The following is a 57,671-nucleotide window of genomic DNA, read 5'->3' as shown; positions in this document are numbered from 1 at the left end:
GGGAGACGAACGTCTGGAGGCCCACGATCAGCAGGACGAAGGGCACCAGGGCCAGCACTGCTGCCAGCCGGCCCTTGGAGGTGTAGGCGATCAGTACCGCGGCGGCCACGAAGATCCAGGGGGCGGCCTTGCCGATCTGGTCGGCGAAGGGACTGAGCAGCCACGCGAAGAGCACGGCCAGCGGCACCGAGATGAACGCGGCGATGACGCCGCCGGAGATGGCCTTGCGCAGTGCGATGTGCGGCACGCCCAGGTCGCGCAGCATCTGCGCGTCGCGCAGCATCGGCACCGCCATGGTGTCGCCGGGGATGCCGAGCAGCGCGGTGGGAATGGCGTGCGTGATGTGCTTGGCGACGATCCCCGCCATGAAGAAGGTGAACACCCCGGCGGCCGGGACGCCCAACAGCACCACGAGCAGGGTCAACGGCGCGACCGTGGCGGTTTCGTCGGTCCCCGAGACCAGACCGATGAGGGCGAAGACGACGGCGCCGAGCAGGCCCATGCCCAGGGCCCACGAGGCGTCGGTGAGCAGGTCCGGACTCATGGGGTGGCCTCCTTGAGGTGGCGTTCGTGCTGCGCGCGCAGGTCGTCGTAGAGTCCGAGCGCGCGGATCTCTTCCCGGACGGGCTCGGGCAGTTCGGCGGGGTCGCCCAGGGGGCCGTACTCGGCCTCGATGGCGTCCATGGCCGCGGCGCGGCCCTCGTTGCCCGAGTCCTGCTCGGTCACCACCCGCTTGGGCTCGAACAGCCGGGCCCCGATGAATCCGGCGATCAGGCAGCCCGCCAGTCCGGTCAACAGGGCGTAGGAGCCCGCCAGGGACGGATCGGCGATTCGGGAGAAGAAGTAGTCGGCACCCAGATAGAGGGGGGTGGCGGTACCGATTCCCAGGGCGATCGCGCCGACGGTGTGTCTGGAGTCGACGGTGTCGCCCCAGATCTCCAACAGGTTGGACATGGTCAGTTCCGTTCGCTGAGGGCGGCGACCACCCGGGAGGGGCTGGGCCGTCCCAGGTGCGTGGCCAGCCAGGTGCTGGTGTGGACGAGGGAGTCGAGGTCGACCCCGGTCGCGATGCCGAGCCCGTGCAGCATCCACACGAGGTCCTCGGTGGCCAGGTTGCCGGTCGCGGTGCGGGCGAAGGGGCAGCCGCCGAGCCCGCCGACGGAGGAGTCGAACTCGCTGACCCCGGATTCGATTGCGGCGTAGACGTTGGCGAGCGCCTGCCCGTAAGTGTCGTGGGCGTGCAGGGCCAGGTCGTCCGCCGGGACCCCTGCGCGCTCCAGCGCGGTGACGAGTGCCTTGACGTGTCCGGGTGTGGCGACACCGATCGTGTCGCCCAGGGAGATCGACGTCACCCCCATGTCCCGCAGTCCGCGTGCGGCCGCCACCGCATCGGCGACCGGGACCGGCCCCTCCCAGGGGTCGCCGAAGACCATCGAGAGATAGCCCCGGACAGGGATGCCCTCCTTGCCCGCCCGCTCCACCACCCGTGCGGCCGCGGCCGTTGCCTCGGTGCGGGAACGGCCCAGGTTCGCCCGGGAGAACGATTCGGTGACGCTGAGGAAGACGGCGACCTCGTCGGCGCCCGCGGCCAGTGCGTCGTCCAGCCCCCGCAGGTTGGGGACGAGCACCGGGTGCCGCACGCCGTCGGTGCGCTCCAGCGCGCCGAGCACGGTTGCGGCGTCGGCCATCTGCGGGACCCGGGCGGGGTCGACGAAACTCGTCACCTCCACGGCCCGCAGCCCGGCGGCCACCAGGCGCCGGACCAGTTCCACCTTGACGTCCGCGCCCAGGACGGCCGCCTCCGCCTGGAGCCCGTCGCGCGGCCCCACCTCGTAGACGCGTACGCGGTCGGGAAGTCCGGCCTGGGGTACGGGCATCGGCAGTCCCGGGGCCATCAGTGCTCCCGCAGTTCGGCCAGGACGGCCTCGGCGCGGTCGTGCCGGAACGCCTTCTCCGTGATGAGGACCGCGACGACCCGGTCGATCTCGTCGCCCTGGGCGCCCACGGCGAGGGCGAGGTTCTTGGCGTGCAGCGACATGTGCCCGCGCTGGATGCCTTCTCCTGCCAGGGCCCGCACCGCGGCGATGTTCTGCGCCAGGCCGACCGCGGTGATCAGTTCGCCGAGTTCGCGTGCGGAGGTGACCTCGGTGACGGCGATGGCGGCACGCGCCGCGGGATGGGTCTTGGTGGCTCCGCCGACCAGGCCCACCGGCATCGGCAGTTCCAGGGTCGCCACGATGTTGCCGTCCGCGTCCTCCTCGAAGGCGGACAGTGATGCGTAGTGGCCGGCTGCGCCCACCGCGTGGGAGTGGGCGCCCGCCTCCACGGCGCGGGTGTCGTTGCCCGTTGCCAGCACCACGGCGGACACGCCGTTCATGATGCCCTTGTTGTGGGTGGCCGCGCGGTAGGGGTCGGCTGCGGCCAACTGGTAGGCGTGGACGATGTCGGCCACGATCGCCGGTCCGCCCAGGGCTTCGGAGTCCAGGACCGCGCGTGCCCTGCTCAACCGCAGGTCGGCCTTGTTGGTCAGGATGCGAAGGACCGCTCGGCCGCCGGCGATCTGGGCGAGCCGCCCCGACACCGCCTCGGCCATGGTGTTGACCGCGTTGGCGCCCATCGCGTCACGTACGTCCACGACGAGGTGCGCCACCACGTAGGTGTGGGCCGGGGCCTCGACGATGCGCACGGTCAGGTCCAGTACCCCGCCGCCCACCTCGGCGAGCTTGGGGTCCTGTGCTGCGGCCAGGGCGATCAGCTCGTCGCGGGCCTCCAGCACGCGCAGACGGGCGGCACGCGGGTCGACCACGTCCACCACCTGGATCTGTGCCTGCATCACCGGCCCGGTGCTGCTGGTGGTGAAACCGCCCAGGACGCGCGCGATGCGCGCGGCGTTGCTGGCGGCGGCCACCACGGAGGGCTCCTCGGTGGCCATCGGCACCAGGACGTCGCGCCCGTTGACGGTGAAGTTGGTGGCGATCCCCACGGGGACGCCCATGACCCCGACGACGTTCTCGATCATGTGGCCGGCGGCGTCCACGCTCAGCCCGTCCGGGTCCAGGGCCGCGAACACGTCGGGGTCCAGGCCGCTCTCCCGCACGACGGCCGCGCGTCGTTCGTGAACGCCGAGCTTGCGAAAACCGGTCAACCTGCTGCTGGTGGCCACGGTGGCTGTCTCCCATGAAACGGACGCCGCGATGTGTGCTGCGTCACTGCGAATCCGTCCATGTAAGCAGTGGGAGTGATCCAGGCGACATGTCCGGATCGGACACCAATCGAGGGCTCACCATGTCCGATCCGCGGTGGAGCGAAGACGGTGCAGCCGGGCGGCCACGGCGACGCGGAACAGCGGGTCCCCGGTTTTCCACTCACCGCCCAGCAGCGACGTCACCCGCTCCAGCCGCTGCTTGACGGTGTTGGGGTGCACGTACAGGACCCGCGCGGTGCGTGCGACGCTGCCTCCACTGTCGGCGTAGGCGGCCACCGTCTCGGTCAGGCCGGTGCGGTTGCGGGCGTCCCAGGCGAGCACGGGGCCGATCATCCGCTCCACGTAGGCCAGGGCCCGGGCGCCGTCGGTACCGAACATGGCCAGGTAGGGCGCATAGTCGTCGACGTGGAACGCGCCGTCGGCCATGCCCAGTGCGGGCAGGAACGCCGCGCACTCCCACGCCTCGGACAAGACGTCGGCGATCTCCGCGGGCGCCCCGACCCGGGAACCCACGGCGATGAGCGGCCCGCCCCCGGTCGCGCGCCAGCGCTGCCGTACCTCCACGGCGGCGGCCCGCGGATCGGCGCTGGGCACGAGCACGCTCACGCCTTCGCTCTGCGTGGCGATCAGCCACGGCTGACTCCCCGCGGAGAGTGTGCGCAGCAGGGGGTGGCGGGAGGAGTCGGGGGCGGGGACCGCGACTCCGGACCACGGTTGGTCCAGGACGATTCCCCGAACCGCGGCCCGGCGTTCGAGCGCAGCCATGTCGGCGGTCCCCGACACCAGGTCCAGGGCCAGTTCGCCCCGTACCCGCTCCTCCGCGTCGGTCAGCGCGTCGCGCTGCATGGTCAACAGCGCGACGATCTGCCCGGAACGTTCGACGGTGCGCCGCTCGACGTCGGTGAGGGGGGTCGGCCCCTCGCCGACGAGCAGCAGCCCGAGCAGCGCGGACCCGGCGATGGCCGCGCAGACCACATCCAGCCCTCGCGCCCCCACGTCTGCGCAGTGCCCGGAGGCCCGGCTGCGTTTGACCGCCTCGGCGGCCGGCGCGATCAACCGTCCCTGCCGCCACCACCGGTCGACCTCGTCGGTGGTCGCCGCCACCAGCCGGTTCTCCCGATCGGCGATGGCTACGGCCCGCCCCAGCGACTCGGCGAGGGTCGCGGCCACCTCGCGCGGTCCGTGCCCGGACAGCACCAGCGCGGTGAGGCGCTCGTGCACCCGTGCAGAGGCGCTCATCGCCTCGACGTGGTGTTCGGCGCGGGCCTGGGCCTCCTCGGCGCGGTCCGCCGCCTCGGTCACCGCGGAGAACAGGCGGGCGGTGTGCAAGATGATGGCGGCGTGGTCGGCGAACGCCGTCAGCAGGGCGATCTCGTCGCCGGCGAAGGCGCGCGCGGAACGGTCCGCGGCGAACAGCACGCCCAGGATCTCCCCGTTCGCCGACATCGGCACGCCCAGCAGGGACCGCAGGTGTTCCTCGACGATGGCCGCGTCGATCTCCGGGTCGCGGTCGAAGTCGTCGTCGGTCCCGTAGTCGGCGGTCCATTGGGGGGCCATGGTCTGCACGACCCGACTGGCGATCCCCACGCCCGCCGGTACGCGCAGCCCGTGGAACCGGCTGGAGACGGTGCCCCGGCTCGCCCGGACGAACAGCTCGTTGCTGCGCTCGTCGTAGACCGACATGTAGGTGACGTCGGTGCCCACCAGGTCGTGGGCCCGGTCCACGAGCCGTTTCAGCAGCGCCTGCACGTCGCGGACCTCCACCAGGTCGCGGGTGCTGGCGATGAGTGCGGAGAGCTCGCCGTCGCGCCGGCGCAACCGGCGGATCCGTGCGGCCGTGCGCTGCGCCTGATCTGCAAGGGTCTCGTCGACCGGGCCGAGGACCGACCGCACGTCCTCGCGCGCGAGTTGCTCCCCGGACTCCAGCCGGGTCAACAGGTCGGTAATCGAACGCTGCGCGGCGTCGTCGAGGCGCACGGGGGTGTCACACATTTCGTAAGTGTCGCATCACCGCAGATGAGAGCTGCGGTTCCGGTTGGTTGTCCCGGGATGCCGGACGCAACTCCGGACGGTCGACGGTCTACGCGCGGTTGCGGGCGTCCTCGCGGGAGGCCCGTCGTGCACGGGCGTCGCGCACGTGTTTCACGGCGATCCACTGCTCGGTCGGATGCGCCCCTTCCGCGAGATCGTGCTTGCGTGCCAGTCCGCTCACCTGGCCGGCCGGCGACGTCGCGAGAGCCGCCCCGTTGTGTACCGAGGCGGTCTTCGCCAACGTGTGGCTTCCTTGCGTCGTGGTTGTGGTCACCCCGTGATCGCAGGCACACCGGGGTCCGTTTCCTCGATACCGGGCGGGCAGCAGTGGGGTCATGGCGCGGCTCCCGGTGACCGGGGGCCGAGGCGCCGTCGCGAACCGGGCGGGCGGTCCCCCGTGGCTACCGGGGCGGCCTGTTTCCCGGGGGCCGCTCCTTGCCCGGAGGAGGGGTGGGCGGGGGATGTTGGGAGGAAGCGAGCTGGCTGGTGCCCAGCACGGCCATCAGCGCGACCCTCGTGGAACGCGTGGTGTTCAGCGGTACAGGACTCGCGGCGCTGGCTGTCAGCGCCTGGGCGATGTCACGGACCTTGATGTTGGCATGTTGCGAGGCGGAGGTGATGATCTTCCATGCGTCCTCCGCGTTGCACCCGCGCGCCTGCATGGTGATGCCGATGGCCTGATCGATGACTGTACGACTGTGCAGGGCAGTGGTGAGGCTGGCGACCTCTTCTTCGAGTTGTCGGTGTCGGTCGACCCCGGCCGCGTCCGGGGTCTCCTGGGTGTGGTCAGCCGTCATGTGCTCCTCCCCCAAGCGCTGCCGTGTGTCCGACTGGTCGCAGACGTACTGGCGCATCGCTGGGTGTCTTTACATGGGAAAACATCCTTTCCTATTCCCAGTGGAAAAAGAAGCACACCTGACCCGTGCGAGCAGGCCGCGGAGCGGCCCCGGCGGGCAGGGGCCCGGCCCGGATGGACGGGGCCCGGTTCGACCGTCCCGAGGGAAGCAGGGGGGCGCTGTGGCTGTTCCGGGATGCTCCTATGAATGTCAGTCGAAGACGCTGCCGGGAACGGCCACGCTGATCCGTCCGTCGAACGCCTCCCGTGCGTGGCGTACCCCCTCGTCCCACATGGTGGGGCTGGAGAAATGGCTCATCACGAGGTGTTCGGAGCCGGCCTCCGCGGCGAGCCCCCCGGCCAGCCGGGCAGTGAGGTGCCCGTGCCCGCGCAGCGCTTGCTCGTCGGCTTCCAGATAGGTGGCCTCGCAGACGAAGACGTCGGCGTCACGGGCGGCCTCGACCACCGGTGCGCAGTAACCGGTGTCGGAGGAGAACGCCAGGACCCGGCCCGACGGGGACGTGAAGCGCAGCGCGGCCGAGGGCACGCTGTGGTGGGCGGCGAACGAACGCAGCCGGAGCCCGTCGATCTCGTGCACGGTCGTCCCGTCCCGGGGAAGTTCGTGCAGATCCCATGACTGGGTGATGGGGCTGTTCATGGTGGGCAGGGTGGGGATGGCGAACACCGCGTCGAACGCCTCCAGCCGGCCCCGCTCGCCCTCGGGAAAGAACAACGGGATCCGGGGCAGCACCTCGGGGAACGTCCACCGGTAGGCCCAGGCCATCAGGTCCAGACTGTGGTCGGCGTGCAGGTGCGTCACGACGATTGCGCGCAGCTCGGCCAGATCGTGCCGTGCGCAGTAGGCCAGCAGCGAACCGGGGCCCGCGTCCACGAGCACCACACCGGTGCGGCTGCGGACCAGGTAGGAGGATGCGGCGCCTTCCTTGGTGGGCGCTGTCGCGTTGGAGCCCAGGATTTCGAGCTGGAGCATGGTCGCCCCGTCCTTTCCTTGCTACGTGGTGGTGATGGGGGTCAGGCCGTGGGCGACAGCAGCGTCGCCGCGCCGCCGGCGACGGAAAGGCCCACGGTGCGCCCGATCCGTGCGTCGGGGGCGACGCGCAGGCTCATGGTCGTCCCGGCGGCACGCACCGTCAGCTGCACGGAGTCCCCGGCGAACTCCGAGTGCGTCACCTCGGCCTCCAGGGCCGCCTCGTCGGCGGTGTCGGTGACGGTGAAGCTGTCCCGGCGCAACAGCAGCCGGGAGACGCCGTGGCCGGTGGGGCGGACAGCGAGCTGTCCGAGGGGGATCCGCCACCGTCCGTCGAGGGCGAGTACGTGGTCGTGGTTCCGGTGCACGTCCAGGAGCAGGGCGTTGGCCAGGAAGTCGGCGACGAATGCGTCTGCCGGGTCGTTCCACAGGACCTGAGGGGTGTCGAACTGCACCAGGTGTCCGTCCCGCAGGATCGCGATCCGCGAGCCCAGGGAAAGGGCCTCGTGCTGGTCGTGGGTGACGATCAGAGTGGCGCACTCGGTTGCGGAGAGCATGGCGGCCAGTTCTCTGCGCAGGCCGCCGCGCAGCTGCGGGTCCAGGGCGGCCAAGGGCTCGTCCAACAGCAGGACGTCGGGTTCGATCGCCAGCGCCCGGGCAAGAGCCACGCGCTGGCGCTGGCCTCCCGAAAGCTGGTCGGGACGGCGGTCTGCCAGCTCTTCGAGCCGGGTCAGATCGAGCATCGCCCGGACGCGCTCGCGTCGCAGGGGTTCCGGCGTTCTCCTGGCCCGCAGCCCGTACCCGATATTGCCGGCGACGCTCATGTGCGGAAAGACGGCGTAGTTCTGCGGGACCAGTCCGATGTTGCGCCGGGCGGCGGCGAGAGCGGTGATGTCGCGGCCCGCGAGCGTGATCCTGCCCTCGGCGACCGGGGCCAGACCGGCCACGGCTCTGAGGGTGCTGCTCTTGCCGCAGCCAGAGGGGCCGATGACGGCGACCGTCTCTGCCGGTGCGACGTCGAGGCTGACATTTGCGGCCGCGGTCGTCGAGCCGTAGCGGACAGTGAGATCGTGCACGGTGAGCCCGGCACCTCGGGAGGACGGGACAGGGGAGTGCGGACTGGTCAACGGGTTCTCCTCGGTGCCCAGCGGCGGGTCAGGACGATTGCGGTCAGTACCGGGGCGACAAAGGCGATGAAGATCAGCGACTGCGCGGAAGCCGGTTCGAGCCGCTGGGTGGCGTAGGCGTCGAACAGTGCGAAGGGCGCCATGGGGGTTGCCGGCGGATTGACGAAGAAGCTGATGTTGAACTCGCCGAACGACAGGGCGAACACCATCGTCACCGCCTGGGTGATTGCGATGAGGCAGGTCGGTGCGGTGATCGTCCACAGCACGCGCGCGTTGCCCGCGCCCAGGCTGCGCGCGACGCTCTCGTTGGTCCGCAGTTCCTCATCGGCCAGCGCGGCTACCAGGGCGGCGAGGGTGAACGGCAGGGTGAAGACGAGATGTCCCAGAACGAGCAGGGCCCCACTGGGGCGCAGCATCGGATAGGTCCCGATGAGTGCGACGCTGAGGGCGATACCGGGCACCGCCAGCGGTACGTTCACCAGGTAGCCGGTCAGCCGGGTGGCCGGGGAGGGGAACCGGGCCACCCACCACGCCAGAGGGCCGCCCAGACACAGGTTGAGCACGACGACCAGGGTCGCCACGGCCAGGCTGCGGCCGATCACCGGGGCGAGCGCGGGCCAGGCCGCAGCGAACCAGTCGAGGGTGAAGCCCCCGCCCCAGGGCCCTCGGGAGAAGTCCACGCTCGTCGCGGCGACCAGGGTGGCCAGAATCGGCGCGACGACGAAGGCCAGAACGATTCGCGTCACGACAGGAACCCCTTTCGCACGGTGCGGGACAGGACCCGGCCCGCCACCAGCGCCAGGACGGACAGGCACGCGAGGAGAACGGCGAGTGCGGAGGAGGAGGCGAGCCGGTATCCGGTGGTCAACTCGTTGACGACGTTCAACGGCAGCAGGCGGACCCCTTCCGAGAGGGTCGCCACCGTTCCGTATCCCCCCAGGGCCACCGCCATGGCGGTTCCGCCGACCTCGATCGCGGCCGGAAGTAGCAGCGGCAGGGTGATCGTGCAGAACACCCGTATGCGGGAGGCGCCGAGGGTGCGGGCGCTGTCGGCCAGACCGGGGTCGAGTGTTTCGGCAGCGCCGCGAAGCGGACCGAGAACGCGGGGGATGGCGAAGTAGATGTAGGCGACGAGCAGGCCCGGAAGAGTGTAGGCCAGCCCGGAGAATCCGTCCCAGGCCAGTCCGAGCAGACCGGTGCGCCCGGTCAGCACGATCGCGAAGAAGCCGATGATGATGCCGGGCAGTGCGATCGGCAGGGTCAGCAACGCGTCGGCGAGCACCGTCCCGCGTCCGGCGCGGTTGTCCCGCGCCAGACGCAGCACGACCGGGATCGCGATCCCCAGGGTCAGCAGAACCGACCCGCCGGCCACGATGACCGAGGCGATGAGGGCGCCGCGCACCGCGGACGAGGCGAACGCGTTCAGGTAGTGGTCGAGTGTCGGGCCGGTGTCGGCCGGGGCCTGGCCGACACCGAAGGAATTGGCGACCATGACGGCGACGGGGTAGCCGCAGAACAGGGCGGCGACCAGGAGCGCGGGGGCAGCCGCCAGCCACCCCGGCGGCCCCCCGCGCAGGACGCCGACCGGTGGACGCCCGGACATCAGAAGCCGACCTCGGACTGGTAGAGCTCGATGAACCCCTGCTGCTGGGCGCCCTGCTCGACGTAGTCGATCGTCGCAGCGCGCTCGTAGTCCTCCTGCGGCAGCGTCGTGTCCGCCAGTTCTTCGGGCAGGTCCCCGGTCACCGGGCGCATGTAGCCCTCGGCGAAGAGCGCCTGCCCCTCGTGGGAGAAGTAGAAGTCGAGCAGCCGACGACCGTTCTCCTCGTTGGGCGCACCCTTGACCAGGCCCACGACATAGGGGACCTGCAGTGATCCCTCCTCCGGGATGACGACGCTCACGTCGCTGCCCTCGTCGCGCAGCCGGTAGCCGTTGAAGTCGGTGTCGATGAGGATCGGGATCTCGCCCTGGGCGACCTTGGCCGTCGCGGTCTGCGCGGAGGTGGAGGCGCCGTTGGCCTTGAGCGCGCCGAGGTAGTCGAGCCCGGGGCCCCAGTCGCTCAGCGTTCCGCCCAGTGCGAGATTGGCGGCGGTGGCCGCGGAGTAGCCCACAGCGGCTTGGGTGGGGTCGAGGTAGCCGACCTTCCCCTCGTACTCGGGACGCAGCAGGTCGGCCCAGCTGGTCGGTACCGGAGCGCCGTCCAGGTGGGCCTCGTTGACGATGAACGCGATCGTGCCGGTGTGCACGGCCGTCCAGGCGCCGTCGTCGGCCCTGAGGTCCGCGGACACTTCCTCGGTTCCCGCCGGAGCGTAGGGTTCGAGCACGTCGGCCTGGACCAGTTGGTCGGCGAAGGCGATTCCGACGTAGGCCACGTCTGCGACGGGGGAGCCCTTCTCTGCTTGCAGGGCCGCGAACGTCTGCCCGGAGTTCTTGGGGTCGTTGGGTGCCCGGACGCCCGTCGCGTCGGTGAACGCCTGGAGGACCGCACCGTAGTTTCCCCATTCGGCGGGCGTGTTGTAGGTGATGACGATTCCGCCGTCGGGAGCGGTTGAGCCCGCGGCGCCGCAACCGGTCAGGGAAGCAGCGGTGAGCGCCGCGAGGACACCCGCGGCCGTCCGGGAGCGACGGTTTGGGGACATGGGGCTTCTCCTGGGGAGTAAGGGGGTCGGTCGGGGCGGATCAGCGCACCGGACCGCTGTGGTTAAACGATTAATCAGAGAAGTGACCTGCACCGATCCATCTGCGTGACGGCGGGGCGAACTTCGGAGAACACTCGGTGAACGCACCCGGTTCCCGCGAAGGCGCACAGTGCTGCTGACAGGGCATGATGCCCTCACGTCGGACGCGCCTGAGCGGTAATCGCCGGTCCGCCCGGCCGGGGAACGCCGCAATAATCGGCTGTGCCCCGCCGCACCGCGGCGGAGCTCCCGGAGAGGAAATCCATGCCCAGTCCGCACAAGCGCGCGACGCTGCGCGACGTCGCAGCCCGCGCCGGGGTCTCCACCGCCCAGGCCAGTTTCGCCCTCAACGGCAGCGGCAGGGTCGCCCCGGGCACGGCCGAGCGGATCCGCAGGGCGGCGGCCGAACTCGACTACCAGGCGGACAGCCGAGCCCGTGCCCTGCGTACCGGGCAGCGATCCGCCTACGGCGTGGTCATCCGCAACATGCGCAACCCCTACTTCCTGGACGTGCTGCGCGGCATGGAGGTGACAGCCCACGAGCACGATGCGCTCCTGCTGATCATGAGTTCCGACTACGACCCGGAACGGGAGGCTGCCGCGCTGCGCCGGTTCACCGCGGAAGGAGTCGGGGGCATCGCCATCGCCCCCATCGGCCGCGGAGGCCCCCTGTCGGACTGGCGCTCCCGCAACCCGGCGATCCCGGTCGTCGCCTTCAACTGCACCCCGGACCCGGACCTGTCGGCAGGGCAGGGAGCGCTTCCGGTCCCGACGGTGGGTCCCGACGACGGTGCCGCGATCGCTCTGGCACTGGGCCATCTCAAGGAGTACGGCCATCGTCGGGCCACCCTCGTCGTCGCTCCGAAGGAGCGTGTGGCCGACTGGGGGCGCGAGGAAGAGTTCGAGCGGTTGTGCGGTGTCTGGGCGATGGAGGGCACGGTCCTGCGCTGTCCGCTCGACTACCGCGGAGTGGCGCGTGTGGCCGGTGAGCGGATCGCCGCATCGCCCCGGCACCAGGCGTTCGTCGTCAATTCCGATCACCTCGGCGCCGCCGTCTACGATGCTGCTCACGCCTTGGGACTGCGCGTCGGTCGCGACGTCAGCGTCGTCGGACACGACGACCTCCCCACCTCGCGGCTCCTCGACCCGGGGATGACCACGGTCCGCTTCGACCGCGAACGGTTGGGGGAACACGTGATGGGTCTGTTGCTCGCCCCGCAGGAGAAGTCCCTGAGCCTGCCGGTGGAACTCGTGGTCCGGGACTCCGTCGCCCGACTCGCTCAGTAGGGAGTCCCAGCGGCGTCTACGCTTCTGCCGTGCCCGCGCGCGGTTGCAGGAAGAAGTCGACCAGCGCTGCGGCGAGCGTCTGCGGTGCAACGTTGTGAAACGTCCCCGGAAGGGAGCGGTGCCAGGCATCGGGCAGTGCCTGTGCGGTCGCGGCGGCCGCGTCGCGCAGCCATGCCGGGCTCGCCGAGCTGTCCAGGACGAGTACGGGCAGGGGGAGCGATGACAGCAGTTCGACGGGAACCGCACCGTCGCCCATGATCGTCGCGTCATGGACCAGCGTGTGCGCCATCGCCTCCAGGTCCGGCCATTCCGAGGACCGCCGCACATCCTCGACAGTCTCCTGCGAAAGGCCCACGACCTCGGTCATGAAGTACGAGACGGCCTCGCCGCGCCGGCCCCTTCCCGTCATCTCGACCAGTCGGTCGACGTACCCGTCCGGTACCGGCCTGGCCCCGGGGACCCGAAACGGCGGTTCGAACACCGACAGCCCCCGGACCGCCACCCCGATGGACGCCCCGAGCAGTGCGAGAGTCGCCCCGGACGACGAACCGTGCACGTAAGCACCGCCTCCCACCGACCGTACGATCGCGTCGAGGTCCTCCACCTCGCGTTCTATCCGGTAAGGAGGGGGTGCCGCTGTCCCCGTGCCCGCGCCGGGCGTAGCGGCGGTGAGGTCCGGGGCCAGCGCGGCGGCGGCCCCGACCCACACGTGCCGATCGTCGAACGCCCCGCCCACGATGACCAGCGGCGGCCCCTCGCCCCCCTGTCGTAGGCGATCAGAGTGCCGTCCTCGGAGATGGCCGTGTCCATCGACTCTGCCTTTCACTGATGCCGCTTCGCCGTCTCGACGGGAGGGAACGCCGAGGTGGACACCGTGCCGGTTCCGTCGGGCCGCCCGCGGGAGGGACGGCTGCCAATCACCACCGACGTTCACCGCCGTCGCCTGCGCTCTTTCGGAGGCGCGTGATGTTTGCGACTGTCGTCGCTGGTGAGAGGTCGGGTTTTCGGGAGACACCTCAGGGGTCGGCCCGGGACCGCGTGGTCCGGCGCGCCGTTGAGGGGGCAGTGACAGCGTTCCAGTGACGCAGGACAGTAGGATCACCGCGCTGACGGGTGAGCACGGCCGCGCCACCGTACGGGGAGCGGGTCGGACCCGCCCCGGGGCGCCGTGTCGCGAGCGCTCCGACGTCGGTGTCGCCTCGCCCACCGAACCGGGGCGATGCCCTGCCCGGCAGCAGCCGGCGAACCCTAGGGAGACCACCGATGGACGCCTTCCCCGACATGCCGTTCACCGCCTGGCAGGACACCCAGGCCACAGTGCACCGCTTCACCCAGATCGTCGGCAAGATCCGGTTGGCGGCGAGTCCGCGTCGCAACCACTGGTGGAACGTCCCGTTCCACCTCACCGGTCGGGGCATCACCACCCGCCCGATGAGCGACGGCACCGGTGTCTTCAGCATCGACTTCGATTTCCTCGACCACCGGCTCGACATCGCCACCACCACCGGTCTGCGGTACTCGTTCTCCCTGATCGGACAGTCGGTCGCCGGTTTCTACCAGCGGGTGCAGGACGGTCTCGCCGCGGTCGGCGTCCACGTCACCATCGAGCGGCCCTACCCGTTCGACCTTCCCGACGCCGACCGGCCCTTCGCCTCCGACACCGAGCACACCGCCTACGACCCGGCCATGGTGACCCGCTACTGGCAGGTGCTCAGCCAGGTCAACCTGCTGTTGGAGGAATTCGCGGGACGCTACTCGGGAAAGACCAGCCCCGTCCACCACTTCTGGCACACCTTCGACATCGCCGTCACCCGGTTCGGCGACACATCGGTGCCGCAGTCGGCCACCACGGACTCCGTCACCCGGGAGGCCTACTCCCGGGACGTCGTCAGCTTCGGCTTCTGGTTCGGCGACGCCTCCTTCCCCGAAGCGGCCTTCTACTCCTACACCGCCCCCGAGCCCGACGGCCTGGCCGAAGAACCCCTCACTCCGGATACGGCAGCATGGGTCGAGCGCGGCGGAAGCCACCTCGCGGTGCTGCGCTACGACGAGGTCCGCACCGCACCCGACCCGCGAAAGACGGTGCTGGACTTCTACGAGAGTGCCTACCAGGCCGGCGCCCGCCGCGCGGGGTGGGACGTCGACCGTCTGGCCTGCACCAACGGCATCACCGACCCCGAACTCAGGACGCGCGTTGGCGGGGCAGCCGCCCGTTGACGACCCACCCCGCTCCGGCGTGTTTCGGCGGACCGGCAACCACGGCCTGTCCGGGGGAGGAGCAGTACCGCTCGCCGTCCCGGGCGTCCTCCCCGCAGAGAGAGGACGCCCGGGAACCCTGAAACCGGCTCGGCCGGTAACCGACCTCGGCCTCCACCACCACCGCGCGCCTCCGGCCCCCGTCGCGGTAGCGGAAACCGTCACGGTCACCGCCCGCCGGCGCAGGCGAGGGCCGGGGCCGTCATGTGTCACCCTGTGGCGCGCCGTCCCCGAGCCTCCTTGAGACACTACGGATGGGCGCGCTCGGCGGTTGGGCAGAGAAGGTCCTCCCCTCCCGCTCCACGGAGCCCCCGGGCCGCCGGGGACTGCCCGCCCGGCCGCGGAGGGGCCGTCACGAGTGCACCGACCGCCCCGCCCCCACCGCTGTGCCGCGGCACGGCACCACGCCCTCGCGGGCACCCCGGCCCCATTCCGCGACGCCCCGCAACGCGACAGAGCAGAAGGACACTTCCATGACTGAACGCCCTACGCTGGCCGTCACGGTCGGCGATCCGGTCGGGATCGGCCCCGAGATCACCGTGCGTACGCTCCTACAGGTGGGAACCACGGCCGCGGCGCGCGGCGTCGTCGTCGCCGATGCGGCCGTCCTGCGGCGTGCGCTACAGGTCTGCGGCCTCGACGCCACGGTCCGCACCCTGGACTCCTGGGACCTGCCCGCCGAGGAAGAAGGGACCATCGACTGCTTCGACATCGGCGTCCTCAAAGACATCGTGTTGCCCTGGGGCACGGTCGACGAGCGGGCCGGCCGCGCCGCGGTGCGCGCCATCGAGGTGGCCACGCGTGCCGCGCTCGAACGCGACGTGGCCGGAATCGTCACCGGCCCCATCAACAAGGAGGCCATCTGGGCGGCCGGCAGCGAACACCTCGGTCACACCGAAATGCTCGGCGCCCTGACCGGGGCCACCCGGCAGAACACCATGTTCGTCGTCCGCGGCAAGAAGATCTTCTTCGCCACCCGGCACCTGTCCCTGCGCAAGGCCCTCGACCAGATCAGCGTCGACCAGCAGTCGGCACAGATCGACGAGGCCCTCACCGCGCTCCGGGTATTCGGCCACGACCGGCCGCGCCTGGCCGTCGCCGCGATCAACCCGCACGGTGGGGAGAACGGCGCCTTCGGTGACGAGGAGATCATGCATCTGGGCCCTGCGGTCGAACGTGCCCAAGCGTCCGGAGCGGACGTGGTCGGCCCGGTGCCCGCCGACTCGGTCTTCCACCAACTGCTCCAGGGCCGGTTCGACGGCGTCCTCTCGCAGTACCACGACCAGGGGCACATCGCGGCCAAGACCTACGACTTCGACGGGACCATCTCCGTCACCGTGGGCTTGCCGATCCTGCGCACCTCGGTGGACCACGGCACCGCGTTCGACATCGCGGGCACCGGAGAAGCCGACCCGGCCACCATGCGCTCCGCCTTCGAGCACGGCGCCGGGTTCGCGCACTTCGCCGACCGCATCCGCGCCGAGTACGCGGTGTGACACCGCACCCCGTGGCCACGGCTGCGGTGGGCATCCCATACCCGAAGGGCGGGGGTGCCCACCGCGGCCCGGTGTCCGAGGTAAGGGGCGGACCCCCGTGGTCGAAGGCGGCCGGGCCGTCCCCGCCGCCGACCGCAACCGCTAGACCCCGGCCTGGAACGACCCCGTGGGCGCCTTGCGTGCGGATCGGGTGTCGTGGCACCGGAAAACGCGGAGGCTCCCGGACCGGTCACCAGCAACAGTTCGGTGGCAGCCGCGCCTGAGACGCCACCCCGCGGAACCGGCAAACAGGTGTTCCGTAATCGCTGATGAACGTCTTCCCTATCCTGCTTGAGCCCGATCGGATGATGTCCGTAACCCGGTCTGCGGCGTGGTGGCGACAAGGCTCACCAACAGTGAGGAAGGTTGGGGTATTCGCAGCTCGGCAACATCATGGAGGATCTTGTGCAGCGCCTGATCGCCACCGCTCTGACCGCGTGCGCCACCGCCGGCGCCCTGGCCCTGACGGCCGCACCGGTCGCTGCCGCCCCGTTCGCGGACGGGCTTCCCCAGGGTGACCGCGTCGCCATCGCCAAGTGCTCATCAGGAGACGGAGAGATCAAAGAGGCCGAGGAGGTAGCCGTGTGCATCAACGGGAATTACGACCCCGAGCAGGCACAGCAGGTCCTGGGCTCCTTGGGTTCCTTGTTCGGCGGTTTCTAGGCGCAGGGCAGCACGGACGTTTTCGCCGATGACTTCTCCGGCGCCCCGACCGACCACCACCCGGCTACCTCGTGCGGCGGGTCTTCTGGCGGGGCACCCGGGGAGCGGGCCGAACCGGTGTCGGCCCGGGAACAGGCGGTGTCTGGTCGGGGCGCACAGGGGTACTGCGCGACCCGGCCAGATGCCGTGCCATTGCATCGCGCCGGCTGGCCCCGAGGCGCAGAGGCACAACGGCCCCGCGGACTGCCCGGACGCCGGTGTGCGTGGTGCGGAGCCGATCGGTGGGAAGAACGGATGCGCGTACCGACACATCATCGGGCAGCGGCCGGTCTTTTCCACGTTGGGGGGCGGAAAAGAGCGAACGGTCGGACCGGGGCCGACCGGTGTCGCGAGAAGGTTCTTTTCCGGCGGGAGTCGGGGTTCTTCTGCCAGGTCAGGGCTTTATGGGGATGGGTGGACCGGCGAATTCGCGCTGTCCCGCGCTTTCACCCCAGTTCCTTGCGTGCGCCGCGCAGGGCCTTCGGTAGAAGAAGCCAGTTCTTCGGTTTTCTGTAGTCGAGTCCGCCGAGCAGTTGCTTGAGCATCGTCAACACATCGAAGTAGATGCGCTCGCAAACCAGGACGTCGTCCTCGAAGACGAAGAACGCCGTCAAGCGCACCGTGGATTCGTTGCCGGTGGCCGGGATCGATCCGAACGGACCCAGATGCGTGCCGATCAGGTAGGACCCGCAGATGACCGCGTCGTCGCTGTGCCGGAGTCGGATCACCTCGTGGTGCTGGTCGGGGAACGCGCGACGTGAGTCGGCGTAGTAGCCGCGGACGGCCTCGTCACCGTCACGGACCACGCCCAGCGCGATCACTCCGTAACGCGGGTGGGGAAACGCGAAGAGCGTCACGGGGACAGGTCGGGGCGCAGGGAGGCGCCTCCAGGGTGCGCGGTCTTCGTGTCGTCCGCTTCATCGCGTACGGGCGGCGGTTCCGCCTGGTTGGCCGGCTCGCTCCCGCCCGGACGCGGGCCCACCGGTGCGAAACGGTACACGCGAGGTCCTGGCTGTACCGGGGGCCAACGAGTGGCCCACGACTACGCGCCCGTTCCCCGACGCTCCCCGGTAGGGGCGGAACCGGGCAGCCACTGCCTGCCGGCCGCTAGGCGAGAGCGTCCACGTAGGTCCAGGCACCGTCCGCCCGGAGGAAGCGGCTGTTCTCGCGGAGCTCGCCCTCTTCCTGCCCGTCGCGGTAGACGGCGCGGAAGGAGACGGTGCCCTCCTGGTGGAAGGGCGAGCCGCCGGTACTCCCGACGATCTCCAACCCCAGCCACTCCAGGCCGGGGTCCAGGTCGAGATGCTGGGGCCGGGTCCGTGGATGCCACGTCCGCAACAGATAGCCGGCCTCGCCGGTCGCGAAGGCGCTGTAGCGCGACCGCATCAGTTCCTCGGCGGTGGAGGCCACGGCCGAGCCGCGATGCAGCCGGGCGCAGCAGCCCCCGTAGACCTTAGGTGAGCCACAGGGGCAGGGCGCGGCGGCCGGATCGGTGCGAGTACGGCGTTTGGGCATCTCCCGATTGTCCAGGATCCGTGGAGCGCCTGCGTTTTGGCCTTCGCCGGCTCCGCGGCCCCCGCCCGAAAGCTACCGCCCTCCAGGGCGGGGAGACGTGGTGTTCTCGGGCGGAGAAGGGTGGTGGTTGCGGATGTGCTCGTACACCACGGAGGTTCGGACATCGGCGACCTCGGGGCGTTCGGTGAGCCGGTCGATGACGAACGCGTACAGGCTCTCGTTGTCGGGAACCGCGACGTGGACGAGGAAATCCTCGCTGCCGGACGTGACGAACACGCCCAGGGTGTCGGGCAGACGGCTCACCCAGTTGCGAAACGCCTCGATGTTGTGCCGGGAGGGAGGCCGGATCCGCACCGCGATCAGGGCCTGGACGGGACGGCCGATCTGGGCGAGGTCCACGTCCAGCAAGGCGCCCTTGACGACGCCCCGCTGTTTGAGGGAACGGGTGCGGTCCAACGCGGTCGTCGGGGAGACGCCCACGGCCGCTGCCACGTCCCGGTTGGTCGTGCGTGCATCCGACTGGAGTTCCCTGAGAATTGCCTTGTCGAGTTCATCTAAGTTAGCCATTTAGTCATTTTAGCCGTACTTAGTACGGACTGTTTGCGGCTTGCTCGAATCAAGCCGTAGTGTCTGGCTCAAGTTTCGTATGACTAGCCAGAGAGGTATCGATGTCTGAGCAGTCGTCCCCGGCACCTGTGGGATTCGCCCCGGAGGAGATGCTGACCGCAGAGCCCACGCGCTCGGCTCGACTGAAGTGGGTCGTGGTCGTCGATGAGCGTCTGCCGGCGGGGCGTGCGGCCAACGCAGTCATCTGCGTCGCCGCTGCCACCTCGGCCAACGTCATCGGGCTGCTGGGCCAGGACGTCAAGGACGCCGACGGCGGTACCCATCCGGGACTGCCCTGGGCCGGGTGCTCCGTGCTGGCGGCAGCGGGCGGCCGCCTGGCCGCCATCCGCGCCCGCGCCGCCGCATCCGCCGGGGTCTTCGTCGCGGACATGCCCGGCCACGCCCAGCGGACCCGCGTCTACGACGACTACCTCGACCAGGTGGCCCGGAGCGGGGCCGAGGACCTCGATTACTCCGCGATCAGTCTGGTCGGCCCGCGCAACCGCATCGACAAGCTGACCAAGGGACTGTCCCTGCTGCCCTGAGGAACCGTGGCGTTACTGCTGCCGTCGCTCCCTACTGCTCCGGGGGAGTGGTCGGCACTCTCACCGCGAGGATGACGATGTCGTCATCGGTGCGGTCGGCCGCGACCCGCTCGACCAGTCTTTTGAGCAGCACCGGGAGAGAATCATGGTCGAGTGCATCCAGTAACGCGGCGACGTGGTCGATGGCGGTGTCGATGTCGTGCCCGCGCCGTTCCACGAGGCCGTCGGTGTAGAGCAGTAGCAGACTTCCGGGGGCCAGCAGGTGTTCATGGGTGGTGCGCGTCCCGGATTCCAGCCCGGGGAAGAAGAGCCGGTCGTGGAGTTCGAGCCGGATGACCGGGCCCTGGTGTGGGGCCAGTAGCGGTGGCGGATGGCCCGCGTTGGTCCAGTTCAGCGACCAGCCCTGTGGGCCGGGGAGCAGGTGGGCGTGCACGAGGCTGCCACTGGCCTCGACGGCCAGGGCGGAGCAGGCGTACTCCAGTGCCTCGACGGCCCGCGCCGGCCCCTGGCCGGGATGGTCGAGGTCGGCCTGGCGGAGCATACTGCGCAGCTGCCCCATGAGGGTTGCCGCGTGAATGTCGTGGCCGGTGATGTCGCCCACCGTGATGGCCAGGGGGGCCTCTGCGCCGTTCGCCGTGTTCGGGAGGTGGTAGGCGTCGTACCAGTCGCCGCCGACCATGTCGTTGTCGGCGGCGGGCCGGTACAGCGAGGCCAGCTCCAGGCCGGAATGGGCGGGGAGTTCGGTGAGCATGGCCTCCTGGAGCTGGTGGGCCACGGTGATCCGTTCCTCCACGAACAGTGCCCGCTCCACGGCCTGGGCCGCGTAACCCGCGATCGTGGTGAGTACCGCGCGTTCCTGGGTGTCGATCTCGTAGGGCATCTCCCAGCCCAGCATCATCACGCCGACCACCTGCCGGGAACCGAGAAGGGGCACGCATACGGCAGTCGCCAGCCCCAGGGAGTCGAAGCCGACCACAGCCTCGGCGCTGTACTCCTCGATCAGTGCGGCGCGGTCGGGAACCAGGACCATCCGGCGTTCGTGTGCCGCCCGGGCGCTCGGCCAGCCGTCCTGCACGGTGTAGACGCCGTGCGAGTCCTCCACGAAGTAGGAGACCTCCGGGTCGCCCACCCGCCGCAGTACCTGGCCCTCGACCAGGGAGATGCCCACATACGAAGGTTTGAGGTCGCCGCTGACCAGGTCGCGGACCCGGCGGCGTACGTCGATCAGGCTCGCGGCTCCGGCGAGGTCTTCGGCGGCCCGCAGGAGCAGCTCCGACCGGCTCAGCGCCACCCGTGCCTGCTCGGACAGTGCCTGCTCCCGTTTGGCCGAGCGCTCGGCCAGGATCTGCGAGTGGATGGCCAACGCCTGCGCCTTGCCGGCCGCCTCGCGGGCGTCCTCGGCCGAATGCCGGGCTCGTTGCGCGCTGCGCGAGGCCATACGCAGGCGCAGGTCCGCGCTGCACGCCGCAGCGAGGTCGCCGAGGTCCCGCAACTGCTGCCGCGACCAGACGCGTGCCTTGGTGTCGATCGCGCACAGCGTCCCCAGAACACGGCCGTTCCCGTCGCTCAACGGCATCCCCGCGTAGGCCACCACCCCCAGATCGTCGATGGCCGGGTTCGTGCAGGTTCGATGGTCCAACCGGGTGTCGGGCAGTACCAACGGCTGGTCGTCGGCCGCCACGTGCTGGCACAACGAGTGCGAGAGCGGCGTCGCGCGCAGGGTCGCCCACGGCTCGGACAGGCCGATCATCCCGGGAAACACCTGGCGGTCCTCTGTCACCAGCGACACCAGGGCGATGGGGGCGTCCAGCAGGCTGGACACCAGTCGGGCGAAGCGGTCCATATCGGGATCGGAGGCCGCTGACAGCCCCGTCTCGGCCAGTACCCATCCGCGGTCGGGGAACGGCGCGGACCCGTCCTCCTCCCGGCGGCGTTCTTGTGGCATCACGGCCCTTCCCGTCCCGACCCGGTGTCCGCTGACCAGCGAGCAGGCGAGGACGTCACAAAGACTGACGTCCTACTTTAACCAGCAGCGTGCGCAGGAATCACCGCATCGCACCGGCCGGACCGCGCTCCGAAACGAGCCGGGGAGAGGCGTGCCGGTCCTGGGCGGAGCGCGGGCCCGGTCGGTCGAGACGACGCCGAGTCACGGGAAAGCCGCGGGGCAGAACCGTCGAACCGATGCCGACGTGACTCTGGAGGGCACTCCCGACCGCACACTGAGCACGGCTCGGACCACCGAGCCTCCACGGGGAGGGGCGGCGCGGTAGGCGGGTGGAGATCATGGCCTGGACCGGAACGGTAGCGGATGCGGTGCAGCGAACCGGCGAGGGCGACGGGCCCGAGCATCGACACCCTGCGGTTCTACGAGGACGAGGGGGCGTCCCTGCGCCTCCGCGCCGCCGGCGGCTACCGCGACATCGAGCAGCTGTCACGCCTGCGTGATGCGCTGGTGCTCCTGCTCAAAGTGCCCGACACCGAAGTCGCGGCGTTCATCGGTTCGTTCTCGCCGGACAAGGTGCCTCGGAAGAACGGTCGTTCAGCCGGGGCCGCCCCACCCTCTGGTGGGTAGCGCCGTGCTCCGGAGGGCGGCTACCGTGCCTCGTCCGCCGGCGCCCCGACATCGGTTCCTCGGCGCGTTCTACGGCCGGGGAACCTCTGTGTCGCGTCGGGTGAGCACCAGGGGGCCGTCCTCGGTGATCGCGACCGTGTGCTCGGAGTGCGCAGCGGGCAGGCCGTCGGCGGTGCGGATCGTCCATCCGTCGGCGTCGAAGACGATCCGGTCCGTGGTGCGGGCGAACCAGGGTTCGAGGGCGAGGACCAGGCCCGGCTGGAGCACGAGGCCGCGGCCGGCCACGTCCTTGTTGGGGACGTGGGGTGCCTCGTGCATGGTGCGTCCCAGGCCGTGGCCGCCGAATTCCACGTTGACCGGGTATCCGTAGTCCGCGGCGACCGCGCCGATGGCGGCCGAGACATCACCCAGGCGATTGCCCGGCCGGGCAGCCGCGATGGCTGCTCCGAGGGCTTCCTCCGTGGCGCGGACGATGCGAAGGTCGTCCTCCGCAGGCGTGCCGACGATGACGCTGACTGCGGAGTCGGCCACCCAACCGTCGATGGAGACCGCGATGTCCATGCTCAGCAGGTCCCCGTCGCGGAGGGTGTAGTCGTGGGGGAGTCCGTGCAGGACCGCGTCGTTGACGGACAGGCAGATGACGTTGCGGAACGGGCCGCGGCCGAAAGGGGGGGCGTAGTCCCAGTAGCAGGACCGGGCGCCCCGTTCGCGGATGAGACCACGGGCGTGGTTCTCCAGGTCGAGGAGGTTCACGCCGATGCCGGCGATCGTGCTGAGCTCGCTCAGGATCCGCGCGACGAACTGGCCGGTGACACGCATCTGATCGATCTCTGCGGGCGACTTCAGTTCGATCATGGCCGTCTCCTTCTCCAGGTGGTATTAAAATACCAGTATTATCATGCCGCTCACCGAAGATCCGGTCGGCCCCTCGCGGGGCGCGGCTTGGCATCCCGTGTGCCGTGTCGTTCGTCGACGGCCGGGAGCGAGGCGCCGCGCGTGTGCTTCCTGCCCCGGGCAGGGGCCTCCCGTTCGGCGCGTCCACTCGCCGAACGGGAGGCCGGGCATCGGTTGTGCCTGCTACTCGGTGCGCAGGCCGTCGGGCCGCATCATCTGCCACAGGGAGGGCAGGCTCGCCAGCGTCACCAGTACGACCATGGCGAGCCCCGCGCCCACGAGTGGGACGAACGACAGCCAGTCGGTGACCGGGAGGCCGGCCATCCGCAGCAGCAGAAGACCGAGGCCGAGCCCGCAGCCGGTCGCGATCACCAGGCCGATCACCACAGGGATCGCCGTCTGCCACAGCACCGACGCCCCCAACGTCGAGCGGTCGGTGCCGAAGGCGACCAGTACCGACAGCTGCCGTTTGCGGTCGCGCAGCTGTTCGATCGTCGAGACGACCATACTGGCCCCGATCACCGCCATCGTGACGATCGCGGCGGCCCTGAGCGCATCGCCGACGGCCGCCATCTCCGTACTGTTGGCATCGGGCGAGAGCGCGTGCAGCGTGAGCCCGGGGTCGCCGATCCCGATGTGGTTGCGCACGTGCTCGGCCGCGTCCGGGACCCTCGGGTCGAGGGTGATCAGCACCGTGGACCGGATGTCCGACAGTTCCTCCACAGGGAAGGCCGACGGGGTGACGAACAGGCCCTCGTAGGTTTCCCCGACCGTGAATTCCCTCGTTCCGGCCTGCTCCACCCGCGGGACGTCCCACGGACGGGGGTCGGTGACGCCGGTTCCCGGATAGGCGTTGTCGAGGTCGAGCCGGTCGCCCGGACGCACGACCGACGCGTCGCCGCGGTCGGCGAAGGAGTCGCCGTCACCGTCGGCACCGGCGACGAAGGCGTCACCGTCGGCGCAGGACGAGAACGTGATCAGCTTGTCCAGAGCCGCGCAGTCGGCGACCACGACCGACCGCCTCTCCTGACGGCCGGAGGAGTCGGGTTCGGCGCCCACCAGTGGAAGATCGGCCCGCAGGATCGAGAAGGAGGACGCCACTCCCTCGGCGCCGTCGATCCCTCGGGCGAACGCCAGGCCCTCGGCGCTGCTGTCCACCGAGGAAGAGGCGACCAGCTGCACCTGGGACGGGCCCTGGCCGGTCGCCTCCCGGTCCGCCTCGTCCACTGCGGAGAACAGCATCTGGAGGGCGATCGCGCCGGCCACGGCGATGGTGATGCCGCTGACGGTTCGGGCAGCGGGGCCGCTGTTCAACTGGAGGCGTCGCGTGGCCAGCTGCCACGACAACGGACCCCCGCGCAGCCGGGCCACCACGACCTCCACGATCCACGGCAACAACAGGGTGAATCCCGTCAGCGTCATCAGGACGCCGGTCACGATCGCCCACTCGTCGGCCGCGGAGGCCGACCCACCGCCGAGCACGGCCAGTATCGCGATCCCGACGGCAGGCAGCACCAACCGCCACCACAGCCGGCGGCCCCGGTCGGTGCCCTCGCGGGAAACACCCAGCGGGCTGACGGCGACCTTGCGGAGCGCGAAGAGCGTCACCAGGACGGCGCAGGCAGGGACGAGCACCACGATCGACGCGGCGATCAGCGGTGCGGGTACGGTGTCCGCCGGCGACACGCCTCCGTAGGGCAGCGGCACCTCGCCGACGAACATCCGGGCCACCAGGAAGAGGCAAGCGCCGACCAGCAGTCCGAGGAGCGCGCCCACAAGGGACTCGCCGGCGGCGATCCGCCGGGTCATCCCGTTGTCGGCGCCCATCAGCCGCAGCGCCGACAGCCGCCGGTCCCTGCTCTCCCCGCCGAAACGCACCGCGGTGAGGACGAAGACCCCGATCGGCAGCAGCAGCACCACGATGATGACCACGATCAGCATCACGAAAACCGGGTCCATGCCGCTGTTGGACCGGTCCTCGCCGAAGGAGGAGACGGCGGACGGGGCCGGTTCTTTCGAGAGGGTGTCCGTGCCCAGGTAGAAGTGGAGTTCATGGGGGCCGCTCAGTCCTTCGGCCCCGATCACGCCCACGATCGACGCCTCGTCGAACCGCTCGGCGAGCAGGGCGCCGTCCTCGGAACGCAGAAGATCGCGCAGGGCCGGGGAGACGTAGAGCTCGCCTGCCGTCGGTATCCGGTCGATCCCCGGGGGGCGGACGGCCGCTTCCGGGTCCCCGAGCGGCTCCAACAACAGGCCGCTCACCATGGTTCCCCGGAAACCGGTCAGCTCGTACGACGCCAGTAGGGCGTCGCCGCCGGCCTCCTCACCCTCTTCCAGGAACACCGGTGACCGGGCGCCCATCCGGTCCTGCATCGCGTCCCGCACGGTAGGGGCGGTGGACGCCAGCAGAAGCAGCATCACGCCCAGGCCGACCCCCAGCGCCGTGAGTAGCATCCTCGTCCAGCCCGGTCGCCCGCCGCTCAGCGCGAACCCGGCCCCCATCCCCAGCTCGCGGCACCACCGGAGGATCATGCGATGCCCGCCGTTGCGGAGGTGATGTCGCGGGCCTGACCGTCGCGGACGACGACCTCCCGATCGGAGTATGCCGCGACCCGGGCCTCGTGGGTGACCAGGACGACCGCGGCGTTGGTCTCACGCGCCGCAGTGGTGAGCAGTTCCATGACACGTTCACCGTTGAGCGAGTCCAGCGCGCCGGTGGGTTCGTCGGCGAAGATGACGCGGGGCCGCGCCGCAAGGGCCCGCGCGACGGCCACCCGTTGCCCCTGGCCGCCGGAGACCTGGCCGGGGCGTTTGCTCCGGACGTCGTCCACCTCCAGGCGCGCCATCCACTCCAGCGCGCAGGACTCGGCCTCCTTGCGGTTTGTGCCGGCCAGTCGCAGCGGCAACGCGATGTTCTCCGCGCAGGTCAGCTCGGGGACCAGCTGGCCGAACTGGAAGACGAAACCGAAATCCCCGCGTCGCAGCTTGCTGCGCTGGGCGTCGGACATGGCGGACAGTTCATGACCGCGGTAGTGAACGGTGCCGCCCTCGGGGGTGATGATGCCGGCCAGACAGTGCAGCAGAGTCGACTTCCCCGACCCGGAGGGGCCCATGACGGCGACGATCTCACCGGAGTCGATGGTGAATTCCGCTCCGTTCAGTGCGGCGGTGGGGCCGTAGGTCTTGCGCAGTCTGGTTGCGGTGAGCAGGGGTCCGGTGCTTTCCGCTGAATCGGTGCGGGTCATTTGCCGACCTCTCCGGCGAGTCTGTCGAGCCGGTCGGCGGTGAGTTCGAGCCACCGCAGGTCGGCCTCCAGGTGGAACAGGGCGTGATCGCAGATGAGCTGGTCGCCGAGATCCCCGTTCGTCTTGCGGCGGGTGAGTTCACGCATGAGGCGCAGGTGCTCGGCCCGCTGGGCGTCCAGCAGGTCGGCGGCGTCGCGCCCGGTCAGTAGCGCCAGTACGACTTTGGTGTAGAGGGTGCTCTGCAGGTAGGGCTCGGGTTTCTCCGGGGTGGCGAGCCAGCGTCCGACGTCGGTGATGCCGGCGTCGGTGATGGCGTAGCGCTTGCGTTCCGGGCCGCCTCCTGCCTCCACCCCGTCGACCTCGACGAGGCCGTTCTTCAGCAGGCGCGACATCGTCGAGTAGACCTGCCCGTAGTGCAGCGGACGGTCGTGGCCGAACCGTTCGTCGAAGGTTCGCTTGAGGTCGTAGCCGTGGCGCGGGCCTGATTCGAGGAGGCCGAGCAACGTGTTGCTGATGGACATGCAGGTGACTATACACCACGTGTATACGCAAAGTTTATAGTCTCTTGAGCTGGGATTTTACGAGAAAGGCGTCGTAGTGCGCGTGGTTTGTGGGTGGCCGTGGAGCGTTCCGGGAGGTCCCTTTTGACACAAATTTTGAAAATGATTATCTTTATCAATATTGATGGAGGTCTGGAGGGGGCAGAGTGGCGGTCGGGAAGAGGCGGGGCGATGCGGTCGGCGCGGATGGGACCGCGCTGGTGACCGGGGCCTGCGGAGGCATCGGGGCGGCCGTCGTGCGCGGCCTGGTCGAACAGGGGGCACGTGTCGCGGCCCTGGACGTCGACGGTTCGGCTGTCCGGGAACTGGCGGCGGCCTACCGAGAGAAGGGGCACGCCGTCGACGGGTACGCGGTCGACGTCGCGGACCGGGCGGCCGTCGAGACGGCGGTGGCCGAGATCGAGGAGAGCGGGACGATTGCCCTGGCCGTCAACATCGCCGGCATCCTGTGTCCGGGCCCGGTCCTGGAACTCGCCGCAGAGGACTGGGCGGCGGTGTTCGCGGTCAACAGCTCGGGTGTGTTCAATGTTTCCACGGCCGTCGCGCGTCACATGACCCCGCGCAGAGCCGGTGCGATCGTCACGGTCAGTTCCGATGCGGCCCGGCTCTCCCGAACGGGGATGGCCGCCTACGCGGCGTCCAAGTCCGCGGCCACCCGTTTCACCCTGTGCCTGGGGCTGGAACTCGCCCCTTTCGGGATCAGGTGCAACGTGGTCTCGCCGGGAACGACCGCCACCGCCATGCGCCGGCAGCTGTGGGGAGGGGACGCCCCGGAGGAGTCGGCCGTGGCGGGATCGCCCGAATCGTTCCGGGGAGGGATCCCCCTGGGACGGATCGCCGATCCGGAGGACGTCGCCGATGCGGTGCTCTTCCTCGCCTCTCCCAGGGCGCAGCACATAACCATGCACGACCTTCGCGTCGACGGGGGAGCCGGCCTTGGCTCCTGACCGATGGGACCACCTGCCCGGGAAGAAGCCCGGACCCCTGGACGCACTCCACGCGTATCGGCCGGGTGACTTCGTGTTCACCACTCCCGGCCACACGCTCCTCGCCCGCGATATGTCCCGGACCCGCGTCCAACGGGCCACCGGCGAGCACCTCGGCGCCGCTTTCGACGCGGCCCGGCGCTCGGGCCTGTCCCGACCCGTCGCGGTCGGAGCCCTGGCATTCGACCCCGCCGCCCCCGCGCACATCGCCGTTCCGCACGAGGTCGTGATGAGCGGCAGGTCCCCCAGGGGCGGAAGCGGTGACGAGGCGCCGGCCCGGCCCCGGATCCGCGCGCACCATCGCGTCCCCGACGAGCACGGGTACACCCGCGCCGTCGCCCGGGCGATCGACCGGGTCACCCGCACGGAGCTGGACAAGGTCGTGCTGGCAAGGACCCTGCGCCTCGTCCTCGACCACCCTGTCGATCCCGGACAGCTCCTGCGCCGCCTGGCCTCCGCCGACCCCGCCGCCCACGTGTTCGCCGTGGACGTGCCCCCCGAACACGGGGGAGCACGCCGCACCCTGCTGGGGGCCAGCCCGGAGCTGCTCGTCGCACGGCGGGGACCGGCCGTCCACAGTCATCCGCTCGCCGGCTCCGCGGCCCGCGACCCCGATCCCGCGACCGATCGCCGACGGGCCCGCGAGCTGGTCGCCTCGGCGAAGGACCGGCACGAGCACGCCTTCGTCGTGGCGGCCCTCGCCGAGTCGCTCAGCCCGTTCTGCGCGGAGCTCCACGTCCCCGAGGCGCCCTCGGTGACCGCGACCTCCACGATGTGGCATCTCGGTACGCGTATCACCGGACGACTGGCGGAGCCGCTCCCCTCGTCACTGGACCTGGCCCGCGCCGTGCACCCCACCCCGGCGGTGTGCGGCACGCCGACGCGTCTGGCACTGGAGGCCATCGGTGAACTGGAGCCCTTCGACCGCGGCCACTACGCCGGAGCAGTGGGCTGGTGCGACGCGGACGGAGACGGCGAGTGGGCGGTTGCGCTGCGCTGCGCCGAGGTGGAGGGCGACGAGGCCCGGCTCTTCGCCGGGGCGGGGATCGTCGCCGACTCCGATCCGGTCGCCGAACTCGCCGAGACCTCCGCCAAGTTCCGCACCATGCTCGACGCCTTCGAAGAGGCGTCCCCCCACCGGGAACCGCCGGTGGATCCGCGGAGCCCGACCCGACAGGACGATGCCCCATGACGCTGCCGCGTATCGACGCCTATCCCATGCCCGCCGAGGAGGAGATCCCGAAGAACCACGCCGACTGGCGACTCGACGGCGACCGCTGCGTACTGCTGATCCACGACATGCAGCGGTACTTCCTGGACGCCTTCCGCGCCGATGCCGAACCGGTTCCGACCCTGGTCGACAACATCCGTTCACTGCGCGAGCGCTGCGTGGAACGGGGCGTGCCGACGATCTACACCACGCAGCCCGGATCCCAGGAGCCCTGGGAGCGGGGTCTGCTCCAGGATTTCTGGGGGAGGGGCCTGAGCGACGAGCCCGCCCACACCGCAGTCATCGCCGATCTCGCTCCCCGGGAGGAGGACACGGTGGTGACCAAGCGACGCTACAGCGCCTTCGCGAACACCGGACTGTCGGCCACCATGGGCCGCCTCGGACGCGACCAACTGGTCGTCTGCGGCGTCTACGCCCATATCGGCGTCCTGATGACCGCCTGCGACGCGTTCATGCGCGACGTCGAACCCTTCATCGTGGCCGACGCCGTGGCCGATTTCTCGGCGGAGGACCACTCCATGGCCCTCACCTATGCGACCCGCCGCTGTGCGATGGCGGTGAGCACGCGAAACGCGATGACGGCGCTGGGGAGGTGATCCGACGGACGCGGTGCGGGGCGTGCCCGCACCGCGTCCGCGGAATCAGGAAGAGCCCAGCTCGGTGCGCAGTCTCCGCTTGTCGACCTTGCCGATCCCGGTCAGCGGAAGCACTGCGGCGAAGCGCACCTCGTCGGGGACCTTGAAGGCGGCGACGCCGCGTTCCAGCAGCAGTCCCCGGACCTCTGCCACCGAGGGGCGGTGGCCCCCGGCCACCAGTACGGCGACCGCGCGTTCGCCCAGGAAAGGGTCGGGCACACCCACCAGGGCAGCGGCGCGCACCCCCGGGATCGCGAGCAGGTGCTCCTCCACCTCCACCGCCGCGATCTTCTCCCCGGCCCGGTTGACCTGGTCCTTCACCCGCCCCACTACGACGAGGTCACCCCGTTCGGTACGGGTGACCAGGTCACCGGTGCGATAGAAGCCCTCGGCGGTGAAGCACAACCGGTCCTGTTCCCGTGCCCGGTAATAGCCGCGCAGGGTGTAGGGGCCGCGGGTCAACAATTCGCCCGGCTGCCCGGGGGGTACGGGCCTGCCCTCCTCGTCGACCACCAGCACCTCGTCGGAGGGCGACAGCGGGCGCCCCTGGGTGGTGCACACGATGTCCTCGGGGTCGTCCAGGCGGGTGTAGTTGTTCAGGCCCTCGGCCATGCCGAACACCTGTTGCAGGCCACAGCCCAGTTCCGGGCGGACACGGCGCGCAGTGGTGTCGTCCAGGCGGGAGCCGCCGACCTGCAGCACCTCCAGGCTGCTCAGGTTGCGCCCGCCCCGGGCGGCCTCGTCGAGCCAGTGGGGAACAAGCGCGGGGACGAGGGAGGTGATCGTGACCCCCTCGGTCTCCACCAGGGCGAGGGCGGTTGTGGGGCTCGGGTCGGGGCACAGCACCACGGTCCCTCCCGAGCAGAGGACCCCCAGGAGGCCCGGCGAGACCATGGTGAAGTTGTGCGAGACGGGCAGGACGGCGAGATAGACCGAATCGGCGCCCACCCCGCACACCTCGGCCGAGGCGCGGGCGTTGTACGCGTAGTCGGCGTGGGTGCGCGGGATCAGTTTGGGCGTTCCCGTGGTGCCGCCCGAAAGCAGGAGTAGCGCGAGCGCGTTCGGGGACACGTCGGGGAACCCGCCGGTGAGGGCGGCGCCCTTTTCCTCCAGCGCGCCGAGGGCGATGCCGTTGCCCGTTCCAGGGTCGCCCGCGACGACCAGACGGCGCAGTGAGGGGCAGGCGCGGGCGACCTCCGCCGCGACCGGTCCCAGATCCCGTCGGCCGTGCCGGTCGGCGACGACGTGGACGGCGGCCGCGGAGAGCCGGGTCAGCGCGACCAGGTCGGCGCGGCCCAGTGAGGGCGGGGCCAGGATCGGGACCGCGCCGATCCGGAGCAGCGCGAAGAGCGCGATCACGTACTCCTCCCGGTTGGGCAGCTGAAGCAGCACCCGTTCGCCCGGGCGTACCGGCAGGTCGGCAAGCCCCCGTGCCAGATGAGTCACACGGGTGTCCAGCTCCGCGTAGCTCAGCCGTCCGGAGGGCGACACGAGTGCGATGCGTTCGCCCAGGTCGCGTGCCTGGTCGCAGAGCAGCTCACTCAGGGTCCGGTCGCGCCAGTGGCCGGCTCGCCGGTAGGCGTTCGCGAACTCCTCCGGCCAGTCGGTCCAGTCCTTCTCGTCCACGTGATCTCCCATTCCTCGCTCATCGGCCTCGACGGGGCCAAGCCGACAGTGCTATACATAATGCCGTAAATGAAAACCGTTATCGTTTTCGAGCGATTGCGGTGGAGCACGCAGAAACAGGGGGCGGTACGTCGTGTCACCACACGGGCGGGCACCGGTCGAAGAGATCCGAACGCAGGTCGCGCAGATCCTCGGTGTCGGCGGCTTCGCCGATGACGACGACCTCTTCGACCACGGACTGGACTCCCTCGGCCTCATCCGGCTCGTGGGGGTGTGGCGCGAACAGGGCGCCGACGTCACGTTCGAGGACCTGTCGAGCGAGCCGACCGTGGCCGCGTGGAGCAGGCTCCTGTCCCGTCGATCCAGCGGGCCCGCCCCGGCAGTACGTCCCGCGGTGACCGTTGCCGAGGACGAACCGTTCGCGCTTGCCACGATGCAGTACGCCTACTGGATCGGTCGTCGCGACGAGCAACCCCTGGGCGGCGTCGGCGCGCACTTCTACACGGAGTTCGACGGCCACGACCTGGATCCCGGACGACTCACCACTGCCCTGGCGGCGATCGCCGCCCGTCACCCCATGCTGCGCGTCCGGTTCCTGGACGACGGACGCCAACGCATCGGTGCCACCGCGGCCCGGAGCGGGGTCCGCGTCCACGACCTGCGCTCCCATCCCCAGGACGCGGTCGCGCGCCGCCTGGAGGAATTGCGCGAGTACTACACCTGCCAGCGCCTGGACGTCGAGGAGGGGCACGTCCTCGACGTCGCGCTCACCCTCATGGACGAGGGCCGAACCCGGCTGCACGTCGACCTGGACATGATCGCGGCCGACGCGCTGAGCCTTCGCATCCTGCTGGAGGACCTGCGTCTGGCCTACATCGGCGAACTCGACCCCGCGCCGTTGTCCTACACCTTCGCGCGCTACCTCGCCGAGCGTACGCCCCGCATGGAGGCGGCCCGCGAACGGGCCCGTTCCTGGTGGATGGAGCGGCTGGCGGACCTGCCCGAGGCGCCCCGCCTGCCCACCGTCATCGACGCGACCGACCTCACTCCCGGCCGCAGTCCGTTGGCGCGGTCGAGCCGGCTGCACCACTGGCTCCCGCCCGAGGAGGTCCGGGCCCTGGAACGCAACGCCAGAACGGCCGGGATCACCCCGGCCGCGGCCCTGGCCACCGTGTTCGCCGAGACCATCGGCTCCTGGAGCGCCGAACGCCGCTTCCTGCTCAACCTCCCGCTGTTCGACCGAACCCCCCTGCACCCCGACGTCGAGCGTCTCATCGGCGACTTCAGCGGTTCGGTCCTGCTCGACGTCGACGTCACCGATTCCCTTCCCTTCGCCCAGCGCGCCCACCAGGTCCAGGCGGATCTGCACACGGCCATCGACCACGGTGCCTACAGCGGCGTGGAGGTCATGCGCGACCTCGCCCGAGCCTCGGGCGGACGAGGGCGACCGGCCCCGGTCGTCTACACCAGCGCAATCGGGCTCGGACCGCTGTTCAGCGAGGCCGTGCAGGAGTGTTTCGGCCGTCCCTCCTGGATCATTTCGCAAGGGCCGCAGGTGTGGCTGGACGCCCAGGTCACCGAACTGGACGGTGGCCTGCTGCTCAATTGGGACGTGCGGGAGGCGGCCTTCGCGCCCGGCGTCCTCGACGCGGCCTTCACCGCCTACCGCGAGCTGGTCGCAGCACTGGTCGCCGACCCCGCCGCCTGGCATCGACCGGCTGCTCCCGAGGCCCCCGCCGAGCAGCTCGCCGCCCGTGCCCGACGCGGGTCGGGTCCGGCCAGCCCGCCGCGGCCCCTCCACGAGTCCTTCTTCGTCCGTGCTCGGCACCGCCCCGACGACACCGCCCTCGTCGCAGCGGACGGCACCCGCGTCTGTTACGGAGAACTCGCCGACCACGCCCTGCGCGTCGCCGGCCTGCTCGCCGCGCGAGGCGTGGAACAGGGGGACACGGTGGCCGTCACGATGCCCCGCGGCACCGATCAGGTCGCCGCTGTGCTGGGCGTGCTCGCGGTCGGAGCCGCCTACCTTCCCCTGGGGACGTCGATCCCGTCGGCGCGACGGGCCCGCCTGCTGGCCCGTGGGCGCGCCGCACTGGTGCTCACCGACACCGCCCACCTCGACCGGGCCACCGCCCAAGGGATCCCGGCGGTGGACGTGGCCGGGGCCACGGACACGGCGGCCCTGCCGCGCCCGGTGCGCCCCGACCCCGACCAGACCGCCTACGTGCTCTTCACCTCGGGTTCCACCGGAGAGCCCAAGGGGGTGGAAATGCCGCACCGTTCAGCCGCGCACACGGTCGACGTGCTCATCGCCCGTCTGGGGGCGGGCCCCGGAGACCGGACCCTGGCGCTGGCCGAACTCGACTTCGACATGTCGATTTTCGACCTTTTCGCCCCACTGTCCAGTGGAGGGGCGGCGGTCCTGCTCGACGACGGCGTGCGTCGGGACGCGGCCGATTGGGCCCGGCTCATGCACGAGCACCGGGTCACCCTCCTCAACTGCGTCCCCGCCCTCCTGGAGATGCTGCTGGCCCAGGCGGAGTCCGGCCCCGGTCTGGACGCACCCCTGCGCGCGGTCCTCCTCGGCGGCGACGTCATCGGCCTCGACCTGCCCGACCGGGTGCGCGCACAGGCCCCCGACTGCCGGTTCCTGGCGCTGGGCGGGATGACCGAGGCCGCCGTCCACTCCACGATCGCCGAGATCGACCGGGTCGACCCGTCATGGCACTCGATGCCGTGGGGAGTACCACTGCCGGGCGTGCGCTGCCGGGTCGTGGACGAAACCGGCCGCGACCGCCCCGACCACGTCCCCGGTGAACTATGGGTGGGCGGCGCCGCGTTGGCCGCCGGGTACCGCGGCGACGTCGAGCGCACCGCGCACTCCTTCGTCACCGCACAGGGCACGCGCTGGTACCGCTCCGGTGACCGGGCCCGCTACCGTGGCGACGCGACGCTGGAGTTCCTGGGCCGCGTCGACGACCAGGTCAAGGTGGGCGGATACCGGATCGAACCCGGTGAGGTCGAAGCAGCCCTGTGCGCCGTCCCGCACGTGGCGGCGGCCATCGCGGTGGTCATCGGTGGAGCGGCACCCCGCCTGGCCGCGGCAGTGGTCCTCGCCTCCGACCGGATTCCGGAACCCGACGGACTGGCCGCGCGCGCCGCCGAGCTGCTGCCCGCGTACATGGTGCCCGAGCACATCGAGGTCTGGCCGGAGCTGCCCCGCACCCCCAACGGCAAGCCCGACCGCTCGGCCGCGGCCCTGGCGCTGACGGAAGGGGCCGGAGCCGCCCCGGAGGCCGACGCCGTACCCGAGGGCGCCGTCGAGCGGGACGTCGCCCGAGTATGGCGCGACATCCTGGGAGCAGGGGAGATCGGTCGCACCGCCGACTTCTTCGCACTGGGCGGCGACTCGTTGCTGGCCACCCGGGCGGTGGCCGCGCTGAGGGAAGCCGGATACCCCGACACCCGGGTGGGTGAACTGTTCGCCGCGCCGCGCCTGCGCGACTTCGCAGCCGGTCTCACGCCGGGCACGGGAGCGGCCGACCCCGTCGTGCGCCCCGACCCCGGCGGTCGCCACACGCCCTTCGCTCCCACCGACGTGCAACGCGCCTACTGGATCGGCCGCAACCAGGACTTCGTCCTCGGAGGAGTGGGGACCCACCACTACACCGAGTTCGACGGCGCCGATGTCGACCTGGCCGGTCTGGAGAAGGCGTTCGACCGACTGGTGGCCCGCCACGACATGCTGCGCGCCGTCTTCGACACGGACGGCGACCAGCGCGTCCTCGCCGATGTCGGACCGGTGCGCATCCCCGTCGTCACGGCCACGGCCGACGAAGCGGACACGGCGCTGGCCGCACTGCGCACCCACATGAGCCACCAGATCCTCGATCTCACCCGCTGGCCGCTGTTCGACGTCCGTGCGGTGCGCTACCCCGGAAAGGGGGGCACCCGCACCCGGCTGGGCGTCAGCCTCGACTACATCGTCCTGGACGCCCTGAGCATCATGACGCTCTACGACGAACTGGGCCGCCTCTACGCCGACCCCGACGCACGGCTGGCCCCTGTGGAACTGACATTCCGCGACTACCTCGCCCAGGCCGGTCCGGACGAGGAGGACGTGCGGCGGGCCCGCGCCTACTGGAGCGAGAGGCTGTCCGAGCTGCCCCCGGCCCCGGCGCTCCCTCTCGCGGTGGACCCCGCTGCGGTCGACGCACCCCGGTTCACCCGACGCAGCACCTGGCTCGGCCCCGCCGAGTGGGCCGCGTTCACCGACCGTGCCCGGGCACTGGGCCTCACCCCGTCGGCGCTGCTGTTGGCCTGCTACGGAGAAGTGCTCTCGATGTGGAGCGGACAGTCCGCACTCAGCCTCACCCTCACCCTGTTCAACCGGCGCGACGCCCATCCCCACGTGGACCGCGTCCTGGGAGACTTCACCTCGCTGTCGCTGACCTCCTACGACCGCGAACCGGGCGAGGACCTCTCCTCGGCGGCCGCGCGCCTGCACCGACGCCTGGGGCGCGACCTCGACCATCGCGACGCCTCGGCGGTGTGGGTCCTGGGCGAGCTCGCCCGCGCCACCGGCCTGGCCCAAACCGGTGTCCCCGTGGTCTTCACCAGCTCGTTGGGGGTCGGAGCCGGCCTGGGGTACGACACCGATCCCCCCTTCGGCGCACGGGTGTGGGGACTGTCGCAGTCGCCCCAGGTCCACCTGGACAACCAGGTCCTGGAGGCGGACGGTGGGCTCACCGTGCACTGGGACGCGGTGGAACAACTCTTCCCCAGCGGCGTCCTGGACGCCATGTTCGACGCCTACCGCCGCCTGTTGGTGGACTTCGCGACCGCAGCCGGGCCGAAGCCGCCCGGGATCGTCCTGCCAGCCGACCAGCGTCGGGCCCGCGAGCACGCCAACGCCACCGCCGGCCCCGAGCCCCACGGGCTCCTCCATGACGCGTTCTTCGCCAACGCGGAAGCCCACCCGGGGCGGACCGCCCTCGTCGACGCACTGGGCGAGACCTCCTACGCCGAACTCTCCGAACGCGCCCGTCGCGTCGCAGCCTCCCTCGTCGAGCGCGGAGTACGTCCCGGAGACGCGGTGGGCGTCACGCTGCCGAAGGGAGCCGATCAGATCGCGGCGGTCCTCGGGGTACTGGCGGCGGGAGCCGCTTACCTGCCGATCGGGGTGGACACCCCTCCCGCTCGGCGGGACCGGATGTTCCAACGCGCAGGGACCGGCGTCGTTGTCTGCGCCGACCCCGACGGCGTTTCCGGGGGAGTGGGCATGGCGGCCCTGCTGGCCACGGCTCCACTCGCGGAACCGGTGCGCCACCACCCCGACGCCCTCGCCTATGTCATCCACACCTCCGGTTCCACCGGTGACCCCAAGGGGGTCGAGGTGACCCACGCCGCGGCCCTCAACACCGTCGCCGACGTCAACGAACGCTTCGGCGTCGGACCGGACGACCGCGTCCTGGCCCTCAGCGCCCTGGACTTCGATCTCAGCGTCTACGACGTGTTCGGCCTGTTGGGGGCCGGCGGGGCGCTGGTCCTGCCCGACGAGGGCGAGCGCCGTGACGCCGCACGCTGGTGCGAACTGGTCGCCGAACACGGCGTCACGGTCTGGAACACCGTCCCGGCCCTGCTGGACATGCTGCTCCTGGCCGGACAGCAGCGACAAGGGTTCGCCCGGGCACTGCGCCTCGCCCTGGTCTCCGGAGACTGGGTGGGCCTGGACCTGGCACCCCGTCTGGCCGAAGCGGCCGAACGGGCGACATTGGTCGCGCTGGGCGGGGCCACCGAGGCCGCCATCTGGTCCAACTTCACGGAAGTGCGCGAGGTCCCGGAGAACTGGTCCTCGGTTCCCTACGGGCTCCCCCTGCGCAACCAGCGCTACCGGGTCGTCGATCCCCACGGCAGGGATTGTCCCGACTGGGTGCCCGGAGAGCTGTGGATCGGTGGAGCCGGCGTGGCGTCGGGCTACCGCGGCGACCCCGTGCGCACCGCCGAGAAGTTCCGCGAACACGCCGGTCGGCGCTGGTACCGCACCGGAGATCTCGGCCGGTACTGGCCCGACGCGACGCTGGAGTTCCTGGGCCGCACCGACCACCAGGTCAAGATCGGCGGACACCGCCTGGAACTGGGCGAGGTCGAGGCCGCGCTGGAAGCACACCCCGAGGTCCACCGTGCGGTGGCCCTCACCGCAGGCGGCCGTTTCGCCCGGAGGCTGCACGCCTTCGCCGCCGGCCCGGTCACCCCGGCCGCCCTCGCGGCCTTCCTCGCCCGCCGGCTCCCCGCACACGCCGTCCCCGGACGGATCCACGTCCTGGACGCGCTTCCGCTGACCGCCAACGGCAAGGTCGACCGCGCCGCGCTCACCGAACTCGCCTGGGCAGGGGTCCAGGAGGATTCCGGCCGGCCGCCCCTGCCGGGTACGGAGCAGCGCCTGGCCGTCCTGTGGGGCGACCTGATCGGCGTCCCCGTAACCGACCGCCACGCCAACTTCTTCACCCTCGGCGGTACCAGCATGCTCGCCATCCGCCTGGTCACCGCGGTGCGCAGGGAATTCGACACCGATGTGCCGACCCGCGCCTTCCTGGCCGCCCCCACGGTCGCCGCCCTCGCCGCCCACCTGGCGGGTACGGCCGCCGACCTGGAGACGGGCGCCCTGTGACCCCCGCCCGAACCTGACCCCCAGCCCCGCCGCTCCCCGCCCCGCACCAGACCCAAGAGGAAAGCGGCGCGGGTCCCGACCGCGACACATGCCAAGGAGGACCGGCGCGTCGTACCACCGCGCGCCGCACCCATGATGGACATCCGTACCCTGCTCACCGAACTCGATCGCGCCGGCGTCCACCTGTGGACCCAGGACGGGGAACTCCGCTTCCGCGCGCCCAAGGGTGCACTCACCGACACCCACCGTGCGGCCGTGCGCGACCACCGCGCCGAGGTCATCGCCCACCTGGAGGCCACCGCCCCCGCGCTGACCCCCGCCCCCGAGGCCCGCCACGAGCCCTTCCCCCTCACCGAGGTGCAGGCCGCCTACCTGATCGGCCGAGGCAACGCCTACGACCACGGCGGTCTGGACTGTCACGCCTATCTGGAACTGGACGTCGCCGACCTCGACCCCGCCCGGCTGTCCACTGCCTGGGCCGCACTGGTGGACCGGCACGACATGCTGCGCGTCACGGTGTCCGAGGACGGCTTCCAGCAGGTCCTCGACCATCCGGTGGGGGAGTCCTTCACGGTGACCGAGACCGGTGACCCCGACGCGTCGGTGCGGCAGGCACGCGCCCGGTTGAGCGACGGCCGTCCCGCCGGGGAGGAGCGCCCCTTGGTGCGTCTGCACCTGACCCGCTCGCGCCGGCGCAGCGTCCTGCACCTCTCGGTGAACCTGATCGCCGCCGACTACGCCAGCGTCCAGCTCCTGCTGGCCGAGCTCGCCGCGTTCTACGCCGATCCCGCATACGCCCCGGCCCCCCTCGCGCTTTCCTTCCGCGACTACGTCCTGGCGCGGCGCGCGCTCAAGGACGGCCCCCTCTACCAGCGGGACCGCGCCTACTGGTCCGAGCGCCTCGCCGACCTGCCCGCCGCCCCCGAACTGCCCACCGTTGACGGCACCACCGCCGAGCCCGCCTTCACCCGGCATGCCGCGGTCCTGCGCACGGACCAGTGGGCGGGCCTGCGCGAGCGCGCGGAGCGGCACGGCCTGACCCCTTCCGCCGTGGCCTTGGCGGCCTATGCCGACACCATCGCCCGGTGGAGCCGCCGCCCCAGTTTCACCCTCGCCCTGCCCGTCGACCAGCGCCTGGATCTGCACCCCGACGTCCATCGGCTCGTGGGCGACTTCACCGCCGTCACCCTGCTGGCGGTCGAGGACCACGGTGCGCTGCCCTTCGCCGAACGCGCCGCCCTGCTGCACGCGCGTCTGCTCGACGACCTCGACCACGGCCTGTTCACCGGGGGAGAGGTCCTGGCCGAGCACACCCGTCGCCGGGGCACCCCTGGTGCGCTCATGCCGGTGGTCTTCACCAGCACCCTGGGTGCCCGAAGCGCGCCGGAAGCCGACTCCTGGGCGGCCCGGGAGGTCCACGGCATCAGCCAGACCCCGCAGGTGTGGATCGACTGCCAGGTCAAGGAAATCGCAACCGGCCTGGCCGTCAACTGGGACGTGCGCGACGGAGTCCTGCCCGAAGGGCTGGCCGCGGACGCTTTCGGCGCCTACACCGATCTGCTGGCCCGCCTCGCCGAGGACGACGGCGCATGGACCGAGGACGCCCCCCTGCGCCTACCCGGCCACCAGGCCGACTCCCGCGCCGACGCCAACGCCACCGGGGCCCCCTGCCCGCCGGCGCTCCTGCACGAGGCGGTGGTGGCGGCCGCGCTGGCGACACCCGGGGAACCCGCGGTCATCACAGCCGGCGAGGTGCTCACGCACGGGGAACTCCTGGCCGCCGCAATCGCCACCGCGGCCAGGCTGTCCTCGACCGGTTGCGCTCCGGGGTCGCGGGTGGCCATCCTCATGGACAAAGGTCCTGAACAGGTCGTGGCGGCCCACGCCGTCCTCCTCGCCGGGTGCGCCTACGTTCCGGTCGACGTCAACCAGCCGACCGCCCGCCGCGACGTCATCCTCGCCGATGCCGCCGTCACCCACGTCCTCACCCAGTCCTGGTTGGTCGAGGCGGTGGACACCGAGCGTCACACCCCCGTGTGCGTCGACGAGATCGACCCCGCCCCCGGCCCGCTCGCCCCGCCGAAGAGCCAGGCCGCCCCCGACGACCTGGCCTACGTCATCTACACCTCCGGTTCCACCGGGACGCCCAAGGGCGTCATGGTGGCCCACGCCGCGGCCCTCAACACCGTCGCCGACGTCAACGAACGCTTCGGCGTCGGTCCCGACGACCGCGTCCTGGCCCTGGCCAATCTCGGCTTCGACCTGAGCGTCTACGACCTGTTCGGGCCGCTGGCCGCAGGCGGCGCGATCGTGCTTCCCGACGCCGAACGGCGCGGTGACCCCTCGCACTGGGCCGAACTCGCGACCCGGCACCGCGTCACCCTGTGGAACTCGGTCCCCGCTCAGTTGCAGATGCTCGGCGACTACCTGGCCTCCGGTACCGACGAGGACCTGTCGGCCCTGCGCCTGGCACTGGTATCGGGCGACTGGATCCCGGTCACCCTGCCCGACACCCTCCGCTCGGCCGTCCCCGGCCTGGAACTGGTCAGCCTGGGTGGAGCCACCGAGGCCGCCATCTGGTCCATCCACCACCGCATCGGTGTGGTCGACCCCGACTGGCCCAGCATCCCCTACGGGCGCCCCCTCGCAGGCCAGACCTTCCACGTCCTGGACCCGGCCCTGCGCGACCGTCCCGACTGGGTCGCGGGCGAGCTCTACATCGGCGGTGCGGGCCTCGCCCAGGGGTACCTGGGCGACCCCGAGCGCACCGCCGAGCGTTTCATCACCCGGCCCGCCACCGGTGAGCGCCTGTACCGCACCGGCGACCTGGGGCGCTACCGGCCCGGCGGCGACATCGAGTTCCTGGGAAGGGAGGACTCCCAGGTCAAGATCCGCGGTTACCGGATCGAGCTCGCCGAGATCGAATCGGCGGTGCAGAACCACCCCGGGGTGGCGACCGCCGCCGTCGTCGCGGTCGGCCCCCGCGACGCCCGCAGGCTCGCGGCCTTCGCCGAACCCGCCCGCTCCACCACCCCGCCCCCCGCCCCCGACGGCCTCGCCGAGGCCGCCACCGCGGCCCACCGCGCGGCGACCGCGGACCTGGACCGCGACGACCTCGATGTGTTCCTGACGGCCTTGGACGAGGTCGCACTGGGTGCCGTCACCAGGACCCTCACCACGGCCGGCCTGTTCGGTGCCCCCGACACGGCCCACTCCTTCGAGGAAGTGGCGGCTGCCCTGGACGCCCAGCGCACGCACCACCGCCTGCTGAGGCGCTGGCTGGTGGCCCTGGTGCGCGAGGGCCGGTTGGCCTGTGACGACGAGGGGGCCTTCCGTGGCCTGAGCGCAGTCACCGCCGAACAGCAGAAGGCCGCGTGGCAGCGCGCGACGGAGGCCGAGCGACGCGTGAACTACGGCACCGAACTACTGGAGTACATGCGCACCTGCGCCGACCGGCTTCCCGAGCTCGTCAGCGGGAGCCTGGACGTGCGCAGCCTGCTCTTCCCGGGCGCCGACCTGGAGACCGCCGGAGCCGCCTACCGGGACAATCTCGCGATCCGCCACCTCAACGCCGCAGCGGCGGCCGCGCTGGCGCGCATCGCCGGACAGCACGTGGGGGAGGAGCGCCTGCGCGTCATGGAACTGGGCGCGGGCGTCGGGGGCACCACCGCCGCCCTGGTGCCGGCTCTGGCCGAGTACGGGGTGGACTACCTGTTCACCGACGTCTCGCCGTTCTTCCTGACCGAGGCCAGGGAGCAGTTCGCCGACTTTCCCTGGGTGCGGTACGGCCTCTTCGACGTCAACCTGCCGGTACGCGACCAGGGCCACCTGCCCAGCACCGTGGACGTCGTCGTCGCCGCCAACGTCCTGCACAACGCCGTCGACGCCGCAGCCGCGCTGGAGGCCGCACGAGAACTGCTCGTCCCCGGCGGGCACCTGCTGTTCATCGAGACCACCAAGGAGGGGCAGTACCCGCTCATGGTGTCCATGGAATTCCTGGAGGGCCTGGCCGGGGGGCATCGGGACCTGCGTGCGGACGCCGACCAGACCTTCGCCACACGCGACCAGTGGCGGACCCTGCTGGCCGGGGCGGGGGCCGAGGAGCCCCTGGTACTGCCCGCCGAGGACGATCGGCTGGTCGGGGCCGGGCAGAGCCTGTTCCTGACCCGCCTCGCCACCGACCGGGTCCCCGTCAGCACCGGTGAGCTGACCAGGCACGTTGCGGCTCGACTGCCCGACTACATGGTGCCCGGCCAATGGCAGCTGCTGGACGCGCTCCCGTTGACGGCCAACGGCAAGGTCGACCGCGCGGCACTGGAACGCCTGCTGCCGCGCGAGGCGGAGGGTGCACGAGTGGCCACCGTCTCCGCCGAGCCCGCCGACGACCTCGAACGCGGACTGGTCGGCCTCTGGCAGGAGCTCCTGGAGCGCGAACACGTCGGCCGCGACGACGACTTCTTCGCCCTCGGCGGCGACTCGCTGCTCGTGGCCCGAATGGTGGGCCGTCTCGGCGAACACGTCGAAGCCGCCGGGGACATCGAGTGGGAGGTCGTACTGCGCCATATGCTGCGCACCCCCACCGTCGCGGGCCTCGCCGCCTATCTGCGCGGACTCGACGGTAGGACCGACGCCGCCCAGGAGCGCGCCGCGGCCACTCCCTACGTGCGTCTCAACGGCTCCGGCGGCCCCGTCACCGCCATCGTGCACGCCGGGACGGGAACCCTGGTGCCCTACCGCTCCCTCATCACCGAGATCCGTCGACGATCGGGCGGTGCCTCGACCCTGGCCGGGCTGGAGCTGCCCCGCACCGGCGAGTTCCTGGACGCAGACCCCTCCGTCATCATCAAGAAGTGGGCCGCCGACTACGCCCGCGCGCTGTTGGACACCGGCGGCAGCCGCTTCCACGTGGTGGGGTACTGCCTGGGCGGCCTGATCGCCACGGAGGTGGCCCGCACCCTCGGGGAGGCCGGTGCCGAAGTCGCCTCGCTCACCGCCATCAGCACGCACCGACCGCCCTTCCGCCTCGACGACGAGCTGATCTCGGAGTACGCCTTCGCGGTCATGATGGGCATCGACCCGGCGCGTGTGGGGTTCCCCGCCGACGAGAACCGGGTCTCCGCCGCCTCCGACGTCCTCTTGGAGCAGACGCCGGGCCTGCTTCCCGACGGTGCGATCGGCCGCCTGCGGGGTGAATACGCCGACGTCGCGGAGTGCTTCAGGGAACTGGCCGCGCTTCCGCGCGATGTCAGGGTGCGGCGGATGACCGCGGCCGTTCCCGCCTCGGCCGGGACGTACGAGCCCGAGGCGCTGATGAACCTCTTCCGCATCTTCCGGCAGAGCGTCTTCGCGATCTCGCGCTACGAGCCGGAGCCCTACGCCGGCGACGTCACGTTCCTGCGCCACAGCGGCGCCTACCCCTTCCCCGGCAACAAGGAGAGCGTCACCGACTACTGGGAACGCCTGGTCCTGGGAACCCTGACGGTCACCGAGATCCCCGGCGACCACTTCAGCTGCCTGTCGGTGCCCTACGCCCCGGGCATCGTCAAGCTGCTCGCCGAGATCACCGACGGCGACGTGATCGCATGACCGCGCCCATCGCGGTCCTGGGCGCCACCGGCGCCGTCGGCACCGCCGCGGCCAGAGCCCTGCACGGGCTCTGGCCCGGCCCCCTGCGCCTGGGCGCGCGCGGCCCCGCTCCACTGCGGGCCCTGACCGCAGAGCTGGGGCCCGGAACCGAGGCTGTCGTCGTGGACCTGGCCGATGACGCGGCGCTGTCGGCGTTCTGCGCGGGCGCGCGCGTCGTCCTCAACTGCGCGGGCCCCTCCTACGCGGTGGTGGACCGGGTGGCCCTCGCCGCCCTCGCCGCCGGCGCCGACTACGCGGACGTCACCGGGGACGACCCCTGCCACGACCGTCTGGCCCCGTTGGGCCTCGCGGAACGGGGACGTACCGCCGTGCTGTCGGCCGGCGTCCTGCCCGGTCTCTCGGCACTGCTGCCGCGACTGCTCACCCCGCACGGCGCCGACGCGCACCTGAGCGCCTACACCGGCGGGTTGGAGGAGTGCACGCCCACCGCGGCCGCCGACATGGCTCTGTCATTGCCGGGGTCTGCCACCGGTTTCTCCTTCGGCGAGTCCCTGGCCGCCTGGCGCGGGGGGCGGCGTGTCGCGCGCGCGTTGCGCGCCCAGGAAGGTGTCCGGGTCCCCTTCTTCCCCGCGTCGGCCCATCTCCAACCATTCCTGACCGGTGAGGCCGAGCGGTTGGCCGTCGACCTCGGGTTCGACGGCCTCGACTGGTACACGGTCCATCCCGGAACGGCCGCCCGCGCCGTCCTGACCGAGGCCGCGGGACGCCCCCTCCACCGTGCCGAGGAGTTCGACCGGTTCACCGCCCGGCTGCGCGCGGCAGCCGACCTCGACCTGGCCGGTCGCGTCCCCTACTACCTGCTGGCCTACGTCCTCACCGATCGCGTGGCGGGCCGTGGGCGCGTGCGTTCCCTGGCGGTCCGTCTGACCGACAGCTACCGGACCACGGGATACGTCGGGGCCCTGGCGGCCCACGCCCTGGTGGGCGGCCGGATCGAGCCGGGGGTGCACTACGCGGCCCGTGTCCTGGACCCCGCCGACACCGTCGCGCGGCTCACCGACGCGGGGGTGATGGAGCCGGTGCGGTTCCAGGAGGGCGTCCCGCAATTCGACGACGTCGAGGAGGGAGCGCTGTGACCCCGCCACTGCGCACCATCGTGTGCGGAACGGGGTTCGGCCGCTTCTACGCCGACGCGGTCACCGCCGCACCGGGGTTCGAACTCGTCGGGATCCTCGCCCGGGGCGGGGGGTTCTCCCGCAGGCACGCCCGGCACCTGGGCGTGCCCCTGTACACCGACCCCGCCGGTCTGCCCGGCGACGTCGACGCGGCATGCGTAGTGGTGGGGGCAGGGGTCTCAGGGGGCCAGGGCGGCATGCTCGCGCGCACCCTCCTGGAACGAGGCGTCCACGTGCTCCAGGAGCACCCCGTGGGGTACGGGGAACTCGCGGGCGCCATGCGCGCGGCGCGCGGCGGCGGAGTCCGCTACCGGCTCAACCCCTTCTACCGTCACGTCCGCCCGGTACGCCGCTTCCTCGAAGCTGCCGCAGCGCTGCGCACCCGAACGACTGTGCGCGCGGTGGAGGCCACCGTGGCCCTACAGGTGCTCCACCCCCTGGTGGACGTCCTGGGGGCGGCCCTCGGGGGACTGCGGCCGTGGGCCTTCGCGGAGCCGGTCGAGTTCGATGCCGAGCTGGCCGCCCTGGCGGCCACCCCCCAGCCCTACCGGGTGGTCCAAGGCGTCGTCGGCGGCGTCCCGGCCACTCTTCGGGTGCAGAACCAGATGGACCCCCTCGACGCCGACAACGGCGCGCTTCTGTGGCACCGGTTGGCCCTGGCCACCGACGCCGGTGTGCTCACCCTGGCCGACACCCACGGCCCCGTGGTCTGGAGCCCGCGCCTGCACGCCCCCCGCGATTCCCATCACCGCCTGCGCCATGACGGGCCCGACACCGGATACCTGGACGTGGCGAGTACGGCCGTCCTGGAGGGGACCGGGGCCGGGACGCTCCGCGAGGTCTTCACCCGGTTGTGGCCCGATGCCCTGGGCCGCGCGCTGGCGGGGTTCGCCCGCGACGTCGCGGGCGGCGCCGACGCGCTGCGTGTCGGCGAGTACGATCTCGCGGCCAGCCGGATGTGGCAGGACCTCACCGGCCGGTTGGGGCCTCCCGATCTCGTGCGCTCGCTCGCCCCGCCGACCGTACGGCTCGCCGACCTCCACACCACCACTGGACGATCATGACCGCGAACCCGACCGACTCCTGGCTGCGCCGCTACCGGCCCCGCCCCCACGCCCGCCTGCGTCTGCTGTGCCTGCCCCATGCCGGCGGCGGCGCAGGCTCCTACCGAGGGTGGACGCCGCTGCTGCCCGCGGGGATCGACCTCGTGTGCGTCCAGTACCCCGGGCGGGAGGACCGCCTGGACGAGCCGCCCGTGGACGACATGGCGACCCTGGTGGCCGGGATCGCCGACGCGGTCACCCCACTGATCGACCGCCCCTACGCGCTGTTCGGTCACTCCATGGGGACCGCCGTGGCCTTCGAACTGGGACGGGAACTGCGCAGGCGCGGCTTCGTCGAACCGGTCCGGTTGTTCGCCTCGGGGCGCCGGGCACCCGCCGCCCGCCTGGGAGGACGCGTGCACGAAGGCGACGACGAGTCCCTGGTGGACGAGCTCACCCGTTTGGGCGGTACCGAGCGCGCCATCTTCGATGACCCCGGGATGCGGGAGATGATCCTGGGCTATGTCCGGGCCGACTACCGGCTGATCGAACGCTACGTTCCCGCGGAGGGACCGCCGTTGGGCTGCCCCGTGAGTGTCTTCCTGGGCGACGCCGACCCCGAGGTGGGCGTGGAACAGGCCCGGGGGTGGGCGCGGACCACCACCGGCCGCCTGGACGTCGAGGTGTTCCCCGGGGACCACTTCTACCTCGTGCCCGGGCGCAGGCAAGTGGTCAACACACTCGTGCGCCGCCTGGACCCCGCGCTGGCGCACGACTCCCCGCCCTGGCCCAGCACCCCGTGACATCCCCTCCCCCAGCCGCACCGCGGCCTGGCAAAGAAGGCATTCTGTGATCGACTACTACTCTCCGGCCGCCGAGTTCTTCGACCTGGTCGGGCACCGCCACATGGCCAGCAGTGGCCCGGCGCTGCGCGCCGCCCTGGCCGGCTTGGACACTTCCCACGGCCCTGTCGTGGACATCGGGGCGGGCACCGGACTGGTCACTGCGACCATCGCCGAGGTGCTGCCCGGTGCCGACATCATCAGCGCCGAGCCCTCGCCCAACATGCGCGCCATCCTCACCAGCCGTGTCTACGGAGACCCGGGGCTGCGCCGGAGGGTGACGGTGGTGCCGGAACCCGCCCAGGAGTTGGAGCTGCCCGACTCCATCTCCGCGGCCGTGATCTTCGGGGTGGCCGGGCACCTCACTCGGCCCGAGCGCATCCATCTGTGGCGCCGGCTCTCCCAGCGGTTGCCAGTGGGCGCGCCGATCGTGGTGGAGCTGATGGGTGTGGACACCCCGCGCACGATTCCGGCGACCCGGATGGTGCGCGAAACGGTGGGTGCGCAGACCTACGAGTGGTGGATCGCGGGTGAGCCCGCCGGGCCCACCGTCATGCGCTGGAACACGGAGTGGCGGGTCTTCCGCGAGGGCCGCAGGGTGCGCACCGTGGAGGACTCCTACGACTGGGAGACCTTCGGCGTGGACCAGTTGGCGGTCGAATCGGGGCTGACCAGTCGCCAGATCACCCATCTGGGCAGAGAGGTCACCCCCGAGATCGGGGTGCTGGTCAAGTGAGGCGCCCGATTCGTTCCTCCTGGGAGGGCCGGGGGAGTAGTATTAAAAATGAAAATCATTTTCGTTTTGAGTATGCATCCCTCCCCGTGCTCGTTCCCTTCCCGGGCCGTCCCGCCGAGCCGCCCCCCGCCACCGCCTCCCCCCGAGGCCGTACCCCCAGAAACGGAGGACACCCCGGATGAGCGCAGCAGCCCCCGCCCGGCCGCTGGCAACACTGCTCGCCCCGATCAAGGGGCGCATGCGTGCCGCCGTGGCCTGCCAGGTCGCCTCCTCCGCGCTCGGCCTGGTCCCCCTGGTCGCCGTCGTGGAGATCGGCCGCCTCTTCCTGGCGGACGCCGAACCCCCCGGCCCCGGCCACGCCTGGGCACTGGTCGCCGCCGCCGTTGTCGGTGCGGTGGCCGCCCTGGCCTTCGCCGCTGCGGCCACCCTGGTCAGCCACCACGCCGACAACGACATGCAGCTGTCGGTGCGCCGGTCCCTTGCCCAACGCCTGGGCAGCGCACCCCTGGGCTGGTTCACCGCACAGGGCTCGGGCCGGGTCAAGAAGGCGCTGCACGACGACGTCTCCGAAGTGCACTCCCTGGTCGCCCACACCCTGTTGGACCTCGCCTCGGCCGTCACCGTTCCACTGGTCGCCCTCGTCTACCTGTTCGTCGTCGACTGGCGTCTGGCCCTGGTCAGCGTTGCGGTCGTCGCCACCGGGGTCCTGCTGTTCGCCCGTGCGATGGCCGGGTCCATGGCCAAGATGGCCGACTACGCCGCCGCGATGAACGACGTCAACGCCGGCGTCGTGGAGTTCGTCGACGGCATCGGGGTCGTCAAGCACTTCGGCGGCCAGCACCGCGCACACGCGCGCTTCACCCGCGCCACCGACGCCTTCGCCGACTTCTTCGCCTCGTGGTCGCGCTCCACCATGGCCCCCTCGGTAGGCTCCTTCCTCGTGCTGTCGGCCCCGGTGGTCACCGTGGTCGTCACCGTCGCCGGGACGCTCTTCGCCCTCCAGGGCTGGAGTGCGCCGCTCGACGTCGTGGCCTTCGCGCTGCTCGCCCCCGCCCTGTGCGCGCCCATGAACGTCATCGGTTCACGTGTACAGCAACTCCAGGCAGCCGGCGCCGCCGCACGCCGCGTCACCGACCTGATGGCGCTGCCCACCCTCCCCGAGGGCACCGCACGCCTGCCGGTAGGCAGTCGAGTCGTCCTGGACGGGGTGCACTTCTCCTATCCCGCTACCGAGGAGGACACCGGCAACACCGAGGCAGTGGCCGGGGTGGACCTGGTCCTGGAGCCGGGGACGGTGACCGCGCTGGTAGGCCCCTCAGGGGCGGGCAAGTCCACCCTGGCCGCACTACTGGCGCGTTTTCACGACGTCACCGCGGGCTCCATCACAGTGGGCGGCGCCGACCTGCGCGACATCCCCACCGGTGAGCTCTACCGCAGCATCGGCTTCGTGTTCCAGGACGTCCAACTGCTGCGCACCTCCATTCGCGACAACATCGCCCTGAGCCGCCCCGACGCGGCCCTCCGGGAGATCGAGGCAGCCGCACGCGCCGCCAGCATCCACGAGCGCCTCGCCGCCCTCCCCCGCGGCTACGACTCGGTCGTCGGCGAGGACGCCCACCTCTCGGGCGGGGAAGCCCAACGCGTCTCCATCGCCCGCGCGCTGCTCGCCGACCCGCCCGTGCTCGTCCTGGACGAGGCCACCGCCTTCGCCGACCCCGAGTCGGAGGCGGCCATCCAGGACGCGCTCTCCGCGCTGACCCGGGGGCGCACCCTCCTGGTCATCGCCCACCGCTTGGCCACCGTCACCAACGCCGACCACATCGTCGTCCTCGACCACGGCCGCGTCGCCCAACAGGGCACCCACGAGCGGCTGCTGGCCGAATCGGGACGCTACGCCCGGCTCTGGGCGGCCCAGAGCACACCCGACGCAGGCCACGACAAGGAGACCTCTCGGTGATGACCTCGTTCCTGCGGGCCCTGGGCCCCGAGCACGTCGGCCCGATCCGCGCCCGGCTGGCCCTCGTCCTCGTGGTCTCGGCCTTGCAGGGGGCCGTGTTCGCGCTGCTCGTGCCGGTCGTCGCGGTCCTGCTCGGTCCCGACCCGGCCGCCGTCCTGCCATGGGTGGGGGCACTGGCCGGCACCACCACGGTCTATGCCGTGCTGCGTGCCCTCGGCCTCTACGCCAACTTCAGCCTGGGCGGCTCCATCTCCCGTGCCCTGCACCGGCGCATCGGCGGTCACGTGGTGCGTCTGCCCCTGGGCTGGTTCACCGGAGCACGCCTGGGCGAGCTCAACCGCACCGCCACCAGTGCCGTCAGCCAGACCATGCAGGTACCGGTGCACATCGTGCCGCCCCTCGCCGACGCCGTGGTCACCCCGTTGGTCGCCGTCGGCGTGCTCGCCTTCTACGACTGGCGCCTCGCCGCCGCGGCGGCGGTGTGCGCCCCGTTGCTATGGCTCGCCTTTCGCCACGGCAACGCCGCAGTGGAACGCAACGACGCGGCCGTCGACGCGGCCGGGGACGAGGCTGCCGGTCGGGTCCTGGAGTACGCCCGCGCCCAACCGGTCCTGCGCGCGTTCGGCCGGGTCGGGACCGAACGCTCCGCCCTCGACACCGCGCTGGTCGCCCAGCACGCAGCCGCGCGCCGCCTGCTCACCCGAGCGGTACCCGCCATCGTCGGATTCGGATTCCTGGTCCGCCTGGTCTTCGCCCTGCTCCTGGTCATGGCCGTGTACTCCGCCCTCGGTGGGGACCTCGACGCGGCCCTGCTCGTCGGCCTGCTGGTGCTCATCGCGCGCTGCATCCAGCCCCTCGGTGCGGCAGCGGAGCTCGGAGCGGCACTGCGGATGGCCAGGAGCGGACCGGACCGCATCAACGCGCTCCTCGCCGTCCGGCCACTGCCAGAGCCAAAGACCCCGGCCGACCCACCGGGCTCCGACATCGTCTTCCAGGACGTCTCCTTCGCCTACGGGGACGGCCCTGACGTCCTCCGCGACGTCTCCTTCACCGTCGCGGAACGGTCCATGACGGCACTGGTGGGCCCCTCCGGATCGGGCAAGACCACCGTGGTGCGCCTGCTCGCCCGCTTCTACGATCCCACGAGCGGACGCATCACCCTGGGGGGCGCCGACGCGCGCGCCATCGGCAGCGACGGCGTCTCCGAGCGCGTGGCCATGGTCTTCCAGGACGTCTATCTCTTCGACGGTTCCATCACCGACAACATCCGCGTGGGCCGGCCCGGCGCGACCGACGCAGAGGTCGCCCGGGCGGCCACCCGCGCCGGACTGGACCCGGTCCTGGCCGAACTTCCCAAAGGCGCGGACACCCGTGTCGGCGAAGGCGGCGTCGCGCTGTCCGGCGGCCAGAAGCAGCGCGTCTCCATCGCCCGTGCCCTGCTCAAGGATGCCCCGATCATCGTCCTGGACGAGGCGACCGCGGCACTCGACCCCGAGAACGAGGCCATCGTGGCCACAGCCATCGGGGAACTCGCCCGCGATCGCACCCTCCTGGTCATCGCCCACCGCCTGGGCACCGTGCGCAACGCCGACCAGATCCTCTTCCTCGACGGTCGAGGCATCGCCGAACGCGGCACCCACGACGAACTCCTTGCCCGCGACGGCCGCTACGCCGACTTCCTGCGCAGTCGGGAGCGCGCCCGGGGCTGGCGCCTCACCGCCCGACCCTCCTAGAAAACACGTCGCACGCGACCACGAGCCCCGCTTCCCGTCCGCCTGCACCACCCCGGAGAGAACCCATGTCCACCCCCGCCGACTTCCCCGTCCCCCGGACCTGCCCCTTCACCCCGCCCGACTCCTACGACGCCATGCGCGCAGCCGGTCCCCTCACCCGCGTCACCATCCCCAGCGGCAAGCGGGCGTGGCTGCTGACCCGGCACACCGACGTGCGCGCCGCCCTGGCGGACCCGGCTGCCAGCTCCGACGCCCGTAACCCCGACTTCCCGGCATTGGGCCACGGGGAGCAGCAGGTCGCCGCCGAACTACGCCCCTTCATCCGCATGGACCCCCCCGACCACACCCTTGTCCGCCGCATGCTCGTCGGCGAGTTCACCCTCAAACGCACCCGTGCACTGGGCCCCGTCATCGAGCAGACCTGTCACGAGCAGCTGGCCCGCATGCTCTCCCTGACACCGCCGGTCGACCTGGTGACCGAGTATGCCAACCGCGTCTCCACCACCGTGATCTGCCACCTGCTCGGTGTGCCCACCGAGGACCTTGAGTTCTTCCGTTCCATCACCACCGTCACCGGTGCGCGCTCCAGTACCGCCGAACAGGTCGGTGCGGCCCTGAACGACCTGTTCGCGCTGATCAACCGGCTTGTCGACGACAAGACGGCCAACCCCTGCGACGACCTGATCAGCCGGCTGGCCCTCGGACCGCTGGAGCGGGGGGAGATCACCCGATCCTCGTTGCTCTCCCAGATCGGCATCACCCTCAACGCCGGACACGAGACCTCGCGCAACATGATCCCCCTGGCCGCGGTCGCCCTCCTGCGCCACCCCGACCAGCTGGCGAAGCTGCGCGACGACCCCGGCCGCTGGCCCGCGGCGGTCGACGAGCTCCTGCGCTACCTTTCGGTGGCCGACACCATCACCCTGCGCGTGGCCACCGCCGACATCGAGCTGGAGGGGGCCACCATCCCCGCGGGCGATGCCTTCATCCCACTGTTGGGCGCGGCCAACCACGACCCGGCCGCCTTCGCCGACCCCCACGTCTTCGACATCGACCGCCCCGAGCGCCACCACGTCGCCTTCGGTTACGGAGTGCACCAGTGCATCGGTCAGAACCTCGGTCGCCTCGAACTGGAGATCGCACTGCGGGTTCTCACGGACGGAGCACCCGCCCTCGCCCTCACGGAACCCTTCGAGGAACTTCCGCTCAAGGACACCTCCGCCATCTTCGGCCTCGAACAGGTCCGGGTCTCCTGGTGAACGCGCCCCGACTCCGTGCCGACCGTGCGAGGTGCACGGGCGCCGGCCAGTGCGCGCGCACTGCGCCCACCCTGTTCGACCAGGACGACGACGGGCTCGCCGTTCTCCTGATCCCCAACCCTCCCGTTGAGGCGCTGTCCCAGGCGCGCCTGGCGGCCGACCTGTGCCCATCGGGAGCGATCGCCCTGCACGGCGACCTCCCTCGCGCACGTCCCATCACCGAGTAGACCCCGAGAAGAGAACACGCCACCGATGAACACACCTCGCCGACATGTCGCCGCAGCCGCCTCGGCCCTCCTACTGCTGGGGGCGGGCTGCGCGAACACTGCCGACAGCTCGGCTGACGTCCCCGCCTTGCGCTACGCCGCGGTCGGAGCCCCGGCGGCCACCGCCACGGATCCCCACGGCCGCGTCGGCAACGAGTCCGACTACACCCGTTTCGCAATGCTCTACGACGTGCTGACCTACCCCGACGAGAACGGCGGGATCCAGCCGAGGCTGGCCGTGTCCTGGGACTCCGAGGACCTCACGACCTGGGCGGTGACCCTGCGCGACGACGCTGTGTTCAGTGACGGAACCCCCGTCACCGCCGAGGACGTCCTGTTCTCGCTGCGTCGCATCCAGGGCAAGGGCGCGGAGAACAACGGCCGGCTCTCCATGTTCGACCTCGATGCCTCCGCGACCACCGGAGAGCACACCCTCGACCTGGTCACCAAGGGTCCCTATGCGGAGTTCGCCTCGGCGGTCGCCTCCCTCACCTTCGTCGTCCCCGAGGGCAGCGACGACTTCACCGGCGACCCCGTCCCCGGATCGGGCCCCTTCACCGACACGGGCGAGGGTGACGACACCACTGCCGTCCTCACCCGGAACGACGCGTGGTGGGGGAGCACTCCGGGTGTCGAACGCCTGGAGATCCTGGCCATGCCCGACGCCCAGACCCGGGCGGAAGCGGTCGCCTCCGGGCAGGCCGACGCCGCCGGGAGCATCAGCCCCGCCACAGCGAGCCGGTACGAGGAACAGGACGGCTTCACGGTGCTGCGCCGTCCCGGAGCCGTCAACTATCCCCTGGTCATGGACACCCGGACCGAGCCCTTCGACGACCCCGACGTGCGCCGTGCGGTGAAACTGGCGCTGGACCGCGACCAACTGGTGCAGACCGTATTCCTCGGTTTCGGGGAGCCCGGCACCGACGTCCTTTCACCCAACGAGCCGACGTCGCCCGACGCGGCCCCCGTCCGCCGCGACCTCGCCGAGGCCGAGCGCCTGCTGGAGGAGTCCGGCCGCGCGGACGGCATCGAACTGACCCTGACCACCACCAACTCCTATCCCGGGATGGAGGAGGCCGCCACCCTCGCCGCCGAACAACTGGGCGAGGCCGGCATCGACGTCACCGTCGAGGTCCACCCGCCCGACACCTACTGGACCGAGGTCTGGAACGTCGAACCGTTCTATCTCAACAGCCTCGGCGGCAGCGGGTTCGTGGACTTCGCCCGCATGGCGCTGCTCTCCGAGGGGCCCATCAACGAGACGGGCTGGACCGACGCCGACTTCGACGCCGACTTCCAGGAGGCCCTGGCCACCGCGGACGACGCACGACGCGGCGAACTTCTGGGTGCGCTCCAGAGCACGGTCGCCGATGAGGGCGGCTACGTGGTGTGGGGGCTCGGCGACGGCCTCGACCTGATCGCTGAAGGCGTCCGGGGCATGCCGACCGGCCCCGGCTTCAACCGCATCTTCATCGAGAACGCCACCGTCGGCGGCTGATCCCCGGCCCGGTGCGGGCCGCTCCGCCCCGGCGGCCCGCATTCTTTCCCTCCCCGCACGCGGGCGCCTCCCGCCCGCCCCGAGCGACAAGGACGACCCGATGACCGCGCTGCGCGCCTTCCTGACAGCCATCGCGCGCGCCCTGCTCCTGCTGCTGGCCGTCTCGGCCATGGTGTTCGTCGCCACCGAACTGCTGCCCGGTGATGCCGCAGGCGCCCGCGCCAGCAACGGAGCCACCGTGGAGCAAGTGGCCGCGCTGCGAGCCGAGACCGGTCAGGACCGGCCGGCCTGGCAGCGCTACACCGCGTGGCTCGGTTCCTTGGCCACCGGCCGGCTCGGAACCTCGCTCGTCAACGACCGCCCGGTCGCCGACGCGATCTCCCAACGGCTGCCCGCCTCAACCGCCCTGGTGGTCCTCGCCCTGGCATTCGCCGGCCCGCTGATTCTGGTCATCGGATGCTGGGCCGGTGCCGGCTCACGGACCCGTGGTACCCGCACCGCGGTCGTCACCGGCCTGGCCGCCGTTCCCCAGGTGGTTCTGGCCGCGGTCCTGAGCGCCCTGTTCGCAGGGGCTCTGGGCTGGTTGCCTCCGGTATCGCTGCTGCCCCCCGGGGGCTCCCCGTTGGAAAGCCCCCACCTCCTGATCCTTCCGGTGCTGTCGGTGGCCCTGCCCACGGTGGTCTTCGGGGCGGGTCTGCTCGCCGGGGCCGTCGCCGACACCGTGCGCCGCCCGCACGCGGTCGATTCCCGATTGCGCGGCACCCCCACTGTGCTCTTCTTCGCCCGCGACGTCGTGCCCTTCCTGCTCACCCCCCTGGCCCGGGTCGTCGCCATCAGCGCGGGCGGCCTCATCGCCGCCGCCACGGTGGTGGAGACCCTGTTCGGCTACCCCGGACTCGGCTCCTTGCTGGTCACGTCGGTCTCGGCCCGTGACACCCCGGTGGTCCAGGCCGTGGCGATGGCGGCCGCAGCCGTCGTCCTGGGCGGTCTGCTGCTCGCCGATGTCATCGCCGTACTCGCCGACCCCCGTCGTGCGCCCCGTCCGAAACGGCGTGCACCCCGTTACCTAGGAGTCCAGCCGTGACCCGCGTGCTGGGTACCGTTCTCGCCGTCGTGCTGATCGGGTTCACCCTGCTCGGTGAGTGGGCGGCACCGTATTCCCCCACCAGCCCCGTCACCGCTGCCTGGGCCGCCCCCACCACGGCCCACCCGCTCGGCGCCGACGCGCTGGGCCGCGACGTATGGTCCAGGGTCGTTGCCGGCGGCCGCTCCCTCGTCCTCACCGCGATCCCCGCCGCCCTCGCCGCATCGGTCGTGGGGGTGGCCGGCGGTCTGGCCGCGGGATGGGCCGGCCGCCGAACAGACCGGATCCTCACCGGTGTCGCCGACGTGTTCCTCGCCGTTCCCTCGCTGCTGCTCGCGCTGGTCGCCGCGACCCGCCTGCCCGGGAGCGCGGCCGTCATCGTCGCCACCGTGTGCGGGGGAGCGCCACTCACCCTGCGAGTGGTGCGCGACGCCGTTACCCAGATCCGCCACACCGGCTACGTGATTGCTGCTCGCACCCGCGGGGAGCGCTCCGTCGCCATCCTGGTGCGCGAGGTACTGCCCGCCATGTCCGGACTGGTGGGTGCCGATCTCGGACTGCGCCTGGTCATCGCCCTGCAGATCGCCGCGGCCCTGGGGTTGCTCGGCTTCGGCGCGGCCCCGCCCGCCCCCGACTGGGCATTGATGCTGCGCGAGAACATGACCGGGGTCGCACTCAACCCGGCTGCCGTGGCGGCCCCGGCCGTCGCGCTGGGCCTCATGACCACGACCCTGGCCCTGTTCGCCCAGAGCACGGCGCACAGGGAACGTTGACGGACCACGTCCCTCCCGTCCCCACCGCCACCACCGAGGAGCCACCAGAGATGCCCCCGACCACCGGACTCGTCCTGACCGGAATCGGTGTGCACGACGCCTCCGGTCGTCCCGTCGTCGAGAACGCCGACGTCACGATCGCCGCTGGGGAGGTCGTGGCGCTGATGGGGGAGTCCGGCAGCGGCAAGACCAGCACCGTGCTCGCCGCACTGGACGCGCTCGGCCCCGGTCTGCACCGGTCCTCCGGCACGGTGAGGTGGAACGGTGTACCGATCGGGCGCGGTCGCGCCGCACGGGTATGGCGCCGTTCGCACGTGGGGATGCTCGCCCAGGACCCGGCGGGTGCGCTTCACCCGCTGCGCAGCGTGGCCGGACTCGTGGGGGAAGGGCTCCTCGGGAGCCGTCGTGCCGACCGTGCGAAATCGGTCGCCCGGGCATTGGCCGAGGTCGGCCTGGCCCCTGAAGCACTGTGGTCGCGCCGCCCCCACGAATTGTCGGGAGGCCAGGCACAGCGCGTGGCCTTGGCCCGCGCACTGGTCGGGGAGCCGCCGCTCCTGGTCCTGGACGAGCCGACCGGTGGCCTCGACCCCGCCACCCTGGAACTCGTACGCGTGGCCCTGCGACGGCGGCGCGGTGATCCCCGCATGTCCACCCTGGTCATCTCGCACGACACCGACTTCGTCACCGGGCTCGCCGACCGGGTGGTCCACGTGGGGGAGGTGCCTGCCGTCCGTCCCCGCCCCGGGGCGCGGGTCCGCTCCGGCGGCGTTCCCGTTCTCACGGCCCGCCGACTCACCCTGGCCCAGCCTCCGGGCGGTCGCCCTCTGCTGACCGAGGCCGACCTGGCCGTACACGCGGGAGAGTGCGTCGTGGTCCTGGGGCCTTCCGGGGCGGGAAAATCCACCCTGCTCACCGCCTTGGCCGGACTGCACCGCCCGGCACAGGGGGAACTGCGGCTGAAGGACCAGGAACTTCCTTGCGGCCTGGCCGAGCGCACCCGTTCCCACCTGCGTGCCGTCCAGTTCGTCGGCCAGGACCCGGCAACCGCGCTCAACCCCGCTCACACCGTTGCCACGGCTCTTACCCGCCCTTTGCGGATTCTGGGCGGCCTGGACCGGAGCACCGCCCGTGCCCGGGTGCCCGAACTGCTCGACGCAGTGGGACTGGCCCCCCGCCTTGCCGCCCGTCGCCCGGGGGAGCTCTCCGGCGGACAGCGCCAGCGGGTCGCCCTCGCCCGCGCCCTCGCAGCCGAGCCCGACGTACTCCTCGCCGACGAGGCGACCTCTGCTCTGGACGCCGCGACCGCAGGAACGGTCCTCGACCTCCTCGACCACTTGCGGGCAACCCGTGGCCTGGCCGTCCTGCTCGTCACCCATGACCGCTCGGTGGCCCGGCGCGCCGATCGGGTACTGGAGTTCGACCCCGCCATGCGCACACTCGGTGAGTCTGCCCTTCCAATTCCCTGATCCCTGACCGGCACAGCGCTCCGGGCAGGCACCTGGCGCGACGAACCGAAAGACGGAAGGGGACACGGTGCCGCGCACCACCCGATCCCGGTCGACCCGATCCGGCGTCGGTGCGATTCGGCCCTGAGCCGGCACGGTCCCGTCGGTCACGTCGAAGGGCTCGCTGTGGGAGGACTGCGCGAGGTCTTCGTGCGGTGGGCGTCATGATCGGCGCAATGGTCCGGGCCGAGCGGGCCGGCGGGACCGGACGGGCCCCGGGAGGCGCAGACTACGGCTCCCGTGTGCGTCAGAACGCGCGGTTGGGTAGCAGGGCCTGCGCAAACAGTGGCGAGGCAGGTCTTGCGGCCCCGCCTCCACCACACAACTTCGAGGAGCACCCATGACCGAACAGAGCCCGTTCCTGACGCTGAACAACGGAGTCGAAATGCCGGCTCTGGGGCTCGGTGTCTACCAGAGCACGCCCGAGGAGACCGTGCCGGCGGTCGAGACCGCGCTCAAGGACGGATACCGGCTGATCGACACC

The 57,671-nt window shown here is 71.4% G+C and carries 46 protein-coding genes (2 of these 46 cut by a window edge); 24 read left to right on the top strand and 22 right to left on the bottom strand.

The window, feature by feature from the left end:
- The 12 genes from QSJ59_RS22660 to QSJ59_RS22605 all read right to left on the bottom strand — a co-directional run.
- Positions 1-544, bottom strand: the beginning of a protein-coding gene (locus tag QSJ59_RS22660; RefSeq protein ID WP_285761774.1) for a tripartite tricarboxylate transporter permease. Its footprint begins 845 nt before the window's first position; only the first 544 of its 1,389 coding nucleotides appear in the window; it begins with the start codon at positions 542-544; its stop codon lies off the left edge, out of view.
- Positions 541-954 (bottom strand): hypothetical protein, encoded by a 414-nt coding sequence (locus QSJ59_RS22655; RefSeq protein WP_285761773.1) that lies wholly within the window; start codon positions 952-954, stop codon positions 541-543. Before QSJ59_RS22655 ends, QSJ59_RS22660 begins: the two co-directional genes overlap by 4 nt.
- A gap of 2 nt (positions 955-956) precedes the next feature.
- Entirely contained in the window at positions 957-1,895 is a 939-nt protein-coding gene (locus QSJ59_RS22650; RefSeq protein WP_285761772.1) for a hydroxymethylglutaryl-CoA lyase, read from the bottom strand.
- Entirely contained in the window at positions 1,895-3,163 is a 1,269-nt protein-coding gene (locus tag QSJ59_RS22645) for a hydroxymethylglutaryl-CoA reductase, degradative (RefSeq protein WP_285761771.1), read from the bottom strand. Before QSJ59_RS22645 ends, QSJ59_RS22650 begins: the two co-directional genes overlap by 1 nt.
- A gap of 117 nt (positions 3,164-3,280) precedes the next feature.
- Positions 3,281-5,197 carry a helix-turn-helix domain-containing protein gene (locus QSJ59_RS22640; RefSeq protein ID WP_285761770.1) on the bottom strand — a complete coding sequence of 639 codons (1,917 nt, stop codon included), beginning with the start codon at positions 5,195-5,197 and terminating at the stop codon, positions 3,281-3,283.
- An 88-nt stretch (positions 5,198-5,285) separates the two neighbouring features.
- Positions 5,286-5,477: a hypothetical protein gene (locus QSJ59_RS22635; protein WP_285761769.1), complete on the bottom strand. Its 192-nt coding sequence runs from the start codon at positions 5,475-5,477 to the stop codon at positions 5,286-5,288.
- Between the two features lie 160 nt (positions 5,478-5,637).
- Positions 5,638-6,033: an ANTAR domain-containing response regulator gene (locus tag QSJ59_RS22630; RefSeq protein WP_285761768.1), complete on the bottom strand. Its 396-nt coding sequence runs from the start codon at positions 6,031-6,033 to the stop codon at positions 5,638-5,640.
- Between the two features lie 249 nt (positions 6,034-6,282).
- A complete protein-coding gene (locus QSJ59_RS22625; RefSeq protein ID WP_285761767.1) occupies positions 6,283-7,062 on the bottom strand; it encodes an MBL fold metallo-hydrolase in 780 nt (259 codons plus the stop codon).
- A gap of 41 nt (positions 7,063-7,103) precedes the next feature.
- Positions 7,104-8,135: an ABC transporter ATP-binding protein gene (locus QSJ59_RS22620; RefSeq protein WP_285761766.1), complete on the bottom strand. Its 1,032-nt coding sequence runs from the start codon at positions 8,133-8,135 to the stop codon at positions 7,104-7,106.
- A gap of 47 nt (positions 8,136-8,182) precedes the next feature.
- Positions 8,183-8,932, bottom strand: coding sequence for an ABC transporter permease (locus QSJ59_RS22615; RefSeq protein WP_285761765.1), 750 nt, complete (start codon positions 8,930-8,932; stop codon positions 8,183-8,185).
- Positions 8,929-9,789 (bottom strand): ABC transporter permease subunit, encoded by an 861-nt coding sequence (locus tag QSJ59_RS22610; RefSeq protein ID WP_285761764.1) that lies wholly within the window; start codon positions 9,787-9,789, stop codon positions 8,929-8,931. Before QSJ59_RS22610 ends, QSJ59_RS22615 begins: the two co-directional genes overlap by 4 nt.
- Positions 9,789-10,826: an extracellular solute-binding protein gene (locus QSJ59_RS22605; protein ID WP_285761763.1), complete on the bottom strand. Its 1,038-nt coding sequence runs from the start codon at positions 10,824-10,826 to the stop codon at positions 9,789-9,791. Before QSJ59_RS22605 ends, QSJ59_RS22610 begins: the two co-directional genes overlap by 1 nt.
- A gap of 303 nt (positions 10,827-11,129) precedes the next feature.
- Here QSJ59_RS22605 and QSJ59_RS22600 point away from each other — a divergent pair, with 303 nt between their 5' ends.
- Positions 11,130-12,152: a LacI family DNA-binding transcriptional regulator gene (locus QSJ59_RS22600; RefSeq protein WP_285761762.1), complete on the top strand. Its 1,023-nt coding sequence runs from the start codon at positions 11,130-11,132 to the stop codon at positions 12,150-12,152.
- Positions 12,153-12,168: 16 nt separating this feature from the next.
- On the opposite strand, the gene QSJ59_RS22595 is transcribed toward QSJ59_RS22600, so the two are convergent.
- Positions 12,169-12,861, bottom strand: a complete 693-nt coding sequence (locus tag QSJ59_RS22595; protein WP_285761761.1) for an alpha/beta fold hydrolase — start codon at positions 12,859-12,861, stop codon at positions 12,169-12,171.
- A gap of 554 nt (positions 12,862-13,415) precedes the next feature.
- Between QSJ59_RS22595 and QSJ59_RS22590 the strand changes: the two genes are divergently transcribed.
- From QSJ59_RS22590 to QSJ59_RS22580, 3 genes are all read left to right on the top strand, one after another.
- Positions 13,416-14,369, top strand: a complete 954-nt coding sequence (locus tag QSJ59_RS22590) for a DUF5996 family protein (protein ID WP_285761760.1) — start codon at positions 13,416-13,418, stop codon at positions 14,367-14,369.
- A gap of 512 nt (positions 14,370-14,881) precedes the next feature.
- Positions 14,882-15,904 (top strand): 4-hydroxythreonine-4-phosphate dehydrogenase PdxA, encoded by a 1,023-nt coding sequence (gene pdxA, locus QSJ59_RS22585; RefSeq protein ID WP_285761759.1) that lies wholly within the window; start codon positions 14,882-14,884, stop codon positions 15,902-15,904.
- Between the two features lie 405 nt (positions 15,905-16,309).
- Entirely contained in the window at positions 16,310-16,606 is a 297-nt protein-coding gene (locus QSJ59_RS22580) for a hypothetical protein (protein ID WP_285761758.1), read from the top strand.
- 485 nt (positions 16,607-17,091) lie between these two features.
- Here QSJ59_RS22580 and QSJ59_RS22575 read toward each other — a convergent pair whose 3' ends face one another.
- From QSJ59_RS22575 to QSJ59_RS22565, 3 genes are all read right to left on the bottom strand, one after another.
- Positions 17,092-17,502 carry an ester cyclase gene (locus QSJ59_RS22575; RefSeq protein WP_285761757.1) on the bottom strand — a complete coding sequence of 137 codons (411 nt, stop codon included), beginning with the start codon at positions 17,500-17,502 and terminating at the stop codon, positions 17,092-17,094.
- Positions 17,503-17,752: 250 nt separating this feature from the next.
- The gene (locus QSJ59_RS22570) at positions 17,753-18,160 is read right to left on the bottom strand and encodes a YchJ family protein (RefSeq protein ID WP_285761756.1); all 408 of its coding nucleotides are present in this window, start codon (positions 18,158-18,160) and stop codon (positions 17,753-17,755) included.
- Between the two features lie 72 nt (positions 18,161-18,232).
- Positions 18,233-18,727: an Lrp/AsnC family transcriptional regulator gene (locus QSJ59_RS22565; RefSeq protein WP_285761755.1), complete on the bottom strand. Its 495-nt coding sequence runs from the start codon at positions 18,725-18,727 to the stop codon at positions 18,233-18,235.
- Positions 18,728-18,828: 101 nt separating this feature from the next.
- Between QSJ59_RS22565 and QSJ59_RS22560 the strand changes: the two genes are divergently transcribed.
- Complete coding sequence (locus tag QSJ59_RS22560; RefSeq protein WP_285761754.1) at positions 18,829-19,311, top strand: DUF2000 domain-containing protein; 483 nt, start codon at positions 18,829-18,831, stop codon at positions 19,309-19,311.
- 31 nt (positions 19,312-19,342) lie between these two features.
- Here the strand turns inward: QSJ59_RS22560 and QSJ59_RS22555 are convergent, their stop codons facing one another.
- A complete protein-coding gene (locus QSJ59_RS22555) occupies positions 19,343-21,256 on the bottom strand; it encodes a SpoIIE family protein phosphatase (RefSeq protein WP_285761753.1) in 1,914 nt (637 codons plus the stop codon).
- Positions 21,257-21,619: 363 nt separating this feature from the next.
- On the opposite strand from QSJ59_RS22555, the gene QSJ59_RS22550 reads away from it, so the two are divergent.
- Positions 21,620-21,883 carry a MerR family transcriptional regulator gene (locus tag QSJ59_RS22550; protein ID WP_285761752.1) on the top strand — a complete coding sequence of 88 codons (264 nt, stop codon included), beginning with the start codon at positions 21,620-21,622 and terminating at the stop codon, positions 21,881-21,883.
- Between the two features lie 69 nt (positions 21,884-21,952).
- Here QSJ59_RS22550 and map read toward each other — a convergent pair whose 3' ends face one another.
- The 4 genes from map to QSJ59_RS22530 form a co-directional block, all read right to left on the bottom strand.
- Positions 21,953-22,738 (bottom strand): type I methionyl aminopeptidase, encoded by a 786-nt coding sequence (gene map, locus QSJ59_RS22545; protein ID WP_285761751.1) that lies wholly within the window; start codon positions 22,736-22,738, stop codon positions 21,953-21,955.
- A gap of 222 nt (positions 22,739-22,960) precedes the next feature.
- Positions 22,961-25,231, bottom strand: a complete 2,271-nt coding sequence (locus QSJ59_RS22540) for an ABC transporter permease (protein WP_285761750.1) — start codon at positions 25,229-25,231, stop codon at positions 22,961-22,963.
- A 74-nt stretch (positions 25,232-25,305) separates the two neighbouring features.
- On the bottom strand, positions 25,306-26,022 hold the full coding sequence (locus QSJ59_RS22535) for an ABC transporter ATP-binding protein (RefSeq protein ID WP_285761749.1): 717 nt from the start codon (positions 26,020-26,022) through the stop codon (positions 25,306-25,308).
- The gene (locus QSJ59_RS22530; protein WP_285761748.1) at positions 26,019-26,543 is read right to left on the bottom strand and encodes a PadR family transcriptional regulator; all 525 of its coding nucleotides are present in this window, start codon (positions 26,541-26,543) and stop codon (positions 26,019-26,021) included. Before QSJ59_RS22530 ends, QSJ59_RS22535 begins: the two co-directional genes overlap by 4 nt.
- A 185-nt stretch (positions 26,544-26,728) precedes the next feature.
- Between QSJ59_RS22530 and QSJ59_RS22525 the strand changes: the two genes are divergently transcribed.
- Genes QSJ59_RS22525 through QSJ59_RS22515 form a run of 3 tightly spaced genes read left to right on the top strand, consistent with a single transcriptional unit; the run spans position 26,729 to position 29,395 of the window.
- A complete protein-coding gene (locus tag QSJ59_RS22525; RefSeq protein ID WP_285761747.1) occupies positions 26,729-27,529 on the top strand; it encodes a 2,3-dihydro-2,3-dihydroxybenzoate dehydrogenase in 801 nt (266 codons plus the stop codon).
- Positions 27,519-28,760 (top strand): isochorismate synthase, encoded by a 1,242-nt coding sequence (locus QSJ59_RS22520; protein ID WP_285761746.1) that lies wholly within the window; start codon positions 27,519-27,521, stop codon positions 28,758-28,760. The genes QSJ59_RS22525 and QSJ59_RS22520 overlap by 11 nt, the downstream gene beginning before the upstream one ends.
- Positions 28,757-29,395, top strand: coding sequence for an isochorismatase family protein (locus QSJ59_RS22515; protein WP_285761745.1), 639 nt, complete (start codon positions 28,757-28,759; stop codon positions 29,393-29,395). Before QSJ59_RS22520 ends, QSJ59_RS22515 begins: the two co-directional genes overlap by 4 nt.
- 45 nt (positions 29,396-29,440) lie before the next feature.
- Here the strand turns inward: QSJ59_RS22515 and QSJ59_RS22510 are convergent, their stop codons facing one another.
- A complete protein-coding gene (locus tag QSJ59_RS22510) occupies positions 29,441-31,072 on the bottom strand; it encodes a (2,3-dihydroxybenzoyl)adenylate synthase (RefSeq protein ID WP_285761744.1) in 1,632 nt (543 codons plus the stop codon).
- Positions 31,073-31,193: 121 nt separating this feature from the next.
- Here QSJ59_RS22510 and QSJ59_RS22505 point away from each other — a divergent pair, with 121 nt between their 5' ends.
- The 15 genes from QSJ59_RS22505 to QSJ59_RS22435 all read left to right on the top strand — a co-directional run.
- Positions 31,194-37,730, top strand: coding sequence for a non-ribosomal peptide synthetase (locus QSJ59_RS22505; RefSeq protein ID WP_285761743.1), 6,537 nt, complete (start codon positions 31,194-31,196; stop codon positions 37,728-37,730).
- Between the two features lie 132 nt (positions 37,731-37,862).
- Positions 37,863-43,316 (top strand): non-ribosomal peptide synthetase, encoded by a 5,454-nt coding sequence (locus tag QSJ59_RS22500; protein WP_285761742.1) that lies wholly within the window; start codon positions 37,863-37,865, stop codon positions 43,314-43,316.
- Entirely contained in the window at positions 43,313-44,452 is a 1,140-nt protein-coding gene (locus QSJ59_RS22495) for a saccharopine dehydrogenase NADP-binding domain-containing protein (RefSeq protein WP_285761741.1), read from the top strand. The genes QSJ59_RS22500 and QSJ59_RS22495 overlap by 4 nt, the downstream gene beginning before the upstream one ends.
- Complete coding sequence (locus QSJ59_RS22490) at positions 44,449-45,555, top strand: Gfo/Idh/MocA family oxidoreductase (RefSeq protein WP_285761740.1); 1,107 nt, start codon at positions 44,449-44,451, stop codon at positions 45,553-45,555. The genes QSJ59_RS22495 and QSJ59_RS22490 overlap by 4 nt, the downstream gene beginning before the upstream one ends.
- On the top strand, positions 45,552-46,337 hold the full coding sequence (locus tag QSJ59_RS22485) for a thioesterase II family protein (RefSeq protein ID WP_285761739.1): 786 nt from the start codon (positions 45,552-45,554) through the stop codon (positions 46,335-46,337). The genes QSJ59_RS22490 and QSJ59_RS22485 overlap by 4 nt, the downstream gene beginning before the upstream one ends.
- 46 nt (positions 46,338-46,383) lie before the next feature.
- The gene (locus QSJ59_RS22480) at positions 46,384-47,112 is read left to right on the top strand and encodes a class I SAM-dependent methyltransferase (RefSeq protein ID WP_285761738.1); all 729 of its coding nucleotides are present in this window, start codon (positions 46,384-46,386) and stop codon (positions 47,110-47,112) included.
- Between the two features lie 178 nt (positions 47,113-47,290).
- On the top strand, positions 47,291-49,069 hold the full coding sequence (locus QSJ59_RS22475) for an ABC transporter ATP-binding protein (protein ID WP_285761737.1): 1,779 nt from the start codon (positions 47,291-47,293) through the stop codon (positions 49,067-49,069).
- Positions 49,069-50,802, top strand: a complete 1,734-nt coding sequence (locus QSJ59_RS22470) for an ABC transporter ATP-binding protein (protein WP_285761736.1) — start codon at positions 49,069-49,071, stop codon at positions 50,800-50,802. Before QSJ59_RS22475 ends, QSJ59_RS22470 begins: the two co-directional genes overlap by 1 nt.
- 65 nt (positions 50,803-50,867) lie before the next feature.
- Complete coding sequence (locus tag QSJ59_RS22465) at positions 50,868-52,061, top strand: cytochrome P450 (protein WP_285761735.1); 1,194 nt, start codon at positions 50,868-50,870, stop codon at positions 52,059-52,061.
- Positions 52,058-52,288 carry a ferredoxin gene (locus tag QSJ59_RS22460; RefSeq protein WP_285761734.1) on the top strand — a complete coding sequence of 77 codons (231 nt, stop codon included), beginning with the start codon at positions 52,058-52,060 and terminating at the stop codon, positions 52,286-52,288. Before QSJ59_RS22465 ends, QSJ59_RS22460 begins: the two co-directional genes overlap by 4 nt.
- A gap of 25 nt (positions 52,289-52,313) precedes the next feature.
- Positions 52,314-53,825: an ABC transporter substrate-binding protein gene (locus QSJ59_RS22455; protein WP_285761733.1), complete on the top strand. Its 1,512-nt coding sequence runs from the start codon at positions 52,314-52,316 to the stop codon at positions 53,823-53,825.
- 100 nt (positions 53,826-53,925) lie between these two features.
- A complete protein-coding gene (locus QSJ59_RS22450) occupies positions 53,926-54,909 on the top strand; it encodes an ABC transporter permease (protein ID WP_285761732.1) in 984 nt (327 codons plus the stop codon).
- Complete coding sequence (locus tag QSJ59_RS22445) at positions 54,906-55,682, top strand: ABC transporter permease (RefSeq protein ID WP_285761731.1); 777 nt, start codon at positions 54,906-54,908, stop codon at positions 55,680-55,682. The genes QSJ59_RS22450 and QSJ59_RS22445 overlap by 4 nt, the downstream gene beginning before the upstream one ends.
- Positions 55,683-55,732: 50 nt before the next feature.
- On the top strand, positions 55,733-57,148 hold the full coding sequence (locus QSJ59_RS22440; protein ID WP_285761730.1) for an ABC transporter ATP-binding protein: 1,416 nt from the start codon (positions 55,733-55,735) through the stop codon (positions 57,146-57,148).
- 379 nt (positions 57,149-57,527) lie between these two features.
- Positions 57,528-57,671, top strand: partial view of an aldo/keto reductase gene (locus tag QSJ59_RS22435; protein ID WP_285761729.1) — the 5' end (the start) only. The gene runs 738 nt beyond the window's last position; the window shows 144 of its 882 coding nt (coding positions 1-144); the start codon lies at positions 57,528-57,530; the stop codon falls past the right edge of the window.

Origin of the sequence: Nocardiopsis ansamitocini, from assembly GCF_030268225.1 — a bacterium.
GTDB classification, from domain to species: Bacteria; Actinomycetota; Actinomycetes; order Streptosporangiales; family Streptosporangiaceae; genus Nocardiopsis_D; species Nocardiopsis_D ansamitocini.
Note: the sequence above shows the minus strand (reverse complement) of the source record. Positions and strands in the feature narration are given on the sequence as shown.

Excerpts from the sequence above, each read along its gene's own strand:
- QSJ59_RS22655 (WP_285761773.1), bottom strand. The coding sequence starts at position 954 with ATGTCCAACCTGTTGGAGATCTGGGGCGACACCGTCGACTCCAGACAC.
- QSJ59_RS22470 (WP_285761736.1), top strand. The coding sequence starts at position 49,069 with ATGACCTCGTTCCTGCGGGCCCTGGGCCCCGAGCACGTCGGCCCGATC.
- QSJ59_RS22625 (WP_285761767.1), bottom strand. The coding sequence starts at position 7,062 with ATGCTCCAGCTCGAAATCCTGGGCTCCAACGCGACAGCGCCCACCAAG.
- QSJ59_RS22550 (WP_285761752.1), top strand. The coding sequence starts at position 21,620 with ATGCGGTGCAGCGAACCGGCGAGGGCGACGGGCCCGAGCATCGACACC.
- QSJ59_RS22540 (WP_285761750.1), bottom strand. The coding sequence starts at position 25,231 with ATGCTACTCACGGCGCTGGGGGTCGGCCTGGGCGTGATGCTGCTTCTG.
- QSJ59_RS22570 (WP_285761756.1), bottom strand. The coding sequence starts at position 18,160 with ATGCCCAAACGCCGTACTCGCACCGATCCGGCCGCCGCGCCCTGCCCC.
- QSJ59_RS22610 (WP_285761764.1), bottom strand. The coding sequence starts at position 9,789 with ATGTCCGGGCGTCCACCGGTCGGCGTCCTGCGCGGGGGGCCGCCGGGG.
- QSJ59_RS22440 (WP_285761730.1), top strand. The coding sequence starts at position 55,733 with ATGCCCCCGACCACCGGACTCGTCCTGACCGGAATCGGTGTGCACGAC.
- QSJ59_RS22600 (WP_285761762.1), top strand. The coding sequence starts at position 11,130 with ATGCCCAGTCCGCACAAGCGCGCGACGCTGCGCGACGTCGCAGCCCGC.
- QSJ59_RS22475 (WP_285761737.1), top strand. The coding sequence starts at position 47,291 with ATGAGCGCAGCAGCCCCCGCCCGGCCGCTGGCAACACTGCTCGCCCCG.
- QSJ59_RS22500 (WP_285761742.1), top strand. The coding sequence starts at position 37,863 with ATGATGGACATCCGTACCCTGCTCACCGAACTCGATCGCGCCGGCGTC.
- QSJ59_RS22560 (WP_285761754.1), top strand. The coding sequence starts at position 18,829 with ATGTCTGAGCAGTCGTCCCCGGCACCTGTGGGATTCGCCCCGGAGGAG.
- QSJ59_RS22450 (WP_285761732.1), top strand. The coding sequence starts at position 53,926 with ATGACCGCGCTGCGCGCCTTCCTGACAGCCATCGCGCGCGCCCTGCTC.
- QSJ59_RS22515 (WP_285761745.1), top strand. The coding sequence starts at position 28,757 with ATGACGCTGCCGCGTATCGACGCCTATCCCATGCCCGCCGAGGAGGAG.
- QSJ59_RS22485 (WP_285761739.1), top strand. The coding sequence starts at position 45,552 with ATGACCGCGAACCCGACCGACTCCTGGCTGCGCCGCTACCGGCCCCGC.
- QSJ59_RS22630 (WP_285761768.1), bottom strand. The coding sequence starts at position 6,033 with ATGACGGCTGACCACACCCAGGAGACCCCGGACGCGGCCGGGGTCGAC.
- QSJ59_RS22535 (WP_285761749.1), bottom strand. The coding sequence starts at position 26,022 with ATGACCCGCACCGATTCAGCGGAAAGCACCGGACCCCTGCTCACCGCA.
- QSJ59_RS22465 (WP_285761735.1), top strand. The coding sequence starts at position 50,868 with ATGTCCACCCCCGCCGACTTCCCCGTCCCCCGGACCTGCCCCTTCACC.
- QSJ59_RS22530 (WP_285761748.1), bottom strand. The coding sequence starts at position 26,543 with ATGTCCATCAGCAACACGTTGCTCGGCCTCCTCGAATCAGGCCCGCGC.
- QSJ59_RS22640 (WP_285761770.1), bottom strand. The coding sequence starts at position 5,197 with ATGTGTGACACCCCCGTGCGCCTCGACGACGCCGCGCAGCGTTCGATT.
- QSJ59_RS22590 (WP_285761760.1), top strand. The coding sequence starts at position 13,416 with ATGGACGCCTTCCCCGACATGCCGTTCACCGCCTGGCAGGACACCCAG.
- pdxA (WP_285761759.1), top strand. The coding sequence starts at position 14,882 with ATGACTGAACGCCCTACGCTGGCCGTCACGGTCGGCGATCCGGTCGGG.
- QSJ59_RS22650 (WP_285761772.1), bottom strand. The coding sequence starts at position 1,895 with ATGGCCCCGGGACTGCCGATGCCCGTACCCCAGGCCGGACTTCCCGAC.
- map (WP_285761751.1), bottom strand. The coding sequence starts at position 22,738 with ATGATCGAACTGAAGTCGCCCGCAGAGATCGATCAGATGCGTGTCACC.
- QSJ59_RS22510 (WP_285761744.1), bottom strand. The coding sequence starts at position 31,072 with ATGGGAGATCACGTGGACGAGAAGGACTGGACCGACTGGCCGGAGGAG.
- QSJ59_RS22605 (WP_285761763.1), bottom strand. The coding sequence starts at position 10,826 with ATGTCCCCAAACCGTCGCTCCCGGACGGCCGCGGGTGTCCTCGCGGCG.
- QSJ59_RS22495 (WP_285761741.1), top strand. The coding sequence starts at position 43,313 with ATGACCGCGCCCATCGCGGTCCTGGGCGCCACCGGCGCCGTCGGCACC.
- QSJ59_RS22455 (WP_285761733.1), top strand. The coding sequence starts at position 52,314 with ATGAACACACCTCGCCGACATGTCGCCGCAGCCGCCTCGGCCCTCCTA.
- QSJ59_RS22555 (WP_285761753.1), bottom strand. The coding sequence starts at position 21,256 with ATGCCACAAGAACGCCGCCGGGAGGAGGACGGGTCCGCGCCGTTCCCC.
- QSJ59_RS22565 (WP_285761755.1), bottom strand. The coding sequence starts at position 18,727 with ATGGCTAACTTAGATGAACTCGACAAGGCAATTCTCAGGGAACTCCAG.